This is a genomic window from Enterobacter cloacae complex sp. SHL021 (assembly GCF_049237765.1).
In the GTDB taxonomy this organism is placed as follows: domain Bacteria; phylum Pseudomonadota; class Gammaproteobacteria; order Enterobacterales; family Enterobacteriaceae; genus Enterobacter; species Enterobacter cloacae.
In genome coordinates this window covers 57,672-111,903 of record NZ_JBMKJG010000017.1, presented here as the reverse complement: position 1 = coordinate 111,903, position 54,232 = coordinate 57,672, and the positions used below count along the sequence as shown (strand labels likewise).

The 54,232-nt window shown below is 55.0% G+C and carries 51 protein-coding genes (1 of these 51 running past the window's edge); 25 read left to right on the top strand and 26 right to left on the bottom strand.

Annotated elements, in window-relative coordinates:
* Nucleotides 1-132: 132 nt before the first annotated feature.
* Nucleotides 133-636 (bottom strand): molybdopterin-guanine dinucleotide biosynthesis protein MobB, encoded by a 504-nt coding sequence (mobB, locus tag ACOTZF_RS17500; protein WP_129252920.1) that lies wholly within the window; start codon nucleotides 634-636, stop codon nucleotides 133-135.
* A complete protein-coding gene (mobA, locus tag ACOTZF_RS17495; protein ID WP_129252922.1) occupies nucleotides 636-1,217 on the bottom strand; it encodes a molybdenum cofactor guanylyltransferase MobA in 582 nt (193 codons plus the stop codon). Before mobA ends, mobB begins: the two co-directional genes overlap by 1 nt.
* A 68-nt stretch (nucleotides 1,218-1,285) precedes the next feature.
* Here mobA and ACOTZF_RS17490 point away from each other — a divergent pair, with 68 nt between their 5' ends.
* The 3 genes from ACOTZF_RS17490 to dsbA all read left to right on the top strand — a co-directional run bounded on the left by ACOTZF_RS17490 (nucleotide 1,286) and on the right by dsbA (nucleotide 3,268).
* On the top strand, nucleotides 1,286-1,555 hold the full coding sequence (locus ACOTZF_RS17490; RefSeq protein WP_013099387.1) for a YihD family protein: 270 nt from the start codon (nucleotides 1,286-1,288) through the stop codon (nucleotides 1,553-1,555).
* 75 nt (nucleotides 1,556-1,630) lie between these two features.
* A complete protein-coding gene (locus ACOTZF_RS17485; protein WP_045901558.1) occupies nucleotides 1,631-2,617 on the top strand; it encodes a serine/threonine protein kinase in 987 nt (328 codons plus the stop codon).
* 27 nt (nucleotides 2,618-2,644) lie between these two features.
* Nucleotides 2,645-3,268: a thiol:disulfide interchange protein DsbA gene (dsbA, locus tag ACOTZF_RS17480; RefSeq protein ID WP_129252924.1), complete on the top strand. Its 624-nt coding sequence runs from the start codon at nucleotides 2,645-2,647 to the stop codon at nucleotides 3,266-3,268.
* 23 nt (nucleotides 3,269-3,291) lie between these two features.
* Here dsbA and ACOTZF_RS17475 read toward each other — a convergent pair whose 3' ends face one another.
* Nucleotides 3,292-4,200 (bottom strand): acyltransferase, encoded by a 909-nt coding sequence (locus ACOTZF_RS17475; RefSeq protein ID WP_013099384.1) that lies wholly within the window; start codon nucleotides 4,198-4,200, stop codon nucleotides 3,292-3,294.
* A gap of 439 nt (nucleotides 4,201-4,639) precedes the next feature.
* Here ACOTZF_RS17475 and polA point away from each other — a divergent pair, with 439 nt between their 5' ends.
* Nucleotides 4,640-7,432: a DNA polymerase I gene (gene polA, locus ACOTZF_RS17470; protein WP_020686869.1), complete on the top strand. Its 2,793-nt coding sequence runs from the start codon at nucleotides 4,640-4,642 to the stop codon at nucleotides 7,430-7,432.
* Between the two features lie 312 nt (nucleotides 7,433-7,744).
* Here polA and yihA read toward each other — a convergent pair whose 3' ends face one another.
* Nucleotides 7,745-8,374: a ribosome biogenesis GTP-binding protein YihA/YsxC gene (gene yihA, locus ACOTZF_RS17465; protein ID WP_129317793.1), complete on the bottom strand. Its 630-nt coding sequence runs from the start codon at nucleotides 8,372-8,374 to the stop codon at nucleotides 7,745-7,747.
* Between the two features lie 579 nt (nucleotides 8,375-8,953).
* On the opposite strand from yihA, the gene yihI reads away from it, so the two are divergent.
* Together yihI and hemN are read left to right on the top strand one after the other, a co-directional pair.
* Nucleotides 8,954-9,469, top strand: a complete 516-nt coding sequence (yihI, locus tag ACOTZF_RS17460; RefSeq protein WP_013099380.1) for a Der GTPase-activating protein YihI — start codon at nucleotides 8,954-8,956, stop codon at nucleotides 9,467-9,469.
* 188 nt (nucleotides 9,470-9,657) lie between these two features.
* Nucleotides 9,658-11,031, top strand: a complete 1,374-nt coding sequence (hemN, locus tag ACOTZF_RS17455) for an oxygen-independent coproporphyrinogen III oxidase (RefSeq protein WP_013099379.1) — start codon at nucleotides 9,658-9,660, stop codon at nucleotides 11,029-11,031.
* A gap of 67 nt (nucleotides 11,032-11,098) precedes the next feature.
* Here hemN and ACOTZF_RS17450 read toward each other — a convergent pair whose 3' ends face one another.
* From ACOTZF_RS17450 to glnA, 4 genes are all read right to left on the bottom strand, one after another.
* Entirely contained in the window at nucleotides 11,099-11,209 is a 111-nt protein-coding gene (locus ACOTZF_RS17450; RefSeq protein WP_032618432.1) for a YshB family small membrane protein, read from the bottom strand.
* A gap of 110 nt (nucleotides 11,210-11,319) precedes the next feature.
* Nucleotides 11,320-12,732, bottom strand: a complete 1,413-nt coding sequence (gene glnG, locus ACOTZF_RS17445; protein ID WP_013099377.1) for a nitrogen regulation protein NR(I) — start codon at nucleotides 12,730-12,732, stop codon at nucleotides 11,320-11,322.
* An 11-nt stretch (nucleotides 12,733-12,743) separates the two neighbouring features.
* The gene (glnL, locus tag ACOTZF_RS17440) at nucleotides 12,744-13,793 is read right to left on the bottom strand and encodes a nitrogen regulation protein NR(II) (protein WP_008501857.1); all 1,050 of its coding nucleotides are present in this window, start codon (nucleotides 13,791-13,793) and stop codon (nucleotides 12,744-12,746) included.
* 185 nt (nucleotides 13,794-13,978) lie between these two features.
* Nucleotides 13,979-15,388, bottom strand: a complete 1,410-nt coding sequence (gene glnA / locus ACOTZF_RS17435; protein WP_013099376.1) for a glutamate--ammonia ligase — start codon at nucleotides 15,386-15,388, stop codon at nucleotides 13,979-13,981.
* Between the two features lie 386 nt (nucleotides 15,389-15,774).
* On the opposite strand from glnA, the gene typA reads away from it, so the two are divergent.
* The gene (gene typA / locus ACOTZF_RS17430; protein ID WP_008501854.1) at nucleotides 15,775-17,598 is read left to right on the top strand and encodes a ribosome-dependent GTPase TypA; all 1,824 of its coding nucleotides are present in this window, start codon (nucleotides 15,775-15,777) and stop codon (nucleotides 17,596-17,598) included.
* Nucleotides 17,599-17,676: 78 nt separating this feature from the next.
* Here typA and ompL read toward each other — a convergent pair whose 3' ends face one another.
* From ompL to yihU, 7 genes are all read right to left on the bottom strand, one after another.
* Nucleotides 17,677-18,363, bottom strand: coding sequence for a porin OmpL (gene ompL / locus ACOTZF_RS17425; RefSeq protein WP_013099374.1), 687 nt, complete (start codon nucleotides 18,361-18,363; stop codon nucleotides 17,677-17,679).
* A 74-nt stretch (nucleotides 18,364-18,437) separates the two neighbouring features.
* Complete coding sequence (locus ACOTZF_RS17420) at nucleotides 18,438-19,862, bottom strand: MFS transporter (protein ID WP_040020359.1); 1,425 nt, start codon at nucleotides 19,860-19,862, stop codon at nucleotides 18,438-18,440.
* A gap of 42 nt (nucleotides 19,863-19,904) precedes the next feature.
* Entirely contained in the window at nucleotides 19,905-21,287 is a 1,383-nt protein-coding gene (locus tag ACOTZF_RS17415) for an MFS transporter (protein ID WP_040020357.1), read from the bottom strand.
* A 45-nt stretch (nucleotides 21,288-21,332) separates the two neighbouring features.
* Entirely contained in the window at nucleotides 21,333-23,357 is a 2,025-nt protein-coding gene (locus tag ACOTZF_RS17410) for an alpha-glucosidase (RefSeq protein WP_129252928.1), read from the bottom strand.
* Nucleotides 23,358-23,374: 17 nt separating this feature from the next.
* On the bottom strand, nucleotides 23,375-24,616 hold the full coding sequence (gene yihS / locus ACOTZF_RS17405; protein WP_013099370.1) for a sulfoquinovose isomerase: 1,242 nt from the start codon (nucleotides 24,614-24,616) through the stop codon (nucleotides 23,375-23,377).
* Nucleotides 24,617-24,630: 14 nt separating this feature from the next.
* Nucleotides 24,631-25,506, bottom strand: a complete 876-nt coding sequence (yihT, locus tag ACOTZF_RS17400; protein ID WP_058651828.1) for a sulfofructosephosphate aldolase — start codon at nucleotides 25,504-25,506, stop codon at nucleotides 24,631-24,633.
* 17 nt (nucleotides 25,507-25,523) lie between these two features.
* Entirely contained in the window at nucleotides 25,524-26,414 is an 891-nt protein-coding gene (gene yihU, locus ACOTZF_RS17395; protein WP_421636123.1) for a sulfolactaldehyde 3-reductase, read from the bottom strand.
* A 155-nt stretch (nucleotides 26,415-26,569) separates the two neighbouring features.
* Between yihU and ACOTZF_RS17390 the strand changes: the two genes are divergently transcribed.
* The 6 genes from ACOTZF_RS17390 (at nucleotide 26,570) to fabY (ending at nucleotide 31,315) form a co-directional block, all read left to right on the top strand.
* A complete protein-coding gene (locus tag ACOTZF_RS17390) occupies nucleotides 26,570-27,466 on the top strand; it encodes a sugar kinase (protein ID WP_058660919.1) in 897 nt (298 codons plus the stop codon).
* A gap of 34 nt (nucleotides 27,467-27,500) precedes the next feature.
* Nucleotides 27,501-28,301 (top strand): DeoR/GlpR family DNA-binding transcription regulator, encoded by an 801-nt coding sequence (locus ACOTZF_RS17385; protein ID WP_020686879.1) that lies wholly within the window; start codon nucleotides 27,501-27,503, stop codon nucleotides 28,299-28,301.
* A 119-nt stretch (nucleotides 28,302-28,420) separates the two neighbouring features.
* Nucleotides 28,421-29,020, top strand: coding sequence for a glucose-1-phosphatase (gene yihX, locus ACOTZF_RS17380; protein ID WP_013099365.1), 600 nt, complete (start codon nucleotides 28,421-28,423; stop codon nucleotides 29,018-29,020).
* Nucleotides 29,014-29,895: a virulence factor BrkB family protein gene (locus ACOTZF_RS17375; protein WP_013099364.1), complete on the top strand. Its 882-nt coding sequence runs from the start codon at nucleotides 29,014-29,016 to the stop codon at nucleotides 29,893-29,895. The genes yihX and ACOTZF_RS17375 overlap by 7 nt, the downstream gene beginning before the upstream one ends.
* The gene (gene dtd / locus ACOTZF_RS17370; RefSeq protein ID WP_013099363.1) at nucleotides 29,892-30,329 is read left to right on the top strand and encodes a D-aminoacyl-tRNA deacylase; all 438 of its coding nucleotides are present in this window, start codon (nucleotides 29,892-29,894) and stop codon (nucleotides 30,327-30,329) included. The genes ACOTZF_RS17375 and dtd overlap by 4 nt, the downstream gene beginning before the upstream one ends.
* Nucleotides 30,330-30,373: 44 nt before the next feature.
* Nucleotides 30,374-31,315 (top strand): fatty acid biosynthesis protein FabY, encoded by a 942-nt coding sequence (fabY, locus tag ACOTZF_RS17365; protein ID WP_013099362.1) that lies wholly within the window; start codon nucleotides 30,374-30,376, stop codon nucleotides 31,313-31,315.
* Nucleotides 31,316-31,327: 12 nt separating this feature from the next.
* Here the strand turns inward: fabY and ACOTZF_RS17360 are convergent, their stop codons facing one another.
* Nucleotides 31,328-32,245 (bottom strand): alpha/beta hydrolase, encoded by a 918-nt coding sequence (locus ACOTZF_RS17360; protein WP_062935377.1) that lies wholly within the window; start codon nucleotides 32,243-32,245, stop codon nucleotides 31,328-31,330.
* A gap of 199 nt (nucleotides 32,246-32,444) precedes the next feature.
* Here ACOTZF_RS17360 and ACOTZF_RS17355 point away from each other — a divergent pair, with 199 nt between their 5' ends.
* Nucleotides 32,445-32,687 carry a ribbon-helix-helix domain-containing protein gene (locus ACOTZF_RS17355; RefSeq protein WP_020686881.1) on the top strand — a complete coding sequence of 81 codons (243 nt, stop codon included), beginning with the start codon at nucleotides 32,445-32,447 and terminating at the stop codon, nucleotides 32,685-32,687.
* A 2-nt stretch (nucleotides 32,688-32,689) separates the two neighbouring features.
* Complete coding sequence (locus ACOTZF_RS17350) at nucleotides 32,690-33,061, top strand: type II toxin-antitoxin system VapC family toxin (RefSeq protein ID WP_080292722.1); 372 nt, start codon at nucleotides 32,690-32,692, stop codon at nucleotides 33,059-33,061.
* Between the two features lie 39 nt (nucleotides 33,062-33,100).
* On the opposite strand, the gene fdhE is transcribed toward ACOTZF_RS17350, so the two are convergent.
* The 4 genes from fdhE to fdnG are packed head-to-tail and all read right to left on the bottom strand — an operon-like array spanning nucleotide 33,101 to nucleotide 38,624.
* Complete coding sequence (fdhE, locus tag ACOTZF_RS17345) at nucleotides 33,101-34,030, bottom strand: formate dehydrogenase accessory protein FdhE (RefSeq protein ID WP_029882351.1); 930 nt, start codon at nucleotides 34,028-34,030, stop codon at nucleotides 33,101-33,103.
* The gene (gene fdoI, locus ACOTZF_RS17340; RefSeq protein WP_013099357.1) at nucleotides 34,027-34,662 is read right to left on the bottom strand and encodes a formate dehydrogenase cytochrome b556 subunit; all 636 of its coding nucleotides are present in this window, start codon (nucleotides 34,660-34,662) and stop codon (nucleotides 34,027-34,029) included. The genes fdhE and fdoI overlap by 4 nt, the downstream gene beginning before the upstream one ends.
* Nucleotides 34,659-35,561 (bottom strand): formate dehydrogenase subunit beta, encoded by a 903-nt coding sequence (fdxH, locus tag ACOTZF_RS17335; RefSeq protein ID WP_014833793.1) that lies wholly within the window; start codon nucleotides 35,559-35,561, stop codon nucleotides 34,659-34,661. Before fdxH ends, fdoI begins: the two co-directional genes overlap by 4 nt.
* A gap of 12 nt (nucleotides 35,562-35,573) precedes the next feature.
* A complete protein-coding gene (fdnG, locus tag ACOTZF_RS17330) occupies nucleotides 35,574-38,624 on the bottom strand; it encodes a formate dehydrogenase-N subunit alpha (protein WP_086527976.1) in 3,051 nt (1,016 codons plus the stop codon).
* Between the two features lie 383 nt (nucleotides 38,625-39,007).
* On the opposite strand from fdnG, the gene fdhD reads away from it, so the two are divergent.
* The 6 genes from fdhD (at nucleotide 39,008) to ACOTZF_RS17300 (ending at nucleotide 45,065) form a co-directional block, all read left to right on the top strand.
* A complete protein-coding gene (gene fdhD, locus ACOTZF_RS17325; protein ID WP_029882350.1) occupies nucleotides 39,008-39,844 on the top strand; it encodes a formate dehydrogenase accessory sulfurtransferase FdhD in 837 nt (278 codons plus the stop codon).
* Nucleotides 39,845-39,958: 114 nt separating this feature from the next.
* Nucleotides 39,959-40,171 carry a DUF1471 domain-containing protein gene (locus ACOTZF_RS17320; RefSeq protein ID WP_013099352.1) on the top strand — a complete coding sequence of 71 codons (213 nt, stop codon included), beginning with the start codon at nucleotides 39,959-39,961 and terminating at the stop codon, nucleotides 40,169-40,171.
* Between the two features lie 406 nt (nucleotides 40,172-40,577).
* Nucleotides 40,578-41,276, top strand: coding sequence for a DUF1120 domain-containing protein (locus ACOTZF_RS17315; RefSeq protein WP_013099351.1), 699 nt, complete (start codon nucleotides 40,578-40,580; stop codon nucleotides 41,274-41,276).
* A 74-nt stretch (nucleotides 41,277-41,350) separates the two neighbouring features.
* Nucleotides 41,351-42,034, top strand: a complete 684-nt coding sequence (locus ACOTZF_RS17310; RefSeq protein ID WP_029882347.1) for a fimbria/pilus chaperone family protein — start codon at nucleotides 41,351-41,353, stop codon at nucleotides 42,032-42,034.
* 20 nt (nucleotides 42,035-42,054) lie between these two features.
* Nucleotides 42,055-44,484, top strand: a complete 2,430-nt coding sequence (locus tag ACOTZF_RS17305) for a fimbrial biogenesis outer membrane usher protein (protein WP_129252934.1) — start codon at nucleotides 42,055-42,057, stop codon at nucleotides 44,482-44,484.
* Complete coding sequence (locus ACOTZF_RS17300; RefSeq protein WP_045901596.1) at nucleotides 44,475-45,065, top strand: hypothetical protein; 591 nt, start codon at nucleotides 44,475-44,477, stop codon at nucleotides 45,063-45,065. Before ACOTZF_RS17305 ends, ACOTZF_RS17300 begins: the two co-directional genes overlap by 10 nt.
* A gap of 39 nt (nucleotides 45,066-45,104) precedes the next feature.
* Here ACOTZF_RS17300 and ACOTZF_RS17295 read toward each other — a convergent pair whose 3' ends face one another.
* Together ACOTZF_RS17295 and ACOTZF_RS17290 are read right to left on the bottom strand one after the other, a co-directional pair.
* Entirely contained in the window at nucleotides 45,105-45,428 is a 324-nt protein-coding gene (locus ACOTZF_RS17295; RefSeq protein ID WP_058660924.1) for an AzlD domain-containing protein, read from the bottom strand.
* On the bottom strand, nucleotides 45,428-46,087 hold the full coding sequence (locus ACOTZF_RS17290; RefSeq protein ID WP_013099346.1) for an AzlC family ABC transporter permease: 660 nt from the start codon (nucleotides 46,085-46,087) through the stop codon (nucleotides 45,428-45,430). Before ACOTZF_RS17290 ends, ACOTZF_RS17295 begins: the two co-directional genes overlap by 1 nt.
* A gap of 101 nt (nucleotides 46,088-46,188) precedes the next feature.
* On the opposite strand from ACOTZF_RS17290, the gene ACOTZF_RS17285 reads away from it, so the two are divergent.
* From ACOTZF_RS17285 to ACOTZF_RS17270, 4 genes are all read left to right on the top strand, one after another.
* The gene (locus tag ACOTZF_RS17285) at nucleotides 46,189-46,737 is read left to right on the top strand and encodes a helix-turn-helix domain-containing protein (protein WP_013099345.1); all 549 of its coding nucleotides are present in this window, start codon (nucleotides 46,189-46,191) and stop codon (nucleotides 46,735-46,737) included.
* Nucleotides 46,656-47,750 carry a LacI family DNA-binding transcriptional regulator gene (locus tag ACOTZF_RS17280; protein WP_257625402.1) on the top strand — a complete coding sequence of 365 codons (1,095 nt, stop codon included), beginning with the start codon at nucleotides 46,656-46,658 and terminating at the stop codon, nucleotides 47,748-47,750. The genes ACOTZF_RS17285 and ACOTZF_RS17280 overlap by 82 nt, the downstream gene beginning before the upstream one ends.
* Before the next feature lie 104 nt (nucleotides 47,751-47,854).
* A complete protein-coding gene (locus tag ACOTZF_RS17275; RefSeq protein WP_129252936.1) occupies nucleotides 47,855-49,978 on the top strand; it encodes an alpha-galactosidase in 2,124 nt (707 codons plus the stop codon).
* A gap of 44 nt (nucleotides 49,979-50,022) precedes the next feature.
* Nucleotides 50,023-51,300 (top strand): MFS transporter, encoded by a 1,278-nt coding sequence (locus ACOTZF_RS17270; RefSeq protein ID WP_129252938.1) that lies wholly within the window; start codon nucleotides 50,023-50,025, stop codon nucleotides 51,298-51,300.
* On the opposite strand, the gene rhaM is transcribed toward ACOTZF_RS17270, so the two are convergent.
* From rhaM to rhaA, 4 genes are all read right to left on the bottom strand, one after another.
* Nucleotides 51,288-51,602 carry an L-rhamnose mutarotase gene (rhaM, locus tag ACOTZF_RS17265; RefSeq protein WP_013099341.1) on the bottom strand — a complete coding sequence of 105 codons (315 nt, stop codon included), beginning with the start codon at nucleotides 51,600-51,602 and terminating at the stop codon, nucleotides 51,288-51,290. The genes ACOTZF_RS17270 and rhaM overlap by 13 nt on opposite strands.
* Nucleotides 51,599-52,747: a lactaldehyde reductase gene (fucO, locus tag ACOTZF_RS17260; protein WP_095908398.1), complete on the bottom strand. Its 1,149-nt coding sequence runs from the start codon at nucleotides 52,745-52,747 to the stop codon at nucleotides 51,599-51,601. The genes rhaM and fucO overlap by 4 nt, the downstream gene beginning before the upstream one ends.
* Before the next feature lie 46 nt (nucleotides 52,748-52,793).
* A complete protein-coding gene (rhaD, locus tag ACOTZF_RS17255) occupies nucleotides 52,794-53,624 on the bottom strand; it encodes a rhamnulose-1-phosphate aldolase (RefSeq protein WP_129252940.1) in 831 nt (276 codons plus the stop codon).
* Nucleotides 53,625-53,740: 116 nt separating this feature from the next.
* Nucleotides 53,741-54,232: the 3' end of an L-rhamnose isomerase gene (gene rhaA / locus ACOTZF_RS17250; protein WP_129252942.1), read on the bottom strand. The gene runs 768 nt beyond the window's last position; only the last 492 of its 1,260 coding nucleotides appear in the window; its start codon lies off the right edge, out of view; it ends in the stop codon at nucleotides 53,741-53,743.

The window sequence follows — 54,232 nt, the reverse complement described above, 5'->3', positions numbered from 1 at the left end:
AGTGTGGGGTCTCCCCATGTGAGAGTAGGGAACTGCCAGGCATCAAATAAGAAGAACCCCGTACCGTAAGGTGCGGGGTTTTTTGCTTTTGTTTTCTCCCTCACTCTCACCCTTTCCCTGCAGGAGAGGGCATCAGACCGCACCCCACCCCACAATAAACTCAGCAATCTTATCCTCATCATTTAAATCCAGCACCGGAACCTCAACATCGAGAGCGACATCGCTGGCCACCGCAATGACATGCTCATCCAGCGTTAACTCGCTAACATCATGCCCGGCATCGCTTCTGAACAGCAGGATCTTTGCAACGGCCTCATGCTTAAACCCCTCAACCAGCACCAGATCAAGCGTAGAGTGATCCATCCGACTGACCAGATACGCGAGATCCAGCGGTGCTTCATCGGGCGTTTCCGTCATTAATGCCCACCGCTCACGACTTGCCACCATGGTTTGCGCGGCACCTGCCTTACGCAGTTCATAGCTGTCTTTACCCGGTTTATCGACGTCCATATTGTGGTGGGTATGCTTAATCAGCCCTGGGCGGATGCCTCTGGCACAAAGTGCGGGTATCAGCTTTTTAAGCAGCGTCGTTTTCCCGGTACCACTCCAGGCGGCGATAGCTAAAACAGGCGTCATTATTTCTCCTGCATGGTCTGTAAATCTTCCGTCGTATTCACGTTCACAAAGGCAGACTTCCAGTCGCTAAAATCAACGGAATGGCCGCCTGACTGACGCATAAACACCATGACTCTTCGCTCTCCCGCCGTCAGGTAATCCTGCAGCGCTGGAACTAATGATCTATGAATCAGCGTAATAGCAGGATGGTCGCGCTCACCGTCATGCACCCAGACAACCGGTGCACCATCACGAAATTGCACGAGACGCTCCACAAGGCAAAAGGGAATAAACGGCGTATCACACGGACAGAAAACAAACCACTCTGCCTCAGACTGCTGCATGACCGAGAGCATGCCGGCCAACGGTCCTGGGTAATCCCCAAGAGTATCCTGATAAACGGGGTATCCGCTGCGCTGATAAATATCGATATGGCGATTGGCACTGATGGCCATTGCCGAAACCTGATCTGCAAGCGTGTCAGCAACATGCTGCCAAAGTGGCTTACCGTTAAGCTGCTGAAGCCCCTTATCTTTTCCCGCCATGCGCGTTGCCCTGCCACCCGCCAGAACCACTCCGATGATTTCCTGACCCGGATTCACGAATATCGCCTCTTTTATTGTGGGATTGACCCTGCTAACGTGTCACTCTAAATGAAAGGAGCACCACCATGAAATGTAAACGTCTGAATGAAGTCATTGAACTCCTCCAGCCAGCCTGGCAAAAAGAGCCAGAGCTGAATCTGATGCAATTTTTACAGAAACTGGCGAAAGAGTCAGGTTTTGAAGGTGAACTGACAGACCTTTCTGACGACATCCTGATCTATCACCTCAAAATGCGTGACTCTGCCAAAGATGCTGTTATTCCTGGTATTCAGAAAGATTATGAGGAAGATTTTAAAACCGCATTGCTGCGCGCCCGAGGCGTAATTAAAGAGTAAAAGCTTGTAAGCGGCGGCACCGAAATCGCCACAAGATGATATCCTGAATCATTCGTATAATTTCCGGATGATCGGATGAACGACCAGGCTTTTACTTTCCAGACATTACACCCGGATACCATTATGGATGCGCTGTTTGAGCAGGGTATTCGGGTGGATTCCGGGCTAACCCCGCTAAATAGCTACGAAAACCGCGTCTATCAATTCCAGGACGAGGATCGTCAGCGCTTCGTTGTTAAGTTCTATCGCCCCAAGCGCTGGTCCGCTGAACAAATTCAGGAAGAGCATCAGTTTGCTCACGATCTACTGAATGACGAAGTTCCTGTTGCCGCACCGATAAAATTCAATAACCAAACGCTGCTTACGCACGAAGGGTTCTACTACGCTATATTTCCCAGTCTGGGTGGTCGCCAGTTTGAAGCGGATAATATCGACCAAATGGAGTGGGTTGCCCGCTATCTGGGACGCATCCACCAGACGGGACGCAAAACGTCGTTTATTGCCCGCCCGACTATCGGTATTCAGGAATACCTTATTGAACCCCGCCAGGTCTTCGAAACCTCAGCGCTTATTCCCTCTGCATTAAAGGACGCGTTTCTCAGCGCGACGGATAAACTTATTGGGGCGGTAAAAGCCTGCTGGCGCGATGATATTTCTGTCCTGCGTTTGCATGGTGATTGTCATGCCGGGAATATTCTCTGGCGCGATGGCCCTCTGTTTGTTGACCTCGATGATGCGCGGATGGGGCCAGCGGTGCAGGATTTGTGGATGTTGCTCAACGGCGACAAAGCCGAGCAACGTATGCAGCTTGAAACGATTATTGAAGCCTATGAAGAGTTTAGCCCTTTTAATTCAGACGAAATTGCCCTGATAGAACCTTTACGTGCGATGCGTTTTGTTTATTATCTCGCATGGTTAATCAGGCGTTGGGATGATCCCGCATTTCCTCGTAATTTCCCGTGGCTTACCGGAGAGGATTACTGGCGCAGCCAGATATCCACATTTACTGAGCAGGTTAAGGTTCTTCAGGAACCCCCACTGCAACTAACGCCGATGTATTAATTGGACACATCCAGGAGAGAGTTAATCATGAAAAAAATTTGGCTGGCGCTGGCAGGTATTATTCTGGCATTTAGCGCTTCTGCTGCACAGTTTACCGACGGCAAACAGTACATTACGCTGGACAAGCCCGTCGCTGGCGAGCCACAGGTTCTCGAGTTCTTCTCGTTCTATTGCCCACACTGCTATGAGTTTGAGCAAGTGCTGCATGTTGCTGACAACGTGAAGAAAAAGCTGCCGGAAGGCACCAAAATGACCAAATACCACGTTGAGTTCCTGGGCCCATTGGGTAAAGACCTGACTCAGGCGTGGGCGGTTGCGATTGCGCTGGGTGTGGAAGATAAGATCACCTCCCCTATGTTTGAAGCGGTGCAGAAAACCCAGACCGTCCAGACCGCAGCAGATATTCGTAAAGTGTTCGTTGACGCAGGCGTGAAAGGTGAAGACTACGACGCCGCATGGAACAGCTTTGTCGTGAAATCGCTGGTTGCTCAACAGGAAAAAGCCGCAGCCGATCTGCAGCTCCAGGGCGTTCCGGCGATGTATGTAAACGGCAAATATCAGCTGAACATGCAGGGCATGGACACCAGCAGCATGGATATCTTCGTACAGCAGTACGCAGACACCGTGAAATACCTGGTCGAGAAGAAGTAAACCCAATGATATAAAAACGCCGGTCAATGACCGGCGTTTTTGTTTGAAGCTTTGATGTTCTCTATCTGCTCATCTTTCTCTTTCCAGAGCGTATTAAGCCAAAGCTGGAAACGACGTTTGAAGTTCTTATCGTTAACGTAATCCCCATGCAGTTCGGTATCAATTGGCACCAGATCGACACGAACCACGATACGCGTCAGCTTGCCGCTAAGCATATCGAAGAAAGGCGTCTTATCGTTTTCCGGATAGCAGAGCGTCACGTTCAGTAATTTATCGAACTGCGCCCCCAGCACGTTAAGCGCCATGGCAATACCCGCCGCCTTGGGTGGCAGCAGGTTCTGATAAGGGGAGCGAGTCTGAAGACGCTTCTCTTCTGTGAACCGCGAGCCTTCGACAAAATTCACAATCGTTGTCGGATGTGCGCGAAACTTCTCGCAGGAGCGACGCGTCGTTTCCACATCCTTACCCCGTCGCTCCGGGTGGCGAATCAAATAGCTGCGCGAATAGCGTTTCATAAAAGGCATATCCAGCGCCCAGCAGGCCAGGCCGATAAACGGTACCCAGGCTAGCTGTTGCTTCAGGAAGTATTTGTTCATCGGGATATGCTTACGGAACAGCACACATAACACCACGATGTCGGCCCAGCTGTGGTGATTACAGATCAGCAGATACCAGTTCTTTTTGTTGAGTCTTTCCAGACCCTCAACGTCCCACTTCAGGTGAGGATTCAGGCGCAGCAGGATGGCCAACCCTTCGCACCAGCAGTACATCATGAAATTACAAAACGCCGACACGGCTCGCCAAACCGTAGGCAAAGGTAACAGCAGTTTAATTATCCCGGCGATGATGATCGGTACAGAACAGGCGATCGTTACCAGAATAGTTAAAATGATGCTTAACAGTAATGTTATTGCAGCGAGCAATCTCGACATGATGAGCTTTTTCAAATGGTTAGCTGTAAGTTAGCGACCGACTATCCGGTGCAGGGCGCTGATTTTATCAGAAATCAGACAAAATAATGGGGCTTTCATACGGAGAGTTGACAGGCAGCATCTCGCTGCAGAAGATTTCACTACTATTACGCAGCAAACCGGGCATATATCCACATATGCTATATTCTCATTAGCTAGCAATATAAATCACTGTCCGTATATAACTAATTGATAAATAGATTATAATTATGTGTCTTTACGCTTTTTTTGCCTTTGTTAGTCATATGAAGTGAAAGTATTCACAAACTTATCCACAGTTTAAATTTTGCGAGCGATCCTCACGATCGTAAAATCTTTTCCAGTATCAGGCGCTAATAACTGATGTTTTCATCCTTCTGTGGCATCCTTTAGTCATAAATTGATTAAAGGCACGGACATTATGGTTCAGATCCCAGAAAACCCTCTTATTCTCGTCGACGGCTCTTCTTACCTGTATCGGGCGTATCATGCGTTTCCTCCTCTGACCAATAGCGCAGGGGAACCCACCGGCGCGATGTACGGTGTACTTAACATGCTGCGTAGCCTGATCCTTCAGTATCAGCCAACCCATGCGGCAGTCGTTTTTGATGCGAAAGGCAAAACTTTCCGCGACGAGTTATTTGAGCATTACAAATCTCACCGTCCGCCAATGCCTGACGATCTGCGTGCGCAGATTGAGCCGCTGCACGCGATGGTGAAAGCGATGGGGCTGCCACTGCTGGCGGTTTCTGGTGTGGAAGCGGATGACGTCATTGGCACCCTGGCGCGTGAAGCCGAAAAAATGGGCCGTCCGGTTCTCATCAGTACTGGTGATAAAGATATGGCGCAGCTGGTGACGCCAGGGATCACCCTGATTAACACCATGACCAACACCATCCTCGGCCCTGAAGAGGTGGTCGCAAAATATGGCGTGCCGCCAGAGTTGATTATCGATTTCCTCGCGTTGATGGGCGACTCATCGGATAACATCCCAGGCGTGCCAGGCGTTGGCGAAAAAACGGCACAGGCACTCCTTCAGGGACTGGGCGGGCTGGATACGCTGTATGCGGAGTCTGACAAAATCGCCGGGCTCTCCTTCCGTGGCGCAAAAACCATGGCCGGGAAGCTGGAAGAGAATAAAGAGGTGGCTTATCTCTCCTATAAGCTGGCGACGATTAAAACCGATGTTGAGCTGGAACTGGGATGTGAGCAGCTTGAGGTACAGCAACCGTCTGCGGATGACCTGCTGAGCCTGTTTAAGAAATACGAATTTAAGCGCTGGACCACCGACGTGGAAGCCGGTAAATGGCTGCAGGCAAAAGGCGCCAAACCGGCTGCGAAGCCAAAAGAGACGATTGTCATTGATGCCGACGATCAGGCTGAAGAAGAAGCCGCAGCGCTCTCTTTTGAGCACTACGAAACCATTCTTGAAGAGTCACAGCTGGTTGCCTGGATCGAGAAACTGAAAAAAGCACCGGTGTTTGCTTTCGACACGGAAACAGACAGTCTGGATAACATTACCGCCAATATGGTGGGCCTGTCCTTTGCGACAGAGCCGGGTATCGCTGCCTATGTCCCCGTCGCGCATGATTACCTGGACGCACCGGAGCAACTCTCTCGCGAACGCGTGCTGGAACTGCTGAAGCCGATTCTGGAAGACGACAACGCGTTGAAGGTGGGGCAAAACCTCAAATACGACCGCGGTATTCTGCAAAACTACGGTATTGAGCTGCGCGGTATCGCGTTTGATACCATGCTGGAATCTTACATTCTGGACAGCGTAGCAGGCCGTCATGATATGGACTCCCTGTCTGACCGCTGGTTAAAGCACAAAACCATCACGTTTGAAGAGATTGCCGGTAAGGGCAAAAATCAGCTCACCTTTAACCAGATTGCGCTGGAAGAGGCGGGACGCTATGCGGCAGAAGATGCCGACGTCACGTTGCAGCTGCACCTGAAGATGTGGCCAAAACTGCAGAAGCACGAAGGGCCGCTGAATGTGTTTCAGAACATTGAGATGCCGCTGGTACCTGTTCTTTCACGCATCGAGCGCAACGGCGTAAAAATCGATCCGACGGTACTGCATAACCACTCGGGCGAACTCGCCCAGCGTCTGACCGAACTGGAGCAAAAGGCGCATGAGCTTGCCGGTGAGCCGTTTAACCTCTCATCGCCAAAACAGCTGCAAACCATCCTGTTTGAAAAGCAGGGGATCAAACCGCTGAAGAAAACCCCTGGCGGCGCACCGTCCACCTCTGAAGAGGTGCTGGAGGAGCTGGCGCTGGATTATCCGCTGCCCAAAGTCATTCTGGAGTACCGTGGTCTGGCAAAGCTGAAATCGACTTACACCGATAAGCTGCCGCTGATGATCAACCCGAAAACGGGTCGTGTGCATACTTCATACCATCAGGCTGTGGCGGCCACCGGACGTCTCTCCTCGACCGATCCAAACCTGCAGAACATTCCGGTACGAAATGAAGAAGGGCGTCGCATTCGTCAGGCGTTTATTGCACCTGATGACTATCTGATTGTCTCTGCTGACTACTCGCAAATCGAGCTGCGCATTATGGCGCACCTCTCGCGTGATAAGGGCCTGTTGACGGCCTTTGCGGAAGGGAAAGACATCCACCGGGCAACCGCTGCGGAAGTCTTTGGTCTGCCGCTGGACAGCGTGACAAACGAGCAACGCCGCAGCGCGAAAGCAATCAACTTCGGCCTGATTTACGGCATGAGCGCCTTCGGTCTTTCACGCCAGCTTAATATTCCGCGTAAAGAGTCGCAGAAGTATATGGATCTCTACTTCGAGCGATATCCGGGCGTACTGGAATATATGGAACGCACCCGCGCGCAGGCGAAGGAAAAAGGCTACGTTGAAACCCTGGACGGTCGTCGTCTCTACTTACCCGACATTAAATCCAGCAACGCGGCGCGCCGTGCCGGGGCAGAACGTGCTGCAATCAACGCCCCGATGCAGGGAACCGCAGCTGACATCATCAAGCGCGCGATGATCGCCGTGGATGCCTGGTTGGAAAAAGAGAAACCGCGCGTGAAAATGATCATGCAGGTACACGATGAACTGGTGTTCGAAGTGCACAAAGACGATCTCGATAGCGTGTCGAAGACGATCCACGAACTGATGGAAAACAGCATGAAACTCGATGTGCCGTTGCTGGTGGAAGTGGGAAGTGGTGAAAACTGGGATCAGGCTCACTAATGGTTCGGCGAATAACGCGCTTTTTATGTAAGTTAGCAACATAACGACGTGCGTTTTGTGACGATCATTAGAATTCCCTATGTAAAGAATGAAAAAAAACTACAAAAAGTGCTTTTTCTGCAGCAAAAAAAGGGGTAGAGTTAGCGGCGTAGGGTACAGAGGTAAGATGTTCTATCTTTCAGACCTTTTACTTCACGTAATCGGATTTGGCTGAATATTTTAGCCGCCCCAGTCAGTAATGACTGGGGCGTTTTTTATTGCGGCAAAGAAAATTTCGGACAAAAAAAAGCGCGGCCATGGCCGCGCACGGTATTACTCTTCTTCCGCTTCTGTTGCGGGCTCCAGCTCCCTGAACCAGCTGTCGAGTTTCTGACGCAGCTTATCCACACCCTGCTTTTTCAGCGAGGAGAACGCTTCAACCTGCACATCTCCGTTGAATGCCAGTACCGCTTCACGAACCATATTCACCTGCGCTTTACGCGCGCCGCTCGCCAGCTTATCCGCTTTTGTCAGCAGCACCAGAACGGCAATATCGCTTGCCACAGCCCAGTCGATCATCTGCTGATCAAGGTCTTTCAGCGGGTGGCGAATATCCATCAGCACCACCAGGCCTTTCAGGCACATGCGCTTTTCCAGGTATTCACCCAGCGCGCGCTGCCACTTGAGCTTCATCTCTTCCGGTACCTGCGCGTAACCGTACCCCGGTAAATCGACCAGGCGTTTTCCTTCGGCCACTTCAAACAGGTTAATCAGCTGGGTACGGCCAGGTGTTTTTGAGGTACGCGCCAGGTTCTTCTGATTGGTCAGCGTATTCAGTGCGCTGGATTTCCCCGCATTCGAGCGGCCAGCAAAGGCCACTTCGATGCCGGTATCAGAGGGCAGGTGGCGAATATCGGGCGCACTGGTGACAAAATGCGTCTGTTGGTAGTTCCAGGTAGTCACGTGGTCGTCTCCAAAAATCGTAATCTGCGGGGGATTATACCTGAATGCAGGCAAAAGGCTTTTTTGATTGCACCTGGTCTGTAGGCTTAAGCCCTGGCCGATGTGAGACATCGGCTATAGATGTTATGAGAAATTTCAGAGAAATCGCAGGTGTAAAAAAATACAAACTGTTTTAAATCATAAGATTAATATTGAGTGATTATCTGAAAATCCGTTTTTGTACCCTTTCGTTGCTTGTTAGTTTAAATGAACAAGGTAAAGTGTGCGTCAAGGCGGGGATGCCAACAGGATAATGACTTAGGGATAAGGGTCAGGAGCGCCAGGAGGCGAAGACGCAGGATTGTCAGGATGACCAGCGCCTGGAGGCGTTTTAACAGGAAAAGGAACCGTATCACGGACGGTATCAGCCAACGGATAAACAGGGTTTGTTGTAGGCAAACACGGAATGTCTGACCCGTTAAGGGTTATGAGTCAGGAAAAAAGGCGACAGATTGCTCTGTCGCCTTTTTTCTTTGCTTGCTTTCTGCTAGATTTCGCCGCAATTCTATACTGAAGAAAACGACTTAAAGATAAAACATCATGAAAAAACCGACCTCCGCAGCGGGCGCGAAACGCCCTGCCAAAGCACGCCGCAAAACGCGCGAAGAACTGAACCAGGAAGCGCGCGATCGCAAACGCGAAAAAAAGCATCGCGGTCATGCTGCGGGTAGCCGTGCAAACGGTGGTGGTGCATCTGGCGCTTCTGCTAAAAATAAGCCGCAGAAAGATCCACGTATCGGCAGTAAAACTCCCATTCCACTGGGCGTGACAGACACCCCGGTCACTAAGCAGCACAAACCAAAGAGCGAGAAACCTATGCTTTCACCGCAGGCTGAGCTGGATTTGCTGGAGAACGATGAGCGCCTGGACGCGCTGCTGGAACGTCTTGAAGAGGGTGAAACCCTGACCGCTGAAGAGCAGTCCTGGGTGGATGCCAAACTGGATCGCATCGACGAACTGATGCAGAAGCTGGGCCTGTCATACGACGATGACGAAGATGAAGAAGAAGACGAAAAGCAGGAAGATATGATGCGTCTTCTGAAGGGTGGAAACTAACATTTGCACCCGGCAGGAACGATAGTCCTGCTTATAACCCTTCCGGTTATATGTTATCTGGTGTGGTTATTCGTTAAACTACGGCGGTTGTCGCGGCGACAGAAGTGGCTGCGCACCCGAATGATGGTCCGCAATGGGGCCAGAACGGGCCGCCGTATACGAACGCGACACCAACGGAAGGAGTGAGCATGTCTGTACCATCTATCGACTGGGATTTGGCCCTGATCCAGAAATATAACTATTCCGGGCCGCGTTACACCTCATACCCCACCGCGCTGGAGTTCTCCGATGCCTTCGGGGAGGGTGATTTTCAGCAGGCCGTCGCGCGCTATCCAGAACGCCCGCTGTCGCTCTACGTCCATATTCCGTTCTGCCATAAGCTCTGCTACTTCTGCGGCTGCAATAAAATTGTCACCCGTCAGCAGCATAAAGCCGATCAGTATCTGGATGCGCTGGAGCAGGAAATTTTGCATCGCGCGCCGTTGTTTACTGGCCGTCATGTCAGCCAGCTTCACTGGGGCGGCGGTACGCCAACCTATCTGAATAAAGCGCAGATCAGCCGTTTGATGGCGCTTCTTCGCAGCAATTTCCATTTTAATGACGACGCCGAAATCTCGATCGAGGTCGATCCGCGTGAAATTGAGCTGGATGTGCTGGATCATTTACGTGCCGAAGGCTTCAATCGCCTGAGTATGGGCGTTCAGGACTTCAATAAAGAGGTCCAGCGTCTGGTGAACCGTGAACAGGACGAAGAATTTATCTTTGCCTTACTCAACCATGCGCGTGAAATTGGTTTCACCTCAACCAATATCGATCTGATTTACGGCCTGCCAAAGCAGACGCCGGAGAGCTTTGCTTTTACGCTGAAACGCGTGGCTGAACTTAACCCGGACCGCCTGAGCGTGTTCAACTATGCGCATCTGCCGACGCTCTTTGCCGCGCAGCGCAAAATCAAAGATGCCGATCTGCCTTCTGCTCAACAGAAACTGGATATTCTCCAGGAAACCATTACCTCGCTGACCGAGACCGGCTATCAGTTTATCGGTATGGATCACTTTGCCCGTCCGGATGACGAGCTGGCTGTTGCTCAGCGCGAAGGGGTACTGCACCGTAATTTCCAGGGCTATACCACCCAGGGCGATACCGATTTGCTGGGGATGGGCGTTTCCGCCATCAGCATGATTGGCGATTGCTACGCGCAAAACCAGAAAGAGTTGAAGCTCTACTATCAGCAGGTGGATGAAAAGGGCAACGCGCTGTGGCGCGGCATCGCGTTAACACGTGACGACTGCATTCGTCGTGATGTGATTAAGGCGCTTATCTGCAACTTCCGTCTCGATTTCAGCGACGTTGAGTCGCAGTGGGATCTGCACTTTAGCGATTATTTTGCAGAAGACCTGAAGCTGCTGGCGCCGCTGGCGAAGGACGGGCTGGTGGATGTGTCGGAGAATGCGATTGAGGTCACGCCAAAAGGACGTTTGTTGATTCGTAATATCTGCATGTGTTTTGACGCTTACCTTCGGCAGAAAGCGCGTATGCAGCAGTTCTCGCGGGTGATTTAAGCCGCAAAAGCATGAAACGTAGGCCGGGTAAGGCGAAGCCGCCACCCGGCTTTTACATTTTTACCCGCTAGCTAAACAGACCAACCAGCGCCGCACACAACACTGCAGCAACTGCGGTTTGCGGCGTGTGGCTTTCTGCGGCTCCGCTAGAGAGCATATGTACTAATGTTTCCAGCATGATGTTCACCCCCAATTTCCGGGCACGATCATACAAAACTCATCGACACAGTAAAGCGCAAAATAACGGCAATTTGCGCTCAATTAGTAATCTTTACACAGCGGTGAAGATTACTCCATTCCCAGCTCTTTAAGCTTACGCGTCAGGGTATTACGTCCCCATCCCAGCAGGCGGGCTGCTTCCTGTTTATGGCCCTGCGTATGACGAAGCGCGGTGGTTAACAGCGTGCGTTCCATCTCCGGCTGTGCCTCAGAGAGCAAATTTTGATGACCGGAACGCAGCGCGCGATCGGCCCACTGCGCCAGCAGCGTCGCCCAGCTGTCCGGCAGCGCATGGCCCGTACTGCTTTCAGGGGCAGTTGCTTCAAACAGCTCGGCCGGCAGATCCTGAATCAAGACCTCCTGTCCGGCGGCCATGACGGTGAGCCAGCGACAGGTATTTTCCAGCTGACGCACGTTACCCGGCCAGGCCAGGCGGGTGAGGGCGGCATCGGTTTCCGGGTGAAGCTGTTTGGCTTCTACGCCCAGTTCACGCGCGGCGACCTGCAGGAAGTGACGCGCCAGGCGAGGGATATCTTCGCGACGTTCACGTAGCGGCGGTAGATGGACGCGGATGACGTTCAGGCGATGGAATAAATCCTCACGGAATTTTCCCTCCTGCACGCGTTGCTCCAGGTTCTGGTGCGTCGCGGCAATAATGCGTACATCCACTTTCACCGGCGCATAACCGCCTACGCGATAAAACTGTCCGTCAGCCAGCACGCGCAGAAGACGGGTCTGAACATCCAGCGGCATATCGCCAATTTCATCCAGGAATAACGTCCCCCCGTCAGCCTGTTCGAAGCGGCCCTGACGAATGGTATTCGCCCCGGTAAAGGCGCCTTTTTCATGGCCGAACAGTTCGGATTCAATCAAATCTTTCGGGATAGCCGCCATATTCAGGGCGATAAACGGCGCTTTTGCCCGCGGGCTATGGCGATGTAAGGCGTGCGCGACCAGCTCTTTACCGGTGCCCGATTCGCCATTAATCAGTACGCTGATGGACGAACGCGACAGACGGCCAATAATGCGAAACACATCCTGCATCGCCGGTGCTTCGCCAATGATGTCCGTGGTAGGGCCGAAATCGGGCGCATTACGCGGCTGTTGCTGCTCCTGGTAATGGCTAATGGCGCGCTCAACCAGCGCGACCGCTTCGTCGATATCAAATGGCTTGGGCAGGTAGTCGAATGCCCCTTGCTGATAGGCGCTAACGGCGGCATCCAGATCGGAGTGTGCCGTCATTATGATGACCGGAAGCATAGGGTGGCGTTGTTTGATCTGCTTTAAAAGCGCCAGCCCGTCCATACCCGGCATACGAATATCCGACAGCAGAACATCCGGCGTTTTGGTGGTGAGTGCGTCGAGCACTTCGCTGCCGCTCTCAAACGTCGTGCAGCTTAATCCCGCCCCTGTGAGCGCGCGTTCAAGCACCCAACGGATGGAGCTATCGTCATCGACTACCCAGACTATCCCTCGTTGCATAAACGTCACCTTTATTTTTTAATCGGCAGGAAAACCGAAAACTCGGTATGTCCCGGCCAACTGGTAAATTCAATTTTTCCAGAGTGTTGATCGATCAAACTGCGGGCAATGGATAATCCCAGCCCGGTACCGCCTTCGCGACCGCTGACCATCGGGTAGAACAGGGTGTCCTGCAGATGAGATGGGATCCCCGGCCCGTTGTCCTCAACGTCGATGCGTGCCGCCAGCCGATAGCGCACGCCATGCAAGGTGAGCTGGAATGCGGTACGGGTACGCAAAATGATTTCGCCGCCTTCCGGTCCCAGAGCCTGCAGCGCATTACGCACAATATTCAGCAGGACCTGCTCAATCTGGTCCGGATCGTGCGCCAATTCCGGCAGGCTGGGGTCATAATCACGCACCAGCGTAACGTTCTCCGGCAGCTCCATTGAGACGAGCTTCACCACCCGTTCAGCCACTTTATGAATGCTTTCGGTGACGTGCATACCCGGCTGTTGCGGCCCGAGCAGGCGGTCAACCAGGTTACGCAGGCGGTCGGCCTGCTCAATGATGACGTTGGTATACTCCGCCAGCGCAGGGTCCGGCAGCGCTTTGGTTAACAGCTGCGCCGCCCCGCGTAATCCGCCCAGTGGGTTTTTGATTTCATGCGCCAGGCCCCGCACCAGATCGCGGGCAGCAATTTGCTGCGCATGCTGAAGTTGCTCCTGGCTCAGTCGGCGCTGATTGTCCATCGGTGCCATTTCGAGCAGGATCAGCCCTTCAGGAAGACGTTGCGCGGTAAGCGACAAAATATGCGAGCGCCCGTCGATCACCAGCGTCACTTCGTTATCGGTGAACCCCTGACCGGCCTGCAGACTTTCCTGCATCAGGCCAATGTTCAGCGAAAAATAGCTCAATAATTCTGGCAGCGGAGTGCCAAACAGTTTGCGTGCGCTTTGGGCGAGCAGTTGCTGCGCCGCCGGGTTGGCGTAATGAACAGCCAGCTCGTCGTCGACCAGCAAAATGCTGTTAATTAACGAATTGAGGATCTGCCCAGCATCGGGCAGCGTGCCAGTTGCCATTCAGCAGTCTCCTGGAGTTGGTTGCACTAATTTAGTGCAGTATAGCTTTTTCGTCGTAAAAAGCGCGTGAGATCAGGTTGTTGGTGGAGAAAAAAGCCCATCCGGAGATGGGCTGAAAGTTTCCACGGCAACAAAAAAAAGCTTTCGGGGCCGCGCCTGAAGGGTGGCGCGAAACCCGTTGTAACTTAAACGCTGTAGTACAGTTCGAATTCAACCGGATGCGGAGTCATGCGCACGCGGTCGTTCTCTTCAGTACGCAGGGCGATGTAAGCATCGATAGCGTCGTCAGTGAACACGCCACCCGCAGTCAGGAATTCGCGGTCTGCGTCCAGTGCCTGCAGGGCTTCTTCCAGAGAGCCTGCAACCTGTGGGATCTCTTTCGCTTCTTCTGGCGGCAGGTCATACAGGTTTTTGTCCATTGCTTCGCCTGGGTGGATCTTGTTCTTGATACCGTCCAGACCGGCCATCAGCAGTGCTGCGAAGCACAGGTATGGGTTAGCTGCTGGATCCGGGAAGCGCACTTCGATACGACGCGCTTTAGGAGAAGCCACCACCGGGATACGGATAGAAGCAGAACGGTTACGCGCTGAGTAAGCCAGCATAACAGGTGCTTCGTAGCCTGGGACCAGACGCTTGTAAGAGTTGGTGGTTGGGTTCGCCAGGGCGTTGATCGCTTTAGCGTGTTTGATTACGCCGCCAATGTAGTACAGCGCCTGCTCAGACAGACCTGCATATTTGTCACCAGAGAACAGGTTGGTACCGTTCTTGGACAGGGACATGTGGCAGTGCATACCGGAACCGTTGTCGCCAAACATTGGTTTTGGCATGAAGGTCGCGGTTTTACCGAAACGGTGTGCAACGTTGTGCACAACGTATTTGTAGATCTGAATTTCGTCCGCTTTTTTGGTCATGGTGTTGAAGCGGGTTGCCACTTCGTTCTGACCAGCAGTCGCCACTTCGTGGTGGTGAGCTTCAACTACCAGGCCCATCTCTTCCATCACCAGACACATGGTGGAACGGATGTCCTGTGAAGAATCGACCGGAGGAACCGGGAAGTAACCGCCTTTCACGCCAGGACGGTGACCTTTGTTACCACCTTCGTATTTGGTGGAGGAGTTCCATGCACCTTCGATGTCGTCGATAGCCACGTGGGAGCCAGAGATAGAGGCACCGAAACGAATGTCATCGAACAGGAAGAATTCTGGCTCTGGCCCGAACAGAACGGTGTCTGCGATGCCGGTAGAACGCAGGTACTCTTCTGCACGTTTAGCGATGGAGCGTGGGTCACGGTCGTAGCCCTGCAGCGTGCCTGGCTCGAGGATATCGCAACGGATGATCAGGGTTGGCTCTTCGAAGAACGGATCAATGACCGCCGTGGTCGCGTCTGGCATCAGAACCATGTCAGATTCGTTAATGCCTTTCCAGCCACCAATGGAGGAGCCGTCAAACATTTTGCCTTCTTCAAAGAATTCGGCGTTTACCTGATGAGCAGGAATAGTGACGTGCTGTTCTTTACCTTTAGTATCGGTGAAGCGCAGATCAACAAACTTCACTTCATGTTCGTTCAGCATCGTCAAAACGTGTTCAGCGGACATACTTAACTCTCCAGATTGGTCATTGTCGTCGTGGTAACGAGGTCTTCAACTTCTATCAAGGTGGCTATGAAGCCATCTTTTTGCCGTATTTTTATAAAGCGAAATCTGTGCCAACTTTTAAAACACCCCAAAAAGGCGTTATCATGCGCACCATAGTGCAAAAGTGCTGCACCACAATGGTTATGTTGCACCAGTATAGTGCTTCAGTGTGAACACTGAGCACCATATTGGTGCAATTTTCGTTAAAGTGCCCTTTTTACGCTCCGTGAAAGCGATCACAAAGCATCTCTGCAATACTTGTTTGCGGGGGATGTTTGTGATCCTGTTTTGTAGTGCGATTAATCCGTGTACAATAACGCGCTATTTCTAATGCCTGAGGCAAAGTTGTGATCGAAAATTTGCGTAACATCGCCATCATCGCGCACGTTGACCATGGTAAAACTACCCTGGTTGATAAGCTGCTGCAGCAATCCGGTACGTTTGATGCACGTGCCGAAACTCAAGAGCGTGTGATGGACTCCAACGATTTGGAGAAAGAGCGTGGGATTACCATCCTCGCGAAAAACACCGCTATCAAATGGAATGACTACCGTATCAACATCGTTGATACCCCAGGGCACGCCGACTTCGGTGGTGAAGTTGAGCGCGTGATGTCCATGGTGGATTCCGTGCTGCTGGTGGTTGACGCCTTTGACGGCCCAATGCCGCAAACGCGTTTCGTGACCAAAAAAGCATTTGCCCATGGCCTGAAGCCTATTGTTGTTATCAACAAGGTTGACCGTCCTGGCGCACGTCCTGACTGGGTTGTTGATCAGGTGTTCGACCTGTTCGTTAACCTTGACGCGACCGACGAGCAGCTGGACTTCCCTATCATCTACGCTTCGGCGCTGAATGGTATTGCGGGTCTGGATCACGAAGATATGGCGGAAGACATGACCCCGCTGTATCAGGCGATTGTCGATCACGTACCGGCTCCGGATGTTGATCTTGATGGTCCTCTGCAGATGCAGATCTCCCAGCTGGACTACAACAACTACGTTGGCGTTATCGGTATCGGCCGCATCAAACGCGGTAAAGTGAAGCCGAACCAGCAGGTTACTATCATCGATAGCGAAGGCAAAACCCGTAACGGTAAAGTGGGCAAAGTGCTGACTCACCTGGGTCTGGAGCGTATCGACAGCGATCTGGCTGAAGCGGGCGATATCATCGCGATCACCGGTCTGGGCGAGCTGAACATCTCTGACACCATCTGCGACCCGCAGAACGTGGAAGCGCTGCCAGCCCTGTCTGTTGATGAACCAACGGTAACCATGTTCTTCAACGTCAACACCTCTCCGTTCTGTGGTAAAGAAGGTAAATTCGTTACCTCTCGTCAGATCCTTGACCGCCTGAACAAAGAGCTGGTGCACAACGTTGCGCTGCGCGTTGAAGAAACGGAAGACGCTGATGCCTTCCGCGTATCCGGTCGTGGTGAACTGCACCTGTCTGTTCTGATCGAAAACATGCGTCGTGAAGGTTTCGAGATGGCGGTTTCCCGTCCGAAAGTTATCTTCCGCGAAATCGACGGCCGTAAACAAGAGCCGTTCGAAAACGTAACGCTGGACGTTGAAGAGCAGCACCAGGGTTCTGTGATGCAGGCTCTGGGTGAGCGTAAAGGCGACCTGAAAAACATGAATCCAGATGGCAAAGGCCGCGTACGTCTCGACTACGTGATCCCAAGCCGTGGCCTGATCGGCTTCCGTTCTGAGTTCATGACCATGACTTCCGGTACCGGTCTGCTGTACTCCACCTTCAGCCACTACGACGACGTACGTCCGGGTGAAGTGGGCCAGCGTAACAACGGCGTGCTGATCTCTAACGGTCAGGGTAAAGCGGTTGCGTTTGCGCTGTTCGGTCTGCAGGATCGCGGTAAGCTGTTCCTGGGTCACGGTGCTGAAGTGTATGAAGGCCAGATCATCGGTATTCACAGTCGTTCTAACGACCTGACTGTAAACTGCCTGACCGGTAAGAAACTGACCAACATGCGTGCGTCCGGTACTGACGAAGCAACGGTTCTGGTTCCACCGATCAAGATGACGTTGGAGCAGGCTCTGGAATTCATCGATGACGACGAACTGGTAGAAGTGACTCCACTGTCTATCCGTATCCGTAAACGTCACCTGACCGAGAACGATCGTAAACGTGCAATGCGCGGTGCGAAAGAAGAGTAATACGGTCAATCCGTTAGCCGGGTAAGCGCATGCGCCGCCCGGCAGTAAAAAGCCGCTGATTGCTCAGCGGCTTTTTTATTAGAACGAATACCGCAATCCCAGGCGAATCCGGTACTGCTCCCGGTTGTAATCATTCCATCTGTCCAGCCACTGCAGTTCAAGATATGGCAGCCAGTTTTTGTCGATCTTGTAGCTGAATTTATTGGTAATTTCCCAGTGATGATCTTTGCCATTTTTGCTGTGGTAATCATTCACCCGCTGGAAAAAGTGCGGTTCAAAGGTATAAAAAAACGCATCCGTCACTTTGAAATTCCAGTAGTTAGCAAACTCGTGCGTATCGTTCTTATCCATCTGCCCGTTATAGTCCGGCGTATCGTAATTGTTATGGTTATAGCGATAGCGGAACGTCAGGTTGAACCCGTCCGTAAATTTATAATTGGTATCTAAATAGACCGCACCACCCGATCCTGCGCTGCTGTCGTTAATCAATCCGCCGGGCTGGAAGGTGAGCTTGTCGGTGGGTTTAAAGAGCGGATACCACCCCTCTATTTCGTTATAGCTGTGCTTAAGCTCATCCCATTTCCCCACGTTATAGGCATTGGTGAACATCAGCCCCGCGCCCATATCGAAGTTATAGCCTGCACGCAGGATCACCTCGTGCAGCTCAGAGGCCGTATTGTATGCTTCGCGGGTTTCGACATAAGCCCCGGCAAATACCGGGCAGGACACAGACGACACGATCAGTACAGTAATGATTCTTTTCATAATTTGTCCATGTATCAGGTACAGAAAGGCCTCCCTCCTGATGAACAGGAAGGACATAGTGGCCGGTTTTATTGTTATAAAGTGACTGCTGACGCTTTATTGTTGGTGGTTATCTCAGGGGTATTCGCGGTTTGTTTTTTCCGTTTTCCAATCTCCTCGATAATAAAGGCGAAGCGCGCTTCGTTGAGTTTATAAAACAGCCCCATGGTCACGGCGGCAACGACAGCCAGGCCGCACGGCCAGAGGAAAATAAGCTGACGCAGACCAAGTAGCGTGCCAGCGCTCTGCACCGCATGGGGAACGTAGCCAATCTGGGTCAGCATGATGCCAGGCAGAAAACCGGCGAGGGCGGCAGAGATTTTGCGCGAGAAGGTATAGCCGGTATAAACCGACCCTTCAGCACGAATGCCCGTTTTCCACTCGCCGTAATCAACGGTATCCGGTACCAGCGCCCAGTTCAGGCTGTTCACAAACGCCGTGCCGAAAAAGGCCATGCAGGAAAACAGCACGAACAGCAGGGAACTGGTCCCCCAGAAGAAGTTCAGCACGTCGCCCACTGCCCACAGCGCCAGCCCACCCAGATAAACCGGTTTTTTGCCAAAGCGCTTCACCGCGCCGGGCACCAGAAACACGCCAATCAGAATGCAGCCCATGCTGAAAAAGCCCATCCACGACAGCAAATGCAGATCGTTTAGCACGTACTGGGTGTAATAGACCTGAATCGCCAGCTTGATGTTAAACGCGGCAAGGGTACACAGGTTGGCGATACACAGCACCAGTAGCGGCGGATTGCGGAAAATCGCGCAGAATGATTGCAGAATGCCGGGCTTATGGTGATCGGGCGTAAGCTCCACGTAGCGCTCTTTCACGCCGCTGTAGCACCACCACATGCAGACCAGGCCACCGGTGACGAACACCAGCGCCGCCACCAGATAGCCGAGGGAGGGCTGGCTGACGAACAGCGCCTGAATGGGCATAAAGCCGACGGTGCAGAGCAACAGCCCCACGGTTGCGCCGCCCTGACGCCACGCCGCAAGCTGCGCGCGCTCGTTCGGGTTTTTGGTGATGGCCGGGACCATCGCACCGTAGGCGCAATTCATCAGGCTATAGCAGAGGCCAAACATCATGAAGAGCACGGTGGCGAGCGCCGTTTTCACCGTCAGGCTAAAGTCGTTGGCCATAAACTGCGCCGTCGCGACCAGCGCCACCGGGACGGAGGCATAAAGAATGAATGGCCGGAACTTTCCCTTCGCGCCGATGTTACGCCGGGAGTCCAGCAGCACGCCGGTCAGCATGTCGGTGAACGCGGTAAAAAACTTCGCTACCAGGAAAATAATGCCGCCATAGAAGGCGGGCATGCCCAGTTCGTCGGTGTAAAACTTCAGCAGATACAGCGTGCCAATACACAGCATCAGATTCGAGCCAAAATCGCCCATCCCGTAGGCGCACTTCTCTCGCAGGCTCAATTTCAGGGTTAACGGATCAGTGTTATGTGTCATGGTCGATCCTCAGAGCGCCCGCAGGGCGCTCTATCTCGTCATTTATGCCGTACGTTTACGCAGTTCGATCTCTTCCACGATGCGCACATACATCTTCTCGTTGAGATTGTAGAAACAGCCCATCGCCACAATGGTGATGACCGCCAGCAGGCTCGGATAGATAAAAATCAGCTGCCGCAGTCCTTCAACCGTTCCGGCGGATTGCACCACGTTGGGCACATAGCCAATTTGCGTGAGCATGATCCCCGGGAAGAAGCCCGCCAGTGCCTGGGATACCTTCCTGAAGAAGGTAAAGCCGGTGTAAACCGTTCCTTCAGATCGCACGCCGGTGCGCCACTCGCCGTATTCCACGGTATCGGATACCAGCGCCCAGTTCAGGCTGTTCACGAACGCGGAGCCGAAGAAGGCCAGGCAGGAGAACGCCACAAAGCTCACCGAGCCGCCGCCTAAGAAGTAGTTGAGCAGATCGCCCGCCACCCAAACCATCAGCCCGCCGATATAGACTTTTTTCTTGCCGAAGCGCCGCACCGCGCCGGGCATCATAAAGACGCCGATAAAAATACAGCCCATGCTGAAGAAACCCATGTACGACAGCAGTATCGGGTCGTTCAGCACGTACTGCGTGTAGTAAACCTGGATGGCGAGTTTGACGTTAAAGGCACCCAGCGTGCAGAGGTTGGCGATGCACAGGATAAACAGCGGACGGTTTCCGGCAATGGCGCGAAACGACTGCAACAGCCCCGGTTTTTGCGCCGGATGAGCAGGCTGCGTCTCGACGTAACGCTCGGTCACGCCCTTGTAGCACCACCACATAAAGAACAGCCCGAACAGCGAGAAAAGCGTGGCGGCAAAGATATAGCCAAGCTGATCGTTGCCCTCAATCAGGTTCATTACCGGGACAAAACCGACGGTACAGAGCAGCAGGCCAAGCGTGGCGCCGCCCTGACGCCAGGCGGCCAGCGAGGCGCGCTCGTCCGGGTTTTTGGTGATGGCGGGCACCATCGCGCCGTAAGAGCAGTTCATCATGCTGAAGAACAGGCCGTACAGCATGAACAGCACCGTTGCCATCACCGTTTTACCGGTGATTTCAAACGGCGTACCGACGAAGTTGGCAATCGCCAGCAAGGTCACCGGGAAGGCGGCATACAGCACGAACGGGCGGAATTTCCCTTTCGGGCCGATGTTGCGCCGGGAGTCGAGCATGATCCCGGTGCCCATATCGGTGAAAGCGGTAAAGAATTTGGCAATCAGGAAGATAATCCCGCCGTAGGTACCCGGCAGGCCCAGCACGTCGGTATAAAACTTCAGCAGATACAGCGTGCCGATATCCAGCAGGATGTTAGAGCCGAGATCGCCCATCCCGTAGGCGAGTTTTTCTTTAAACGGCAGGCGTAGGGTTGCCGGATCAGAAGTATGTTGACTCATTATTGTTCTCCGTCTGCCCGCAGGTTTCCCCGCGGGCGAGCCTTATCAGATATGACGTAAGGTATTAAACAGATCTGCCCATTCGCTTTGCTGGCGATAGAAAACCGGCGGTTTGCCGAGCGGGGCAGCAACGGTCACCTCACCGCCCTGGCAGATTTCACCCGTCCACACATTCACCCAGTTGTCCTGCGGCAGATAGAGCGTCCAGTCGTGGCGGCCCTCTTCATGAACCGGTGCCACCAGCAGATCGCGGCCAAACAGGTACTGGTATTTCAGCGTGTAGGCGCGCGCGTCGTCTTCATAATGCAGGAACAACGGGCGCATCACCGGCAGGCCACTTTTCGCGTTCTGCGCAACCGCAGCTTTGATGTACGGCTTCAGGGTGGTGAACACGGTGGTCATACGTGCAAAGTGCGCGATGGTTTCGGCGTCGCCGTCGAACTGCCAGTTGTCACCCGGGCGGTTACCTTCGTGGGTACGCATCATCGGCGTAAAGGCGCTGAAATCGCACCAGCGCAGCAACAGCTCTTTGGTGCGTTTCATCTCGAACAGGGTGGTATAGCCGCCGATGTCGCTGTGGTGCAGCCCGTGACCGGTCATCGCCAGAGACAGCGCAGCAGGTACGACGGACGCCAGACCGTCGTCCAGGCTCCAGTCGACGTTCTGATCTCCCGCCCACATCATTACCGAGTGCTTCTGGCTGCCGGTATAACCCGCGCGCATGAAGAACAGGATCTCGCCGAGCTTGCCGGTCTCTTCCAGCGCCTCGTAGTTACATTTGGCCCACAGGGCAGGCCAGGCGTTATGCATGATCTCCGCGCTGACGCCGTTGTGCAGGAAGGTATCGGTTGGCAGATATTCGCCAAAATCGGCCATCCAGCCGCTGCAGCCCAGTTCGATCAGGTTCTTTTTGATCACCTCTTTGTACCAGCCGTAGGCTTCCGGGTTGGTCAGGTCGATGACGCCCGCGTAAAACTCGCCAAACTCGACGTGGTAGTCCTTGCCGTCGGCATTTTTGGTCAGATAGCCGCGTTTTGCCGCCTCTTCACAGAGATCTTTGTCGCTGGCGACGTACGGGTTGATATAGGAGAGGAACTGCACGCCTTCCTGTTTCCACTGTGCAATACGCTCATTAAGCTGCGGATACAGCTCGCTGTTCCACTTCCAGTTCCACATCACGCGTTTGCCAAAGGAGGTCATGCGGATGCCGGACCAGTCCTGCGCCCAGATGCCGTTCACCTTCACCCCGCCCTGGCGCATGACGTCGAGCTTGTGCTGACACACCCCGGTGCCGCCCTGAATGCCCAGCGTCACGCCGTCGTAAACCCAGTCCGGCAGCTCCGGCTGACGCCCCAGCAGGTCGGTGAGTTTTTCCAGCAGATCGACGTAGGTTTCTGCACATTCGAAGCGCAGCGTGGCGTTATCTTCCCAGAACGCCAGTTCGTGGAAATCCGGCGCGCTGAAGTCGAAGTTCATGTAGCAGCTGTTATCCACGTGACAGTAGTACTTCTGGGTGCTCACGAAGGTAGGCTGGGGGAAGAAGGTCCAGTAATAATCGCCGCCCGCGTTCTCTTTGCAGTCGGCCTGCCAGGTCACGTAGGTCTGCTTATTGCGGCCCACCCCCTGTTCGCTGGTCCACAGCGGGAACGGCTTTCCGCGCAGATCAAAGTACGAGAACTGCTCGCCGCAGCCGTAGATATGATCTTCAGGCTGGGCCGCCAGCCGCAGCCAGATGCGGTTGTGACAGATGGCATCATTTTTCAGCTTCAGTTCCAGACGGCCTTCCGCATCCACACCCACCAGCAGCGTCGCGCTCACCGCATCGCCACGGGTAAAGCGGATCGCCCAGCCTGCGCTTTGCTGTGTAACGGTCGCGTCCGTCAGGGCGATTTTTTCGTTGAGTTTGTCTTTGATGCTGAAGTTGCCGCGAAACATATCGATATCGGCAACGCCCGCGCCGATCCACAGGCAAGGTTCATCGGTGGAGTGGGATAAAATCAGACGGTCCTGCCAGCGCAGGGTGAAGCCATGTTCGTTATTTTTCAGATCAATATTGTGTAGGGTACGCATAGAAAACTCCGTCTTTATTATTTGGCCTGGCTATCCAGTAATCCGGCGGCTACGGCAGGGGCTAAGCCCGGGGCCAGCGGCAGGCGGGGGATCACCAGGCAGTGCAGTAGGTGGTAAATATCCTGCTTGCCGTCCCAGACTTTGGTGGTCACTTCGTTGTTGGTGTCCAGCTCCTGCCACCAGGATCCGTTCTCGTAATCCATCAGGTATTTGATGCAGTAATCCCACCATTTCTGATACCAGGCTTCGTACTGCGCCTCGCCGGTTACGGTGTAGAGCGCATACGCAGTGCCCATCGCCTCGACGATCGGCCAGCGCACGCGTTCGCGCACGATAGGTTTGCCGTCCCAGCCAACGGAGTAGACGAACCCATCGGCTCCGTCTGGCGCCCAGGCATCGCGGATGGTGGCGTGGAACAGTCCTTTTGCGTCTTCCAGCAGCCACGCCGGTGGGGTTTCGAAGCGGGCTTCCAGCGCGGCACGCAGGTGCAGCATCAGGCGGCCCCATTCAATCCAGTGCCCTGGTGTGCCGCCGTAGGCGCGAAAACGGTGGGCGGGATTATCGATGTTGTAGTCGCGGATCGGGTTCCAGTTGGTATCGAAATGCTCGTTAACGCGATACTCACCTTTGCGCGCCACGTCGTGAATAATCACCGAGGCGATGCGCAGGGCGCGGTCGAGCCATTTACGATCGTGGGTTACGTCATACACGATGAGGAAGGCTTCCACGGCGTGCATGTTGGCGTTACCACCGCGGTAATCTTCCGTTTTGCTGAACGCTTCATCCCAGGACTCCAGGCACATCTGCTCCTGTTCGCTCCAGAAGTAGCGCTCAATCACCTCAATGGCGTCGTCCAGCAGCCTGCGCGCCTGCGGGTGTCCGGTGGTGACGGCGCTCGCCGCGCCCAGCAGTACGAAGAAGTGCTGATAGCCCTGCTTGGAGGCATCCACCACGCCTTCATCGTTAACACAGGCGTACCAGCCGCCGTACTGTTTGTCGCGCAGCGGGCCGTTCAGGGCATTAATGCCGTGCTCAACCAGGGCATACGCACCGGGACGACCCATGTTCGCCGCCACCGCGTAAACGTGCAGCATACGGGCGGTGATCCACAGATGCGTGCCCATATCGCTGCGAACCTGCCCGTTATTGCCCAGCCAGCCGAAGCCGGTCGGTACGGCTGCGTTTTTACCGAAATCAAGAATGCGGTCGGTCTCTTGTTCGAGCCAGCGGTTATGGCTCAGGGTGTTAAACCATTTCATGTTCGGGTCCTTTCTTAACGGCGAGCCATCATTTCGTCGACGATCTCACCCAGGCGCTGCAGTTTAGGTACGGAAATATCGCGAAGCATCAGCCCGGTGTCCGGCAGGCCAATCACCGATGACCAGACGGCGCGACCGGCTAAAAAGCCTGATGCCCCCGCCTGCATGGCAACGCTCACGGCGCGCGGGAATAATTTTTCGTCCACGCCGGAGGAGAGGATCACCCACGGCATGGCGATGTGCTCGTTCAGCTTCTGCGAGGCCGCCAGCAGTTCCTGCTGCGTGCCTTTACCCAACAGCGGCATCTCCACTTTGTAGAGGTCCGCACCGCTGTCACCCAGCTCTTTGGCCGCATCGATAATCGCCTGTTCGCGGTTAAACCCGGCGCCGCGACGCGGTGGACGCACCACCGGCTCGATAATGCTCAGCAGGCCGTTGTCGTGGCACAGGGAGTTAAATGCCTTCACCATCTCAAGACGCTGCTGCGCGTCTTCATCGCTACGCCATAGCACCAGTAATTTCAGCGCCTTGCCGCCATCGCGTTTGACCGCCTGCGCATCGACGTTCTTGTCGATCGTCACGCTGTCGACGGGAATACCGTTCCCTGGAATAAACTCGTCGGCCGCCACAATCAGCGCGCAGCTTTTAGCTACGGCCTGCTGCTCCACAATCTGGCGATAACAGAACTGCTGGTCGACGAGAATGGCAGAGGCGTACGGCGACAGAATTTTCGCTGCGTTGACCTTAAAATCCGTCAGATGCTGGTCCGTGACCGGCACCGGCGCACCTGCTGCGGCAAACATCAGGCGCATCGCTTCGCGCTGATCGACGGCCAGCATCGCAAAACCGCCGGAAGGTCGGGTGATATCTTTCAGGGTGTACATCGTCATTCCTCAGTCCTTTCGTATCAGTGTGATTTTTTCAGCCCGGCAGATGCGCGAACCTGTTCAAGAATGGCTGTCCAGTCTTCGCGCCCGCGCCCGGCGGCGCGTGCCTGGTTGTAAACTACGCGGGAAGCCGCGCCCAGCGGCATCGGAACGTGGAGCTGGTTGGCCACGTCCAGGGCGATCCCCAGATCTTTATGTGCAAGGTCGATCATGAAGGCGGGTGAAAGATCCCCTTTCAGCACCTTGTTCGGCCAGGAGGTGGTGAAATGGCCTTTACCTGCAGGCGTGCCGCTCATGACCTTGAGCGCCACCTCAAAGGAGAGACCGAGCGCTTCACACAGCACGGCCGCCTCGGCGGACAGGGCGTTTAGCGCAATGCTCATGTAGTTATTGATAAGCTTCACGCGGATGCCCATGCCCGGCCCGCCGGCGTTAATCAGCTCATTGCCCATCGCCATTAAGACGGGGGTGGCGCGCTCAACCTGCTCCGCCGTGCCGCCTGCCAGCAGGAGCAGCGTGCCGGCGATGGCATGGTCTGAGGTGCGCCCGACAGGTACGTCCATCAGGCTGAAGCCACGCCCGGCCATGTCGTGGATCAACGCGTCGGTTTGCAGGGGATGAATGGTCGACATATCGATCACCAGCGCGTTGCGAGATAAGCCTTCGCAAACGCCGTGTTCGCCAAACAACACGCTGCGCACCAGGTCGCCGTTGGGCAGCATGGTAATGACGAACTCGGCATCCGTTGCGGCCTGCGCGGGCGTTGCCGCCGCCTTCGCGCCGCTCTCCACCAGGATCTGAACCGCCTGCGGGTTCACATCAAAGACCTGAAGCTGGTGACCTTGCTTCAACAGATTCTTCGCCATTGGCGCGCCCATCTGCCCTAAACCGATAAATGCGATTGCTGACATGCCTCTCTCCTGTCATATCGTGTCAATTTTTGCGCGTTTATGTTGTCTGTTTTTGATCGTATTTGTAATTTATAGTCAAAAAATTGACAGGGGTCACTTTTTAAACATTTGATGAAATTAAAATGAAGGCATCAGAAATTGCAGAAGGAAGCACCATGACTCGCATCGTTTGTGTCGGCATAACCGTGCTGGATCGCATCTGGTATCTCGATGATTTACCAAAAGAAGGTGGGAAATATGTCGCAAAAGACTATACGGAAGTGGGCGGCGGCCCGGCGGCAACTGCGGCGGTGGCGGCGGCAAAACTGGGGGCATCCGTGGATTTTATTGGCCGGGTGGGTGACGACGATACCGGCAGAAGGCTGCTTGCGGAGCTGGAATCCCTGGGGGTGAACACCCGCTACACGCGCATAGTGAAAGATGCCCGCTCGTCACAATCGGCGGTGCTGGTGGACGGCAGCGGGGAACGCATCATCGCGAACTATCCCAGCCCCGATCTTCCCGCTGCGGCAGACTGGCTGCAGGGTATCGACTTCTCGCAATGGGACATTGTTTTAGCCGATGTGCGCTGGCATGAAGGGGCGAAGCAGGCGTTTACCCTTGCCCGCCAGCAAGGCGTCACAACGTTGCTCGATGCGGATACAACCCCTCAGGACATCGCGGAACTTATCGCCCTCAGCGATCATGCTGCCTTTTCCGCGCCGGGGCTGCGTCGGGTAAGCCATCTTGAGGAAACGGAAGGTGCGCTTAAAAAAGCACAAACGCTCACAAATGGACATGTCTATGTCACGCAGGGCCGGGACGGCTGCTTTTGGCTGGAGAACGGTGCCCTGTGCCATCAGCCGGGTTTTGAGGTCGAGGTGGTTGATACCACCGGGGCGGGGGATGTTTTCCACGGTGCCCTGGCGGTCAGCCTGGCGCAACGGTTATCTCCAGCGCAAGCCGTGCGTTTCGCCAGCGCCGTCGCCGCGCTGAAATGTACTCAGCCCGGCGGTCGCGCAGGTATACCCGACTGTGATCAAACCCGCTCTTTTTTGTCACTTTTTGTATAAAATGCGGGGCGTGATGGTTTTCAGAGGACAGCCCATGAGCCTTACCGAACTGACCGGCAACCCGCGTCACGATCAGCTGCTGACGCTGATAGCCGATCGCGGATATATGAACATTGATGAACTGGCGCAGCTGCTGGACGTCTCGACGCAAACCGTGCGCCGGGATATCCGCAAGCTGAGCGAACAGGGACTGATTACGCGACATCATGGCGGTGCGGGCAGGGCATCCAGCGTGGTGAACACGGCCTTTGAGCAGCGCGAAGTGTCGCTGACTGAAGAGAAGCGGGCGATTGCCGAAGCAATTGCCGACTATATTCCTGATGGTTCGACTATTTTCATCACCATTGGCACGACCGTGGAGCACGTGGCCCGTGCACTGCTCAACCATAACCATCTGCGTATCATCACTAACAGTCTGCGGGTGGCACACATCCTCTATAAAAATCCGCGTTTTGAGGTGATGGTGCCCGGCGGTACGCTGCGTCCACATAACGGCGGCATTATCGGTCCGGCGGCGACGGCGTTCGTGTCTGGCTTTCGGGCGGATTATCTGGTGACCAGCGTGGGGGCGATTGAACACGACGGCGCGATGATGGAGTTTGACGTCAATGAAGCCAGCGTGGTGAAAACGATGATGGCTCATGCCAGACATATTTTACTGGCGGCCGATCATACGAAATACACCGCCTCTGCCGCCGTGGAAATTGGCAACGTGGCGCAGGCAACGGCGCTCTTTACCGATGAACTGCCCGGCTCTGCGCTACATAACCATCTCAAATTCAGCAAGGTAGAAGTTGTCGAAGTCAGCACAGGCGACGAGCAGCAGGCTGGATAACCTTTCTGACGGCCCGAAAATCCCTTCGGGCCGTTCCTTTCTTTAAGCTGAATCTGGCGCATAGCCAAACCTTATCTTTCCCGCTACAGTTACTTTTCCACGGCGAGCAGGAGATAAACATGCTTTATATCTTTGACTTAGGAAATGTAATCGTCGATATCGATTTCAATCGGGTGCTGGGCGCATGGAGCGATTTTAGCCGTGTCCCGCTGGCGACGTTAAAACAGAGTTTCGCCATGGGCGAGACATTCCATCAGCATGAACGGGGTGAGATCAGCGACGAAGTGTTTGCTGAACGTCTGTGCCATGAAATGGATCTGCCGTTAAGCTACGAACAGTTCTCCCACGGCTGGCAGGCTGTATTTGTCGCTATCCGCCCTGAGGTTATCGACATCATGCATAAACTTCGCGAGCAGGGTCACCGGGTCGTCGTGCTGTCGAACACCAACCGCCTGCACACCACGTTCTGGCCTGAAGAATATCCAGAAGTTAAGGCCGCAGCAGATAAAATCTACCTCTCGCAGGAGATGGGGATGCGTAAACCCGAAGCGCGGATTTATCAGGCGGTACTGCAAGCGGAAGGATTCTCCGCGTCCGATGCGGTCTTTTTCGATGACAATGCCGATAATATAGAGGGAGCTAACCAGTTGGGTATTACGTCAATTCTGGTGACCGGAAAAGAGACGATACCGAACTACTTTGCGAAGCAGTTATGCTAAAAACCGTTCATCAAAAAGCCACGCACCATACTCGCCCGCTCAGGGCCTGGCTAAAACTCCTCTGGCACCGTATTGATGAGGACAACATGACCACGCTGGCGGGTAACCTCGCCTACGTGTCGTTGCTCTCCCTGGTACCGCTGGTGGCGGTTATTTTTGCCCTTTTTTCCGCTTTTCCCATGTTTGCAGAGGTCAGCCTGCAGCTGCGTCACTTCGTCTTTGCGAATTTTATTCCTGCCACTGGCGATGTGATCCAGAACTACATTGAACAGTTTGTCGCAAACTCCAGCAAGATGACGGCAGTGGGGGCGTGCGGGCTTATCGTCACCGCGCTTCTGCTGATGTACTCCATCGACAGTGCGCTTAATACGATCTGGCGGAGTAAAAAAGTCCGCCCGAAGGTCTACTCCTTTGCTGTTTACTGGATGATTTTAACTCTCGGCCCGTTGCTGGCGGGGGCGAGCCTGGCGATTAGCTCCTATCTGCTCTCCCTGCGCTGGGCCAGCGATCTCAACGGTGCCATTGATAACGTGTTGCGTATCTTCCCGCTGATTTTATCGTGGCTCTCTTTCTGGCTGCTCTACAGTGTGGTGCCGACCACGCGCGTGCCGAACCGTGATGCGGTTGTTGGCGCACTGGTGGCAGCGGTACTCTTCGAACTGGGCAAAAAAGGGTTTGCCCTTTACATCACCATGTTCCCCTCCTATCAGCTCATTTATGGCGTACTGGCGGTGATCCCCATTTTGTTTGTCTGGGTTTACTGGACCTGGTGTATCGTCTTGCTTGGTGCGGAAATAACTGTCACTCTCGGCGTATACCGCGAACTTAAAAAAGCAGCAGAAGCTGAAAAACAACAAGAAGCAGACCAACCATGATTGCATTGATACAGCGCGTAACCCGTGCCAGCGTCACCGTGGAGGGAGAGGTGACGGGTGAAATTGGCCCAGGACTTTTAGTGTTGTTAGGTGTCGAAAAGGATGACGACGAACAAAAAGCCAACCGCTTATGTGAACGCGTGCTGGGCTACCGTATCTTCAGTGATGCGGAAGGCAAGATGAACCTTAACGTCCAGCAATCGGGCGGAAGCGTGCTGGTGGTTTCCCAGTTTACGCTGGCCGCCGATACCGAACGCGGCATGCGCCCGAGTTTCTCAAAAGGTGCGGCCCCGGATCGGGCAGAAGCGCTTTACGAGTACTTTGTTGAGCGTTGTCGCCAACAGGAAATGAATACGCAAACCGGACGATTTGCTGCAGATATGCAGGTATCGCTGGTGAACGATGGCCCCGTCACATTCTGGCTCCAGGTATGAGCCAACTGGCGGCGTGGCCGCGGGTAACAAGAGAGAGTACAGCTATGTATCACCTTCGAGTACCGCAAACGGAAGAAGAGTTAGAAGCCTATTACCAGTTCCGCTGGGAAATGCTGCGCAAGCCATTACATCAGCCTAAAGGGTCTGAACGCGACGCCTGGGACGCCATGGCACATCATCAGATGGTGATGGACGAAGAGGGTAACCTCGTTGCCGTCGGGCGTCTGTATATTAATGCCGATAACGAAGCCTCTATTCGTTTTATGGCGGTTCATCCCTCCGTGCAGGACAAAGGGTTAGGTACGCTGATGGCCATGACCCTGGAGTCAGTGGCCCGTCAGGAAGGCGTTAAACGCGTGACCTGTAGCGCCCGCGAAGATGCCGTTGAGTTCTTCGCCAAACTCGGTTTTGTTAATCAGGGGGAAATTACGACCCCGCAAACCACGCCGATTCGCCACTTTTTGATGATTAAACCCATCGCCACGCTGGATGATATTCTCCACCGCGCGGACTGGTGCGGACAGCTTCAGCAGGCCTGGTATCAGCACATCCCTCTGAGTGAAAAGATGGGGGTGCGTATTCAGCAGTACACCGGGCAAAAATTCATTACCACCATGCCGGAAACCGGCAACCAGAACCCGCACCACACGCTATTTGCCGGCAGCCTGTTTTCGCTCGCCACGCTCACCGGCTGGGGGCTTATCTGGCTGATGCTGCGTGAACGCCACCTTGGCGGCACGATCATTCTGGCTGATGCCCATATTCGCTACAGCGCCCCCATAAGCGGCAAACCGAGCGCAGTGGCCGATCTCGGCTCTTTGGGGGGCGATCTCGACCGCCTGGCGCGCGGCCGCAAAGCCCGTGTACAGATGCAGGTTGAACTCTTTGGCGATGAAACCCCAGGCGCGGTGTTTGAAGGTACCTATATCGTTCTGCCTGCGAAGCCGTTTGGCGCGTATGAAGAGGGCGGGAACGAAGAGGAATAAGGTTCCCCGTTGTTATCGCCGGGCGGAGTTGATCCGCCAGGCGATGTCCCGAAGAACGTCTCGCGCTGATGGACTGACGCCGGCAAGCTGGAAGAAGCCGTGGATGACACCCAGCCAATGCTGCGCTGTGCAAATAACCCCTTGTTCTGTCATATGTTGATAAAGCGCCTGACCCTCGTCGCATAGCGGATCGTACTCGGCGGTAATAATGTGTACCGGCGGCAGGCCGTTGAAATCATCCCGCCAGAGTGGGCTGGCTTCAGGGTCCCGGCGGTCTGTCTCTGCCAGGTACATGTCATAACCACTCAGCAGCGTATCGCGCGTGATAACGTAGTCCTGCCCATTATGGGTGTAGCTTGCAAAGCTGGCTGTGGCGTCGAGCATAGGGTAAATAAGGATAAGCTGGGCCGGATTCCACTGTGTTTTAGCCTTGAGCCGCAGCGCGGTGACCAGCGCCAGATGGCCGCCTGCACTGTCACCACAAAGCGTAATCCGGTTTTTATCCACACCGACTTTTTCTGCATTTTGCCAGACAAGCTCCGCCGCTCTCTCTGCATCATCATGCGCAGCGGGGAAAGTATGCTCCGGTGCCAGCCTGTACTGAACCGCAACCACCCGACACTGACCGTAAAACGCCAGCTGGCGGAGCTGATTGTCATGGGTTGCAAACCCACCGCTGACAAAACAACCGCCATGGTAGTAGAGGGCACAAGGTAACGTTTCAGCGACATTGAGAGGCGAGAATACCCGAAAGGTAAGGCCATCAATGACAAGCGTTTCAACCTGCACGCGGGTTTCGGTCTCGCTGGCAAGTACAGTGCTGGCTACATATCCGGCTCTCCGGTCATCAATACTCTGCTTACGTGCGCCAGGTCGGCCTGCAGCGATAAAATCCTGCACAAGCTTATCAATACCCTTTTCCAGTGCCATGGTGATGTCCTTTTGCTGTATGTATATACAGATTTATAGCCTGATTTAGTGCAGATGAAAACAGCGAAATCTGAGGATGCGAACGATATGGAAAGCGGCTCGCAAAATTGATTACTCTCGAAAAAATGCCCTTTAACCCTAAATTGATAAGGTGTATTTTGCCTGAAAATTAACCGCAGATGATATACTAAGGTGATATATGAGTGTTTTGGCGGAACTGGATATGGGCAGAATACTGATCGATTTATCTGATGACGTGATTCAACGGCTGGATAACCTCAAGCAACTGCGAAATCAGCCGCGCGCTGAGCTGCTACGGGAGGCGATAGAGCTGTATCTCGACCAGCAGAGTTCGTCTGTTATCCGCGCTGCGCTTGGCTTGTGGGGAGACAAGAAAGAAGACGGACTGGAGTATGAACGTAAGCTGCGTGAGGAATGGTGATCTTGAATAATATGGCCGTGTTTGATACCAATATTCTCATTGATCTCTTCAACAACCGTGTCGAAGCTGCGGATGCGATTGATCATGCCGCGTCACATCGAGCCATTAGCTTAATTACCTGGATGGAGGTGATGGTGGGCGCACGCAGGCATGGTCATGAAGCGAAAACGGCAGCCGTGATGGGCGCTTTCGAAATTATTGATGTGTCTCGGGATATCGCGGAAAGAAGCGTTTTACTGCGTGAAAAGCATGGAATGAAACTGCCTGATGCCATCATTCTGGCCACAGCCCAGAGCAGAAAATGTCCGTTGATTTCTCGAAATACGAAAGATTTTTCGGGTATTGATGAGGTCGTTACGCCTTATCAACTGTAGGCCGGGCAAGCTTGCGCCGCCCGGCACTATTACAGGAGATTACTCCCCTTCACCCGGGAACAGGAACGGGTTGATAGAGCTACGGGCAAAGCCCTCCTGCTCCATTTTGGCGTCCAGAATCAGCGAGGCGAGATCGTCGGCCACCGCTTCAACTTTCGGGTCTTTTTCCTGATACAGAATCTTCAGATACGTACCGCAATCGCCGCAACTTTCGGCTTTTACCGCCGCGTCTTCATTTTCCAGTGACCAGTAGTTCAGATCGCGGGTCTGCTCGCAGTTGCTGCATTTCACGCGCACCACATGCCACTCGGTTTCACACAGGTTGCAATGCAGGTAGCGCAGCCCCTGGGTGGTGCCGATTTGTACCATGCTGGAGACTGGCATTGAGCCACACACCGGACAGAACTGGCGCGCTTCGCCGTATTCGGCGCGCGCTTTACCGGGGATCAGACTGGCCATTTGCGCCCAGTAGAGCGACAGCGCAGCCCAGATAAACGGCGCTTTATCGCTGCTGACCAGCGAGAAGTCAGAGGCAAACAGCGCGCTCGCCATCTCTTCCAGCTCCTGATCGGAGGCTTTTTCCAGGTTCTCAATGACCGCCAGCGCGGTGCCGCTCATCTCGGGCTTCAGCTCGGCAATCAGAGAATGCAGCAGCTTATGCCAGTGCTTGTCACGCGGCAGGACGTGAATATCCAGCGGCGGCTTGCCCTGCTCACTGGCTTCTTTGATGCGCGCAGTCAGATCCATTTGCAGCGGGTGGTCGTACAGCACCACTTCCTGCGCATGGGCAACCAGCGCGGCAAAACGCAGAAAATCGCCCAGCGGGTTGTTCTCTGCCAGCTCGCGCAGGCGCTCTGCACGGCGGTTGTAGAGGTTCTTGAGTCTGGGGAATAACAACGGCGGAATATATTCCGCCGTGCGTTTCTCGCTCGACCCCAGCTCATCTTGCGGGATTATGCGAATACTCATTCAGATGACTTTTCCTGTTTCTGGCGGACTTCACGGTACCAACGCGGGTGATGTTTCTTCGCCCACGTTTTGGTTACCCATCCTTCCACCATCGCGGTAATGGTGCCTTTCACCCAGAGGGCGGCGTAAATATGCACCATGATAACCACAATTAACGCCACTGCGGCAAATGAATGCAGCATCAGCGCGAATCGGATCACCGGGATTGAGAAAGCAGGCGCAAAGTACGGACGCCAGATGATCACGCCGCTCACCAGCAACAGGACCAGGAAGATAATCGCCGCCCAGAATACGCACTTCTGGCCGAAGTTATAACGCCCGGTGTCACCCACTTCCTCGTTGACGACGATCTTACGAATATTCTTCGCCCAAAAGATATCATCCCGATTGATTAGGTTATGGTGCCAGTAACGGAAAAACATGATGATAAACGAGGCAAACATCACCACACCCACGAACGGGTGAAGGATGCGCGCCAGCTGTGGCGTACCCAGTATCTGCATCAGCCAGTTGAAGGACGGGAAGAAGAACCCCAGCCCGCTTATCGCCGCCAGCATAAAGCAGAAGGCGGTGACCCAGTGGTTGATGCGTTCCGGCGCGGTGTAGCGCACGATGGTGTCACGTTTTTTCATTTGCGCACCTCGTCTTTCTCTTCATGCAGGTTGTCGTCTTCCTCTTCCGCGCGGTTCGGACCGACGCCGACGTAGTGGAAGATGCTCGCTGCGAAGGTGGCAGCAAAGCCTACCGCTGCCAGCGGTTTCCAGATGCCTTTCCAGAACTTCACGGTGGCGCTGATTTCCGGGTTCTCCGGCAGGCCGTGATACAGATTCGGCTTGTCGGCATGGTGCAACACGTACATCACGTGCGTACCGCCCACACCGGCCGGATCGTACAGGCCAGCGTTATCGTAACCACGGGTTTTCAGTTCACCCACGCGTTCGGCCGCCAGCGTTTTCATATCCTCTTTGGAGCCAAAGTGGATGGCGCCGGTTGGACAGGTTTTCACGCAGGCTGGCTCCTGGCCAACGTTCACGCGGTCAACGCACAGCGTACATTTGTAGACGCGGTTGTCTTCCGGGTTCAGTCGCGGCACGTCAAACGGGCAGCCCGCGATGCAGTAGCCGCAGCCGATGCACTGCTCGGACTGGAAGTCGACAATGCCGTTGGCATACTGAATGATAGCCCCTTCTGACGGACACGCCTTCAGGCAGCCCGGATCCGCACAGTGCATACAGCCGTCTTTGCGGATAAGCCATTCCAGTTTGTCGTTCTGCTCCACTTCAGAGAAACGCATTACCGTCCAGGACTTGGCGGTCAGGTCGGCCGGGTTGTCGTACACCCCGACGTTGTGACCCACTTCGTCACGGAGGTCGTTCCACTCTGAACAGGCCACCTGACAGGCTTTACAGCCGATACAGGTGGTAACGTCGATAAGCTTCGCCACTTCCTGCTGGTGGTCCCGCGCCTGAGGCGCGGGCGTGAAACCGTTAGTCGCGGAACGACGAATAATGTCCTGAGATTGATAAGCCATAAGTCGTCTCCGTTACACCTTTTCCACGTTCACGAGGAAGGCCTTAAACTCCGGCGTCTGCGTGTTCGCATCACCGACGAATGGCGTCAGGGTGTTCGCAATGAAACCTTTCTTCGCCACGCCCTCATAACCCCAGTGAATCGGAATACCGATGGTATCCACCTGCTGACCGTGAACGTTCAGCGTGCGAATACGCTTGGTCACTACCGCCTTGGCCTTGATATAGCCACGGTTGGAGGAGACCTTCACGGTATCGCCATGGGCAATGCCGAGCTTGTTCGCCAGCTTCTCGCCGATCTCCACAAACTGTTCCGGCTGCGCGATGGCGTTAAGCAGCGCGTGCTTGGTCCAGTAGTGGAAGTGCTCGGTCAGACGGTAAGTGGTGCCCACATACGGGAACTTGTCTTTTTTACCCAGCGCTTCAAAGTCGCCTTTAAAGATACGGGCAGCCGGGTTAGAGACCACGTTCGGGTGCAGCGGGTTAGTACCCAGCGGCGTTTCAAACGGCTCGTAGTGTTCCGGGAACGGCCCTTCCGCCATTTTATCGATGGCAAACAGGCGTCCCATCCCTTCAGGCTGCATGATAAACGGCCCGACATCGCTGCCTGGTGCGGCAGTGCTGTAGTCCGGAATATCCACGCCGCCCCATTTCGCGCCGTCCCATTTCAGAAGCTGACGCTTCGGATCCCACGGGTTACCCTGCGGGTCAGCGGAGGCACGGTTATAGAGAATGCGGCGGTTAAGCGGCCATGCCCATGCCCAGCCCAGCGTATTGCCAAGGCCCGATGGGTCAGCGTTATCGCGGTTGGCCATCTGGTTGCCTTTCGGCGTCCAGCTACCGGTAAAGATCCAGCAACCGCTTGAGGTGGTGCCGTCATCACGCAGGTGCGCGAAGGTGCTGAGCTGATCGCCTTTCTTCGCCAGCACGGTACCGGTGGCCGGGTCGATAACGTCCGCCAGCGCCTTACCGTTGCTCTCCATCGCCACTTCTTCCGGGGATGGATTCTCCGGCGTCGAGTAGTTCCAGGTCATGTTCAGAACCGGTTCCGGGTTCGCGCCGCCTTCTGCCGCGTACATCTTACGCAGGCGTAAGAAGATACCGGCCAGGATCTCGCCGTCGTTCATGGCGATGCCCGGGGCGTCCGCACCTTTCCAGTGCCACTGCAGCCAGCGGCCAGAGTTGACGATAGAACCGTTCTCTTCCGCGAAGCAGGTTGATGGCAGACGGAACACTTCGGTCTGAATTTTTGACGGATCGACGTCGTTCGATTCACCGTGGTTCTGCCAGAAGGTAGAGGTCTCGGTGTTGAGCGGGTCGATGGTAATCAGGAACTTCAGTTTCGACAGCGACTCGACAACCTTGTTCTTGTTCGGGAACGAGGCGACCGGGTTAAAGCCCTGGCAAATGTAGCCGTTGACCTGACCCTGGTGCATCATCTCGAAGTACTGCAGAACGTCGTAACCTTTGTCCCACTTCGGCAGCCAGTCAAAGCCCCAGCTATTTTCCGCCGTCGCTTTGTCGCCGTAGAAGGCTTTCATCAGCGAGACGAAGAACTTCGGATAGTTGCCCCAGTAGTTCACCTGGCCTTCAAGCAGCGGTTTTGGCGTGCTGGCCGTCAGGTAGGTTTGCAGGTCCGGTTGTTTCTCGCTTGGCAGGTTCATATAACCCGTCAGGCTTTGTGACAGCAGGCCGAGGTCGGTCAGACCCTGAATGTTGGAGTGACCGCGCAGGGCGTTCACGCCGCCGCCTGCCATCCCCATGTTGCCGAGCAGCAGCTGAACCATCGCCATGGTACGGATGTTCTGCGCACCAATGGAGTGTTGCGTCCAGCCGAGGGCATACAGGAACGACGCGGTTTTGTCTTTCGCACTGGTTTCGGCGATAAGCTCGCAGACCTTCAGGAAGTCAGCCTTTGGCGTACCACAGATGTTCTCAACAACGTCCGGCGTATAGCGAGAAACGTGCTCTTTCAGCAGGTTCCACACGCAGCGCGGGTGTTGCAGGGTGGTGTCGCGCTTCGCAAAGCCGTTCTCGTCCAGCTCGTAGTTCCAGCTGGTTTTGTCGTACTTGCGTTTTTCGGCGTCGTAGCCGCTGAACAGGCCATCTTCGAAGTGGTAATCCTCACGCACGATCAGGCTGGCGTTGGTATAGGCTTCGGTGTATTCGCGGTTGTATTTTTCGTTAGTCATCAGGTACAGCAATACGCCTGACAGGAAAGTGATGTCAGTACCTGAACGAATAGGGGTGTAGAAATCCGCCACTGACGCTGTACGCGTAAAGCGGGGATCGATCACAATCAGTTTCGCACCGTTGTGGATTTTGGCTTCCATCGCCCAGCGGAACCCGACAGGGTGCGCTTCAGCGGCGTTACCGCCCATCACCACAATGAGGTTGGCGTTCTTGATGTCGACCCAGTGGTTGGTCATCGCACCGCGACCAAATGTTGGAGCAAGACTTGCTACCGTTGGTCCGTGTCAGACACGCGCCTGGTTGTCGACCGCGAGCATACCGAGTGCGCGCGTGAATTTCTGAGTTAAATAGCCGGTTTCGTTACTGGAAGCCGATGCACACAGCATCCCGGTGGAGAGCCAGCGGTTGACCGTCACGCCGTCGGCGTTCTTCGCAATAAAGTTGGCATCGCGGTCTTCTTTAATCAGTTTAGCGATGCGGTCAAATGCTTCTTCCCAGCTGATTTGCTGCCATTTATCAGAGCCAGGCGCGCGATATTCCGGGAATTTCAGACGGCTTTCGGAGTGGATAAAGTCCACCAGACCGGCCCCTTTCGGGCACAGCGCGCCGCGGTTGACCGGGTGGTCCGGGTCGCCTTCGATGTGGAAGATAGACGCTTTGGCGTTTTTAGCACCGTCGCCGAGGCTATACATTAACAGCCCGCAACCGACAGAGCAGTACGTACAGGTATTACGGGTTTCACGGGTGCGCAGCAGTTTATACTGCCGCGTTTCCGCCAGCGCTACGCCAGGCGCAAAGCCCAGTGCCGCTGCCGTGGTGCCTGCCATACCGCCAGCGCAGATCTTAAAGAACTGCCTTCTGCTGACCTGCATGGGTCACTCCTTGTTTCGACATTGCTTACATATGTAGTTTTGACTTCGCGGTTGAATAATGACCGCAAAGGAGAAAAATTTGCGTTAATCCCTCATTTCTCCGGGGGATATCACCAGAATACCACAATGTCGGTACGCCTGTTCCAATGGCGTTAATACAAAGTGAACGTATTATCACCGTGTTGATTATAAAGTGTGATATCAATCACATTATTAACCCCGCATGTTACAGGGGTGTAGCATGGCGCCGGTTGCACCTCTCCAGAATGAGTAGGTAAACTTGAGGCGGTTTGGTGCTGAAAAGTTGATCCATACTATGCGTAAGGCCTGTGGTTTATGCTGCAATAGCAGGCTCACCTCCGTGGTTGTTCAGGAAAACCGTTGTGTCTAAACAAAACCGTGCTACCCACTCGTCACCGCTGCCAGCAGGCATTGTGGAGCTGTCGGTACATCGACCCCCTCACATTACCCACGCCACGCCCGATTTTCTGGCGGAAGAAGTTCCCGTCGCCCTGGTGTACAACGGCATCTCGCACGTTGTGATGATGGCGTCGCCAAAAGATCTTGAACTGTTCGCCATCGGGTTTTCGCTCTCGGAAGGCATCATTGCGCATCCGCAGGACATTTACGGCATGGATGTGGTTCAGGCCTGCAACGGTCTGGAAGTGCAGATCGAACTCTCCAGTCGTCGCTTTATGGGGCTGAAGGAGCGTCGTCGCGCGTTGGCCGGGCGAACAGGGTGCGGCGTCTGTGGCGTTGAGCAACTGAACGATATCGGCAAACCTGTCGCGCCGCTGCCCTTTACGCAGACCTTCAATCTGGCCAACCTCGACCACGCGCTTGCCCACCTCAACGACGTGCAGCCCATCGGTCAGTTGAGCGGCTGTACGCATGCGGCGGCATGGGTTCTGCCATCAGGCGAGATCGCCGGTGGGCATGAAGACGTGGGACGTCACGTGGCACTGGATAAACTGATGGGGCGTCGGGCGCGGGAGAGCGATCTCTGGCAGCACGGCGCAGCGCTGGTTTCCAGCCGCGCCAGCTACGAGATGGTGCAAAAGTCTGCAATGTGCGGCGTCGAAATCCTGTTTGCGGTATCGGCGGCGACGACGCTGGCGGTAGAGGTGGCAGAGCGTTGTAACCTGACGCTGGTCGGCTTCTGCAAACCGGGAAGGGCTACCGTTTACACGCATCCTCAGCGTTTAATTGTTGATCAGTAATTTTGAATAATAATAGCAAATCCTTCCGCTTTTAGTTGTCGGTTATGAGGTCTAGTATTTATCTCATCAAGGCACGGTGCCTTACCAAAACAACTTAACGAAAGGGTTTATATCATGAAAAGCATCAAAACTTTTGTCGCTGTAATCGCTCTGGCTGCTTCATTCGGTTCTTTCGCTGCTCAGACTGTCACCGCTTCCGCCTCCACGCTGGATGGCGCAGAAGCGAAAATCGCTGCTCAGGCTCAGGAAGCGGGCGCGTCCTCTTACAAAATTACTCAGGCATTCTCTGGTAACCGCGTACATATGACCGCGGAACTGAACAAATAAGTTGTGTTGCCACTGTCCCTTGCTCTTCGGAGCGGGGACAGGTGTAAACATAAAGCCATCCTGCTTCTCGCTTGCAAAGGCGATACTTCCCCCCCTCTTCTCAATTGTTATTCCTGTTTAACGCTTATCGTTAAATAACCCTCTTAAATAATTTGTCTGATAAGACTGTCGATAACATAATTCCCTTCAATGCTTTTAAGCCGCTGGCGCTATTTACATTCATATTCCAAATAATTGATCTTAATAGTTAAGGAATTCCTCAGGTCTAAATCCTAAAGATGGGTCAGACAATTGATAGCGGTTATTGATGCTGGTATTTTCCGGCAATTAATATTGCTTATCGATACCCTCGGCCAAATGTTGGCATTTGGCTTTCTTTTGTATTTCACCTTAATAAGGAAATTGAATGAACGCATTGATCAAAAAAGGAATGCTGGTTACAGCGTTAGCCATGTCGGTTAATACAGCTATGGCTGCACAAAGCATTGATATTAAAGTAACAGGTAAAATCCTTCCATCCTCATGCACTCCAGCCTTCCCAAGCGGTGGCGGTGTGGCTGACTTTGGTACCATGAAGGTTGCCTCACTCAACTCGACCAGCATGACCCCGCTGACGGAAATGAAAGAAATTCCTGTTGCCATTACCTGTGAAGAAGCCACGCGTGTTGCTGTGAAGTTTACCGATTCGCGTGATGACTCTTCACCCACTGAAAAAGTCGTAATGGGTAATGGCTTTACCGGTTCGCCATCTACTGTGTTTGGTCTGGGAATGTATAACGATAAAAAAATTGGTGCCTATGCATTAGCGTTATTCCGTACTCAAGGTGCAAACACTAACAGTAATGGGGACCCGCTTTATCCATTGGCGAGTATAGATGGTGGAAAAGGCTGGGTTGTTAGAGGCGCCGACTATATGCAAATTTACAGTGACAATTCTGAAATTTATGCCTTTGCTTCAGATAAAACGAGTGGCGCGCCTTCTGCAGAAAGCAAGATCAACTTTAAGGTTGCTGTGAGCGCCACAATCAACCCAACCAACGATTTAAACGTCACGGATGAAGTGACGCTGGACGGTTTAACCAACGTTGAGCTGGTTTACCTCTGATTATCACAGTGCTGATAATTCACTGCTCCTCTGATTAGGGGAGCAGTTTCCATCAATATTAACGGACTAATATTATGATTCTCTCTAAAAAAACGTTGCTCTGCGTTTGCCTGCTTTCGTCGTTGCAGACATTTGCCGCCGGTATGGTGCCAGATACTTCCCTGCTGTTGATTAACGAAGACGAGCGGGGAGCGAGCATGGATGTGAAAAATAGCGACGATACCGCCCAGCTTCTTTATACCCGTATTGTCGATTTACCGGATGATCCCACACCCGGTGTTATTGTTACTCAACCGGTGGTGCGTGTAAATGCCGGTAAAACGCAGCGTGTCCGCTTTGTCTTAAAAGACAGCGCGGAAAAATTAAAAACAGAACACTTAAAACGCGTCATTTTTTCCACTATTCCGCAACGAGAGCAGAATAAAGTGAAAATGGTGTTCAGCCAGAATCTCCCGGTCATTATTCACCCGGCGGGTCTCGACGTGAATATGGAGCCGTGGAAAGATCTGCGCTGGCAGATTAAAAATGGCAACCTGACGGTGGTAAACGATACGCCTTATGTGGTGCGTATGGAGCAAAACGCCACATTATTACCGTCACGAATTAAGGTCAAATTTGACAAAAGCTATATTCTTCCCGGCCAGACGATGATAGCGACGTCAGAAAACAAAATATCCGGGCAGAATAACAAGGTAGAAATATATCCTGCTACCCGCTTTGGCTATAAAGCCAGTTCTTACGTTGCTGAAGTAAAATAATAATACCCGACGGAGTGGCCATGAAAATTTCCCCCTGTAAAACAGGTGCGCTGGCATTTTGCCTGAGCGCGGTGGCATTCGGAATTCGTGCAGAAATTCTGCCAACGGCAGTGCCCGCTATGGAGCTGGCAAGAGCGTTTTTCGATACCCAGGCGTTAAAAGAGAATGGCCTCGATCCGGCTATTGCTGACTATTATGCCGTCGCCCCGCGATTCATGCCGGGTTACCATAATGTCACCGTGCTTATTAACGGCAAAAAGCGCGGCATTATGCCCGTGAAATTTAATGATGAAGGTCTTCCGTGTATTGATGGGGAATTTCTGGACGCCGTCGGGTTATATAAAAAACTCAAGCGTGAAACGTGCCCTTCAATTCACCAGTACTGGAAAAACGCAACGGTCGTCACTTCTCCAGACGTAGACGAAATTTCACTGGTTGTTCCGCCGGAGGCCATTAACCCGGAAAGTGGCCGCCAGGTGGCTGACGTGCGTGGCGGACGCGCGGCTATGCTGAACTACTCCATGTTTGGCACCCATTACGACTTTGATGATGATAAGTCCGATCGTTTTCAGTCTTCGTTTGAATTTGGCTTTAACGCAGGCGACTGGATTGTGCGCAGTTCGCAGTTTATCAGCGACGGCAGCGACATGTCGTTCGAGAGCGACTCGCTCTACACCTACGCACAACGCACCTTTACCGACTACGGCGTGATGGTGCAGGGCGGGCAAATTAACATCGCCAACAGCCGCTTCAGTATCCCCGGGATCTATGGCGTACAGATGATGCCGGATAACGCTCTCCTGCCGGGCTACAGCAGCGGTATTGAGGTAAGCGGTATTGCCCGCAACGCCCAGGCGCGCGTGGACATTCGCCAGGGTGGACAGCTGATCTTCTCCACGCTGGTGCCAGCCGGGCCGTTCACCTTAAGCGATGTGCCGGTTGCTAACCTGAACACGGATTTAAAGGTCACGGTGACAGAAACCGACGGCAGCGAAAGCCATTTTACGGTTTCCGCCAGCACCTTCCGTAGCAACCACGTGGGCCGCGCGCCGGGGTTTTCACTGGCCGTCGGGCGTGCAGAGGACATGGAGACAAACTTTACGCAGCCGTGGATTGTCGCCGCATCAAACGGCTGGTCCATTAATAACCGGATGAACTTTCTCGCCGGCATGGTGATGGCAGATAACCACTATTACGGTTTCTCCGCCAACATTGACACCGTGCCGATGCAGCATATGTATGCCTCGCTGGGTTTTCTCGGCTCCATTGATAACCTCTCGCAAACCGACGGTAACAAAACCACGCTGGATCTCGGCTACGCCTTACCGTGGGGGCTCGGCCTGTCCCTTGGCGGGAGCTACGGTACGCCGAAGTATCGTGAAATGCAGGAGTTATACAGCGATGACGATGACTACTCGACCACGAAATACGACACCAACGTTGGCGTGAGCTGGTCGAACCCGACGCTGGGCCGTTTCTCTCTGAGCTATTACAACAACCAGACCTGGAACAGCGAATACGACAGCCGCCGCATCATTTCGTCATGGTCGCGGTCGTTCCGCTATTTTAACGTCAGCGTAAACTGGGAATCAGACATCAGCCACGGTGATAAGTACACCAGCGACAGCGATATGTTTTATGTGAACGTCTCTGTGCCGCTGGGCCGCACCGGCGTGTCCACCAACAGCTGGTACCGTGAAAACGAGGGCAAAGCCTCTTACGGGACCCGCGCCATGGGGTCATTTAACGATGAAAACACCTACACGGTGGGCGTCTCTCAGGATCACGATGACAGCGTAACCAACTGGGATGGTTCGCTGAACAGTAACCTGCACTACACCACGCTCGCGTTGGGGATTGGCGGTGACAATGAAAGTAACCGTAACTCCTCGATCGCGCTGAGCGGCGGCATTGTCGCGCACGGTGATGGCGTCACCTTCTCACCTTATCCGGTAACAGATACCTATGCGGTAGTGGCGCTGGACAAGCCCGTTGCCGGGGTGGCGATAGGTACCCCGCGCGGTAATGTCTGGACGGACAAATGGGGCAGAGCGGTTGTGCCCGCCCTGACACCGTTCAGCGAAAGTACGGTTGAAATAGATACCCAAAGCCTGCCGGGCAATGTGGACGTCAGCAACGGTCATGCGTCGCTGAAGGCCTCCCACGGAGCATTTGCTCACTGGAAGTTCACCACGCTGAGCCAGCGCCGCGTGCTGCTGAACATTACGCGCGCGGACGGTACGCCGTTACCGAAAGGCGTCTCTGTCGTGAACGGGAAAGGGGAGTACATCACCTCTGCACCGGAAGACGGCATCATTTTCCTAAATGATATTTCCGCCAGCCAGACGCTGTATGCGAAGCAGGATACTGGCCGTTGCACGCTGAGTTTCACCTTGCCGGAAGCGGATCCCACTCAATTCTACGAGGAGATAAACGGAAAATGTCTCTGATTATTCATCGCACGTGCTTACTGCTGCTGGCCTGCGTCGCCCTCAGCCATGCTCCCTTCGTCCTGGCAGAAGAAGAGTGTCAGGTGGTTTCGTCAGTAAAGAGTATCAATAATGGTCTGCTACGTCGGGAGGCGATGCGCGAGGTCAGCACGGATATTGCCGGAAAAACGTACCGGGGTTATGCCTCGTCAGAACGTGAGATCCAGGTGTCGGTGATCTGCCCGGACGCGCGCAAGATCCGTCTGCAGGTGGACGGCCCGGCCCGTGGAAATAAAGCGTATCGCTTTAGCGACAACGGGGTGCTGAAAATCACGGCGAAAGAGGCCCGCATGGATAATGGTGCCGTGCAGCTGGCGGCCGTGCCGCGCGGCGCGGCGCAGGTCACCGCGGGTGCAGCGGAGGTTACGCTGCCACCGGATACGTCGCTTGTGGCGGTGAACGGCAGCGAGGTGGCGGGAAAACAGCTGGTCGTTACGCTCTCGGTGGTCACTTATCTCAACGATAACGCGTTCAGGACCGGCAACACGGCGGAACTCGAAGAAATGCTGACGGTGAATTACGTTACCCTCGCGGCGCAGTAAACGCCGCCTTGCCCGACGGACGCGTGCTGTCGGGCTTTTTTATGCCATGCCCGCCAGACGCAGCAGCGCCGTAACGACCGCCGCCACCACGATCACCACAATTAACGGCATTTTTCGCCAGGCCAGAAACACCGCAAACGCCACGCCCAGCACCCGCGCCATCCCGGCGAAATGTTCCCCTTCATAGAAGGTGGTCGCCAGCGCCACGGAAAACAGCAACACCGTTGCCGCATCCGACAGCAGCGCCTGAGATCGCTCGGACAGCGCCAGTCGGCTACCCAGTTTCGCCCCGCCAAGACGCATCAGATAGGTCCCTGCTGACAGAATGGCGATACCGAGGATAAAGAGGGTCATGTTTTCCATTATTTTTTCCTCGCGGCGAGACCGAGTAAAGAGAGCAGTACCGGTAAGCCCACCGGAGCGAACGGTACGGCGGCCAGCGACAGGGCGGCGCCGCTGCAGGCGCGGATAAGCGTGGTGCGGTTTTTAAACGCCGGAACCACTAAGGCCAGCAAAATGGCCGGAAATACCGCGTCCAGCCCGATGGTTTCCGGGGCCGGCAACAGTTTTCCGACCATGGCACCCAGCAGGGTACCCAGCGGCCAGAGAATGGCAACGCCCAGGCCGCACAGCCAGTAGGCCGTTTTGCGCTGCTCCGGGGTTTTTTGCGACAGCCCAAACACCACGCTTTCGTCGTTCATGATGTGGCAGCCCAAAAAGCTTAAACCGCGTTTACCCACCAGCTCGCGCACCGTAACGCCAAACGGCACATGGCGGGCGTTCACCAGCAGCCCGGCCGCGGCCGCCGCCAGTGGGTTACCCCCGCTCGCCACGATACCGATAAACATAAACTCCGAGGCCCCCGCCAGCACGGTAATAGACAGTACAAACGGTACCCATAGCGGGAAACCGTAGGCCATCGCCAGCGAGCCGTATGACATCCCCACCACGCCAACGGCGAGGCAAACGAGGATAATTGCTTTGATGGTGTCGCCTTTCAGGCAAGAGAGAGAACGTTTCATACAATTTTAGCCATATCGAACGTGTATCCATTATAATGAACGGATCAGATTCGGTTTACAAGATGAACGAATCGTTCGATTTATAGAACAAGAGGCCGTTTATGACGCAGCCAATCAGCGTGATCGCCAAAAGTCTGGTGCGAGAACGCCTGCGAACCGGACTTTCACTGGCGGAAATTGCCCGCCGTGCCGGTATCGCCAAATCCACACTTTCGCAGCTGGAGTCCGGCAATGGCAATCCCAGCCTTGAGACGCTGTGGTCGCTATGTGTGGCGCTGGATATTCCCTTTGCACGGTTGCTGGAGCCGCAGCAGCCGACCACGCAGGTGATCCGCCGCGGTGAAGGCACAAAAGTGGTCGCCGGGCAGGCCAATTACGAAGCCATTCTGCTGGCGGCATGCCCCCCGGGCGCACGGCGCGATGTCTACCTGCTCATCACCCAGCCAGGTGCCGATCGTATTTCCCAGCCCCATTCACCGGGGTCGGTTGAGCATATTATTGTGACCCAGGGCCGGGCGCTGGTCGGTCTGCTTGATGCCGCGGAGGTGCTGGAGGCAGGGGATTACATTTGCTATCCCGCCGACGAGCCGCATATCTTCAAGGCCCTGGAGCCAGACACCTACGCGCTACTGGTGGCGGAACAAAATTAACCAGGAAACGGAAACGCATGTCGCTTAAAGCTATCGCCAAAGAACTGGGGCTTTCGGTTACCACCGTCAGTCGTGCCCTCAACGGATATGACGACGTCTCCAGCGAGACGCGCGCCCGCGTGGAAGCGGAAGCCCAGCGACGCGGCTATCGGCCCAATACCTTTGCCCGTCGTCTGAAGATGGGCAAGATCGACGCGGTGGGGCTGGTTTTCCCGGTACATCCTGTTCCGCTCAATAATAGCGTATTTATGGACATGGTCGGCGAAATTAGCCACGAACTGGCGCGACATGAAATCGATCTCCTGCTGATTGCCGATGACGATCTGGCCGATAAACACAGCTATATGCGCATGGTGCAAAGCCGTCGCGTGGATGCGCTGATTGTGGCGCACACGCTGGATCACGATCCGCGCCTGGAGCAGCTTCAGGCTGCCGGATTCCCCTTTCTGGCTCTCGGACGCAGTCAGCTGCCGCAGCCCTACGCGTGGTTTGATTTTGACAACTACGCCGGTACGTATCAGGCCACCCGCTGGCTGATCGAAAAAGGCCATCAGCGTATTGCTTTGCTCGGCGAAAGTAACAACCAGGCGTTCATCACCCAGCGTCGCCAGGGGTATCTGGATGCGCTGCGTGAAGCCGGGCTGTCCAGCGAGTGGCTGCGCGCCATGCCGCCTTCCCGCCGGGTCGGCTACGCCACAACAAAAGAGCTGCTCTCTCTGCCGCAACCCCCCACGGCCATCATCACCGACTGCAACACCCACGGCGACGGTGCGGCAATGGCGCTGGCACAGCTTGGCCGTCTAACCGGCGAGAATGCCGTATCGCTGGTGGTCTACGACGGTTTGCCCCAGGACAGCATCGTCGATATCGACGTGGCGGCGGTGATCCAGTCTACCCGTCAGGGCGTCGGGAAGCAGATTGCCGATATGGTGCGCCAGTTGATTAATGGCGACGACATCGACACTCTTCAGGTGCTCTGGCAGCCGGAATTCTCCCCAGGCCAGACGGCGTAAACCACGCAAAATTCCAAACCCGATCACAGATCCGAAACGTTTTGGTTTGTATCCGAAACGTTTCGGATCAACACTCAGGACATCCCGATGACTGGAGATGTCTGATGCAAGATTCCCTATTTCGACTCGTAAGCAACACGGTGGACGTGGTGATAAAAACGCACCCGTTTGCCGAAATTCTCTACTGGGGGCCGCACCTTCAGCACTTTTGGCCGCAGGATGCCGCTACGCTCGAACGCCCGGTGGCTAACGGCAGGCTCGATGTGGATTCCCCGGTTACGCTGATGGCTGAACCTGGATACGGCCTGTTTGGTTCACCTGGCATTGAGGGGCACCGGCAGGGGCTGGATGGTTCCCCGGTTTTCAGCACCACCGACGTGCAGCAGCAGGGACAAACCCTGACGATAACGGCAGAAGATGAACACGCGGGCCTGCGCCTGACCAGCGTGCTGGCGCTGGACGCCAGCGGCGTGCTGGTCGTGCGGCACGGCGTAACCAACCTGAAATCGCAGGCGTGGCAGGTGGACCGTTTTGCCGTCACGCTGCCCGTGGCGGAGCGCGCCTGGGAGGTGATGGCGTTTCATGGCCGCTGGATCCGTGAATTCCAGCCGCACCGCGTCATGCTGGAGCATGACAGCTTTGTGATTGAGAACCGCCGGGGTAGAACGTCTCACGAACACTTCCCGGCGCTCATTTCAGGCACGCCGTCGTTCAGCGAAATGCACGGCGATGTCTGGGGTGTGCATCTGGGCTGGAGCGGCAACCATCGCCTTCGCGCTGAAGCCAAAACCGATGGCCGTCGCTATCTGCAAGCGGAAGCGCTCTACCTGCCAGGAGAGATGGCGCTGGAAGAGGGACAAACGCTCTGGACGCCACGCCTTTATGCGAGCTACTCCGCGCACGGGCTGAACGGGATGAGCCAGCAGTTTCACCGCTACCTGCGCGACAACATCATCCGTTTCCCGGAAAACAAACCGCGTCCGGTCCATCTCAACACCTGGGAGGGGATCTACTTCAACCATGATCCGAACTACATCATGCGTATGGCTGACGAGGCGGCCGCGCTGGGTGTGGAACGCTTTATCATCGACGACGGCTGGTTTAAAGGGCGCAACGACGACCATGCTGCGCTGGGCGACTGGTATCTGGATGAGAATAAATACCCGAACGGCCTGCGGCCAGTGATCGACCATGTCAAAAACCTCGGCATGGAGTTCGGCATCTGGATTGAACCGGAGATGATCAACCCGGATTCCGATCTCTACCGCGCGCACCCCGACTGGGTTCTGGCGTTGCCGGGTTACGCGCAGGCGACCGGACGACATCAGCTGGTGCTCAACCTGAACATTCCGCAAGCGTTTGATTACCTGGTGGAGCGCATGAGCTGGCTGCTGGGCGAGCATGCGGTTGATTATGTGAAATGGGATATGAACCGCGAGCTGGTGCAGCCTGGCCATAACGGCAGAGCCGCCGCCGACGCGCAGACCCGCCAGTTTTATCGACTTTTAGATGTGCTGGGCGAGCGTTTCCCGCATATTGAATTTGAATCCTGCTCCTCCGGTGGCGGACGAATCGATTACGAGGTGCTGACTCGCAGCCATCGCTTCTGGGCGTCCGACAACAACGACGCGCTGGAGCGCAACGCTATTCAGCGCGGCATGAGCTACTTCTTCCCGCCGGAGGTGATGGGCGCGCATATCGGTCATCATAAATGCCACGCGACGTTCCGCCAGCACAGCATTGCCTTCCGCGGCCTGACGGCGCTGTTTGGCCATATGGGGCTGGAGCTGGATCCGCTCACCGTCGATGAGAAAGAGCGCGAAGGTTATCGCCATTACGCTGCGCTGCACAAGCAGTGGCGCGAGGTGATCCACCACGGCACCCAATGGCGCGTGGATATGCCGGACGCCACCACGCTGGCGCAGGGGATCGTGAGCGAAGATAAGTCGCAGGGGCTGTTTATCGTCAGCCAGCTCGCGATGCCGGATTATACCCTGATGATGCCGCTGCGCATGCCGGGGCTGGAGGCCAGCGCGCAGTACCGTATCTCGCTGCTCGATCACCCGAATATTCAGATTACGGGAGAGGGCGGGCACACCATGCGCAAGCTGCCGGCATGGATGGAGACACCGCAAACGGTGAACGGTGAGTGGCTGATGCAGGCGGGTATTGCGCTGCCGATTCTCGATCCGGAAACCGCCATTCTGATTGGTGTGGAACGCGTGTAAGGGTGACGGGCCGGGAAACTGGCCCTCCGTTGAGGATAAAAATAATGAACACAACAACCTGTACCCACAAAGACAACCCTAACTTCTGGATCTTCGGGCTGTTCTTCTTTCTCTACTTCTTCATCATGGCCACCTGCTTTCCGTTCCTGCCTATCTGGCTGTCGGACATCATCGGCCTGAACAAAACCCATACCGGCATTGTTTTCTCCTGCATTTCGCTGTCGGCTATCGCCTTCCAGCCGGTGCTGGGGGTGATTTCGGACAAGCTGGGGCTGAAAAAGCATCTGCTGTGGATTATCTCTGTACTGCTGTTTCTGTTCGCGCCTTTCTTCCTGTACGTCTTCGCGCCGCTGCTGAAAACCAACATCTGGCTGGGTGCGCTGAGCGGCGGGCTGTATATCGGCTTTGTTTTCTCGGCCGGGTCCGGGGCGATTGAGGCCTATATCGAACGCGTGAGCCGCAACAGCGCCTTTGAATATGGCAAGGCGCGCATGTTCGGCTGCCTTGGCTGGGGGCTGTGCGCCTCAACGGGGGGCATCCTGTTTGGTATCGATCCGTCATACGTTTTCTGGATGGGATCGGCGGCGGCGCTGTTGCTGATGCTGCTGCTGGTGGTCGCAAAGCCGAAGCCCAATCAGACGGTACAGGTGATGAATGCCCTGGGGGCCAACCTGCCGCAGATCACCGCGAAAACGGTCTTTAACCTGTTCCGTCAGCGCAGAATGTGGATGTTTATTCTGTACGTGATTGGCGTGGCCTGCGTCTATGACGTTTTTGATCAGCAGTTCGCCACCTTCTTCAAAACCTTCTTCGCCACGCCGCAGGAGGGCACTCGCGCCTTTGGTTTCGCGACGACGGCGGGGGAGATCTGTAACGCCATCATCATGTTCTGCTCGCCGTGGATCATTAACCGTATTGGGGCGAAAAATACGCTGCTGATCGCCGGGTTGATTATGGCGACGCGCATCATCGGCTCGTCGTTTGCCACCACCGCCGTGGAGGTCATCGCCCTGAAAATGCTGCACGCCCTGGAAGTCCCGTTCCTGCTGGTGGGGGCATTCAAGTACATCACCGGCGTGTTTGATACGCGACTCTCGGCCACTATCTATCTGATTGGCTTCCAGTTTGCCAAACAGTCAGCGGCCATTTTCCTCTCCGCCTTTGCCGGAAATATGTATGACCGGATCGGCTTCCAGGAGACGTATCTGATGCTGGGCTGCTTCGTGCTGGCAATTACGGTGGTGTCGGCGTTTACGCTGAGCAGCAGGCAGGAGATAGCCGCTGCCGCGGGCGCGGCAGCGTTAACCAGTCAGTCCAGATAAAACACCTCTTCCAGCCCGGTACTCACCGGGCTATTGTCCGGGTTCGACGGCATTACATCACGCATGTGTTTCCACCAGCGCTGGCAGACGTCGGTATTCGCGACCGCGTTCCAGCGCTCCTCCGATTCAATCTCTACGGTGGCAAACAGCAGGTTACGTTCCCGGTCGAGATAAATGGCGTAGTGGTGCGCGCCGTGGTCCTTCAGCACCGCTTCCAGTTCGGGCCAGATGGGGTTGTGGCGACGCGCGTACTCCTCGTGCGCGTCCGGGTTTACCTGCATCACAAAGGCTTTGCGGATCATAATGCCTCCAGATACAGCTCGCGCACCTCGTCGCGGCTGGCGGTGCGCGGGTTGCATGGCGCGCACGGGTCGGCGAGGGCTTTATCCAGCCAGCCTTCGATATCGGCTTTGGTGACACCAAGCTGGCTGAAGCCGGACGGAATGCCGACGCGGGCGCTCAGGTCGCGAATCGCCTGAATCGCTGACAGACTGGCCGCTTCGTCGCTCATGCCGCGCGTGTCGACGCCCATCGCCTGCGCCACGCGAGCAAACCGTGCTACGGCGTTCGGGCGGTTAAAGTTTTCAACGATCGGCAGCAGGATGGCGTTACACACGCCGTGCGGCAGATTGTGCGTCGCGCCCGGCTGGTGCGCCAGGGCATGCACGAGGCCGAGGCCAGCACTGTTAAACGCCATGCCCGCCAGATACTGACCAAACGCCATCTGCTCGCGTGCTTCCAGGTTATGACCGTCGTCGACCGCTTTGGGCAGCCAGAAGTTTATCAGGCGAATCGCCTCCAGCGCGTTGGCATCGGTCAGCGGGTGCGCGCCAACGGACACATAGGCTTCAATGGCGTGCGTTAACGCATCCATTCCCGTTGCGGCAGTGACGGACGCAGGAATATCCAGCATCACGCTGGCATCATCCACGGCGATATCCGGAATGATGTTCGGGTCGATGATCACCTCTTTCACCTGACGCGCGGAGTCAATAATCACCGCGTTGCTGGTCATCTCCGCCGCCGTGCCTGCGGTGGTGTTGATCGCCACCAGCGGCACGCCCGGGTTTTTCACCTTGCCGACGCCGGAATAATCGGTGGACGGACCCGGATTGGCGGTGAGGATTTTAATCGCTTTGGCGGTATCAATCGGGCTGCCGCCGCCGAAGGCGATAAGATAATCACATTCCGCGTCCCGGTATGCTGCATAGCCTTTTTGCACCAGCGCCTCCGTTGGGTTGGGAAAGACTCCGTCAAACAGCTGATATGACATCTGGTGCGCATCCAGCGCGGTAAACAGACTGTCCAGCAGGCCCAGTTTCACCAGCTGGCCGTCGGTGACAATCAGCGCTTTGCCCCACCGTTTGTTCGCCACCAGCCTGACCATGTCGCCAATAGCGCCCGCGCCGTGCAGGCTGATTTTTGGCAGTGCCAACATAAAGCTCATGATAATTCTCCTTAACTATCGCCCGGACCGTTCGGTCAGCGAGGGTTTATGCATATATTTCCAGCGCTGAACGGAGCGGGGTTACGCCGAAGCGCTTGCCGAGCGCAATAAGTTCTTCGCGGGTAATGGTTTGCTTCATACCGCCCATGGAATAAACCTTTACCAGCACTTCAGCGGATTTCTCGGCGGTGTCGATCAGGCCGAAGGTTTCATCAAGCGTCGGGCCGCTGCCGAAGACGCCGTGGAACGGCCACAGCACCAGCGAATGTTTTTGCATATCTTTGGCGGTTGCCTGGCCGATTTCGTCGGTGCCCGGTACCATCCACGGCAGAATGCCGACCCCGTCCGGGAAGACCACCAGACACTCGGTGCTGCCTTCCCACAGCTTGCGGGTGATGAAGTCAGAGCTGTTTTCCAGCACGTAGGTCAGGGCGATCAGGTTGGTGGCGTGGCAGTGCATGATCACGCGGTCTTTGCCGTCAGTCGCCTTAATGCGCTCGCAGTGCGAGAGGAAGTGCGCCGGCAGTTCAGAGGTGGGTACCGCCTCATCGGTCAGGCCCCACAGGATGTGGTAGCCCGCGCCGTCGCTGTCCACTTTCACCACGCCAAGGTTGGCCTCTGGATCGAGCTGGACGTTACGGAAGAACTTGCCGGAACCGGTGACGATAAACGGCGTATTGGCGAGCAGCGGCATGGGCTGGCTCAGGGCAATATAGCGCGGCTTCTGGTGGAAATCGGCGGTGTAGGGTTCGATATCTGCGTCGTCCAGGCGCAGCGTCAGGTTGCCGCCGTTACGCTCGTCCCAGCCCTTCAGCCAGGCATCGGAGGTGGCTTTGATCATGCCCTGGACGAACCAGGAGGTGGTGATGGTCTGCATAGTTTTCTTTTCCAGTTATCGCGGTGAGGTGAAATCCCTCACCCCAGCCCTCTCCCACAGGGAGAGGGGGTAAAAGTTCCCTCTCCCTGTGGGAGAGGGTTAGGGTGAGGGCAAAATTACCCGCGCTGACTTAACACGTCTTTCTCATACGCCCGCACGTTTTCCAGCCACTGGCTGCCTGCTGGTGTGTCGTTACGCTGGCAGTACATCTCCCACACGGCCTGCCACGGCAGGGATTTCTGCTCTTCCAGTAGCGCCAGGCGCGCGGTGTAGTCACCGTTTGCTTCCAGCTGTTTCAGCGCTGCGGTTGGCTCCAGCAGCGCGCGCAGCAGGGCTTTTTTCATATTGCGGGTGCCGATCACCCATGCCGCGATGCGGTTGATAGAGGCATCGAAGAAGTCGAGGCCAATGTGCACGCGGTCAAACAGGTCATGACGGATGATTTCGCTGGCAATCGCCTGGGTTTCGTCATCCAGCAGCACCACGTGGTCGCTGTCCCAGCGCACCGGACGGCTGACGTGCAGCAGCAGGCGCGGCACGAAGAGTATGGCGGCGGAGATTTTGTCGGAGATCACTTCTGTGGGGTGGAAGTGACCGGCGTCCAGGCA

Excerpts from the sequence above, each read along its gene's own strand:
- hemN (WP_013099379.1), top strand. The coding sequence starts at position 9,658 with ATGTCTGTACCATCTATCGACTGGGATTTGGCCCTGATCCAGAAATAT.
- ACOTZF_RS17290 (WP_013099346.1), bottom strand. The coding sequence starts at position 46,087 with ATGAAACGTTCTCTCTCTTGCCTGAAAGGCGACACCATCAAAGCAATT.
- fabY (WP_013099362.1), top strand. The coding sequence starts at position 30,374 with ATGTATCACCTTCGAGTACCGCAAACGGAAGAAGAGTTAGAAGCCTAT.
- glnL (WP_008501857.1), bottom strand. The coding sequence starts at position 13,793 with ATGGCAACTGGCACGCTGCCCGATGCTGGGCAGATCCTCAATTCGTTA.
- ACOTZF_RS17285 (WP_013099345.1), top strand. The coding sequence starts at position 46,189 with ATGACGCAGCCAATCAGCGTGATCGCCAAAAGTCTGGTGCGAGAACGC.
- ACOTZF_RS17360 (WP_062935377.1), bottom strand. The coding sequence starts at position 32,245 with ATGGCACTGGAAAAGGGTATTGATAAGCTTGTGCAGGATTTTATCGCT.
- mobB (WP_129252920.1), bottom strand. The coding sequence starts at position 636 with ATGACGCCTGTTTTAGCTATCGCCGCCTGGAGTGGTACCGGGAAAACG.
- ACOTZF_RS17450 (WP_032618432.1), bottom strand. The coding sequence starts at position 11,209 with ATGCTGGAAACATTAGTACATATGCTCTCTAGCGGAGCCGCAGAAAGC.
- ACOTZF_RS17410 (WP_129252928.1), bottom strand. The coding sequence starts at position 23,357 with ATGCGTACCCTACACAATATTGATCTGAAAAATAACGAACATGGCTTC.
- ACOTZF_RS17305 (WP_129252934.1), top strand. The coding sequence starts at position 42,055 with ATGAAAATTTCCCCCTGTAAAACAGGTGCGCTGGCATTTTGCCTGAGC.
- ACOTZF_RS17475 (WP_013099384.1), bottom strand. The coding sequence starts at position 4,200 with ATGTCGAGATTGCTCGCTGCAATAACATTACTGTTAAGCATCATTTTA.
- rhaD (WP_129252940.1), bottom strand. The coding sequence starts at position 53,624 with ATGCAGACCATCACCACCTCCTGGTTCGTCCAGGGCATGATCAAAGCC.
- ACOTZF_RS17300 (WP_045901596.1), top strand. The coding sequence starts at position 44,475 with ATGTCTCTGATTATTCATCGCACGTGCTTACTGCTGCTGGCCTGCGTC.
- yihS (WP_013099370.1), bottom strand. The coding sequence starts at position 24,616 with ATGAAATGGTTTAACACCCTGAGCCATAACCGCTGGCTCGAACAAGAG.
- ACOTZF_RS17485 (WP_045901558.1), top strand. The coding sequence starts at position 1,631 with ATGAACGACCAGGCTTTTACTTTCCAGACATTACACCCGGATACCATT.
- fucO (WP_095908398.1), bottom strand. The coding sequence starts at position 52,747 with ATGAGCTTTATGTTGGCACTGCCAAAAATCAGCCTGCACGGCGCGGGC.
- ACOTZF_RS17390 (WP_058660919.1), top strand. The coding sequence starts at position 26,570 with ATGACTCGCATCGTTTGTGTCGGCATAACCGTGCTGGATCGCATCTGG.
- yihU (WP_421636123.1), bottom strand. The coding sequence starts at position 26,414 with ATGTCAGCAATCGCATTTATCGGTTTAGGGCAGATGGGCGCGCCAATG.
- yihI (WP_013099380.1), top strand. The coding sequence starts at position 8,954 with ATGAAAAAACCGACCTCCGCAGCGGGCGCGAAACGCCCTGCCAAAGCA.
- ACOTZF_RS17320 (WP_013099352.1), top strand. The coding sequence starts at position 39,959 with ATGAAAAGCATCAAAACTTTTGTCGCTGTAATCGCTCTGGCTGCTTCA.
- ompL (WP_013099374.1), bottom strand. The coding sequence starts at position 18,363 with ATGAAAAGAATCATTACTGTACTGATCGTGTCGTCTGTGTCCTGCCCG.
- ACOTZF_RS17315 (WP_013099351.1), top strand. The coding sequence starts at position 40,578 with ATGAACGCATTGATCAAAAAAGGAATGCTGGTTACAGCGTTAGCCATG.
- fdoI (WP_013099357.1), bottom strand. The coding sequence starts at position 34,662 with ATGAAAAAACGTGACACCATCGTGCGCTACACCGCGCCGGAACGCATC.
- ACOTZF_RS17355 (WP_020686881.1), top strand. The coding sequence starts at position 32,445 with ATGAGTGTTTTGGCGGAACTGGATATGGGCAGAATACTGATCGATTTA.
- dtd (WP_013099363.1), top strand. The coding sequence starts at position 29,892 with ATGATTGCATTGATACAGCGCGTAACCCGTGCCAGCGTCACCGTGGAG.
- ACOTZF_RS17275 (WP_129252936.1), top strand. The coding sequence starts at position 47,855 with ATGCAAGATTCCCTATTTCGACTCGTAAGCAACACGGTGGACGTGGTG.
- ACOTZF_RS17415 (WP_040020357.1), bottom strand. The coding sequence starts at position 21,287 with ATGAGTCAACATACTTCTGATCCGGCAACCCTACGCCTGCCGTTTAAA.
- glnG (WP_013099377.1), bottom strand. The coding sequence starts at position 12,732 with ATGCAACGAGGGATAGTCTGGGTAGTCGATGACGATAGCTCCATCCGT.
- glnA (WP_013099376.1), bottom strand. The coding sequence starts at position 15,388 with ATGTCCGCTGAACACGTTTTGACGATGCTGAACGAACATGAAGTGAAG.
- fdxH (WP_014833793.1), bottom strand. The coding sequence starts at position 35,561 with ATGGCTTATCAATCTCAGGACATTATTCGTCGTTCCGCGACTAACGGT.
- dsbA (WP_129252924.1), top strand. The coding sequence starts at position 2,645 with ATGAAAAAAATTTGGCTGGCGCTGGCAGGTATTATTCTGGCATTTAGC.
- ACOTZF_RS17270 (WP_129252938.1), top strand. The coding sequence starts at position 50,023 with ATGAACACAACAACCTGTACCCACAAAGACAACCCTAACTTCTGGATC.
- ACOTZF_RS17310 (WP_029882347.1), top strand. The coding sequence starts at position 41,351 with ATGATTCTCTCTAAAAAAACGTTGCTCTGCGTTTGCCTGCTTTCGTCG.
- yihT (WP_058651828.1), bottom strand. The coding sequence starts at position 25,506 with ATGACGATGTACACCCTGAAAGATATCACCCGACCTTCCGGCGGTTTT.
- ACOTZF_RS17490 (WP_013099387.1), top strand. The coding sequence starts at position 1,286 with ATGAAATGTAAACGTCTGAATGAAGTCATTGAACTCCTCCAGCCAGCC.
- fdhE (WP_029882351.1), bottom strand. The coding sequence starts at position 34,030 with ATGAGTATTCGCATAATCCCGCAAGATGAGCTGGGGTCGAGCGAGAAA.
- ACOTZF_RS17385 (WP_020686879.1), top strand. The coding sequence starts at position 27,501 with ATGAGCCTTACCGAACTGACCGGCAACCCGCGTCACGATCAGCTGCTG.
- rhaM (WP_013099341.1), bottom strand. The coding sequence starts at position 51,602 with ATGATCCGCAAAGCCTTTGTGATGCAGGTAAACCCGGACGCGCACGAG.
- yihX (WP_013099365.1), top strand. The coding sequence starts at position 28,421 with ATGCTTTATATCTTTGACTTAGGAAATGTAATCGTCGATATCGATTTC.
- ACOTZF_RS17420 (WP_040020359.1), bottom strand. The coding sequence starts at position 19,862 with ATGACACATAACACTGATCCGTTAACCCTGAAATTGAGCCTGCGAGAG.
- ACOTZF_RS17295 (WP_058660924.1), bottom strand. The coding sequence starts at position 45,428 with ATGGAAAACATGACCCTCTTTATCCTCGGTATCGCCATTCTGTCAGCA.
- ACOTZF_RS17375 (WP_013099364.1), top strand. The coding sequence starts at position 29,014 with ATGCTAAAAACCGTTCATCAAAAAGCCACGCACCATACTCGCCCGCTC.
- polA (WP_020686869.1), top strand. The coding sequence starts at position 4,640 with ATGGTTCAGATCCCAGAAAACCCTCTTATTCTCGTCGACGGCTCTTCT.